The sequence below is a fragment of the Stenotrophomonas sp. HMSC10F07 genome (genome assembly GCF_001807895.1).
In the GTDB taxonomy this organism is placed as follows: Bacteria; Pseudomonadota; Gammaproteobacteria; order Xanthomonadales; family Xanthomonadaceae; genus Stenotrophomonas; species Stenotrophomonas sepilia.
Genome location: NZ_KV791416.1, coordinates 10,249 through 51,133 on the forward strand (window position 1 = coordinate 10,249; position 40,885 = coordinate 51,133).

General features: G+C 66.9%; 36 protein-coding genes and 1 other RNA gene. 18 read left to right on the forward strand and 19 right to left on the reverse strand.

Translation table 11 applies throughout. From position 1 onward, the window contains the following. Positions 1-344 precede the first annotated feature (344 nt). From secF to queA, 5 genes are all read right to left on the reverse strand, one after another. A complete protein-coding gene (gene secF / locus HMPREF3114_RS13805; protein ID WP_049413603.1) occupies positions 345-1,325 on the reverse strand; it encodes a protein translocase subunit SecF in 981 nt (326 codons plus the stop codon). A gap of 16 nt (positions 1,326-1,341) precedes the next feature. Further along, positions 1,342-3,198, reverse strand: coding sequence for a protein translocase subunit SecD (secD, locus tag HMPREF3114_RS13810; protein WP_053501057.1), 1,857 nt, complete (start codon positions 3,196-3,198; stop codon positions 1,342-1,344). A 61-nt stretch (positions 3,199-3,259) separates the two neighbouring features. Next, on the reverse strand, positions 3,260-3,604 hold the full coding sequence (yajC, locus tag HMPREF3114_RS13815) for a preprotein translocase subunit YajC (RefSeq protein WP_005416201.1): 345 nt from the start codon (positions 3,602-3,604) through the stop codon (positions 3,260-3,262). A 133-nt stretch (positions 3,605-3,737) separates the two neighbouring features. Beyond that, on the reverse strand, positions 3,738-4,868 hold the full coding sequence (gene tgt / locus HMPREF3114_RS13820) for a tRNA guanosine(34) transglycosylase Tgt (protein ID WP_014646826.1): 1,131 nt from the start codon (positions 4,866-4,868) through the stop codon (positions 3,738-3,740). A gap of 127 nt (positions 4,869-4,995) precedes the next feature. After that, the gene (queA, locus tag HMPREF3114_RS13825) at positions 4,996-6,063 is read right to left on the reverse strand and encodes a tRNA preQ1(34) S-adenosylmethionine ribosyltransferase-isomerase QueA (RefSeq protein WP_053501059.1); all 1,068 of its coding nucleotides are present in this window, start codon (positions 6,061-6,063) and stop codon (positions 4,996-4,998) included. A gap of 210 nt (positions 6,064-6,273) precedes the next feature. On the opposite strand from queA, the gene HMPREF3114_RS13830 reads away from it, so the two are divergent. After that, positions 6,274-7,770, forward strand: coding sequence for an aminotransferase class III-fold pyridoxal phosphate-dependent enzyme (locus tag HMPREF3114_RS13830; RefSeq protein ID WP_053501061.1), 1,497 nt, complete (start codon positions 6,274-6,276; stop codon positions 7,768-7,770). Between the two features lie 344 nt (positions 7,771-8,114). Next, complete coding sequence (locus HMPREF3114_RS13835) at positions 8,115-8,708, forward strand: LOG family protein (RefSeq protein ID WP_005416197.1); 594 nt, start codon at positions 8,115-8,117, stop codon at positions 8,706-8,708. Between the two features lie 19 nt (positions 8,709-8,727). Here the strand turns inward: HMPREF3114_RS13835 and HMPREF3114_RS13840 are convergent, their stop codons facing one another. After that, positions 8,728-11,568 carry a bifunctional diguanylate cyclase/phosphodiesterase gene (locus tag HMPREF3114_RS13840; protein WP_053500869.1) on the reverse strand — a complete coding sequence of 947 codons (2,841 nt, stop codon included), beginning with the start codon at positions 11,566-11,568 and terminating at the stop codon, positions 8,728-8,730. Between the two features lie 247 nt (positions 11,569-11,815). On the opposite strand from HMPREF3114_RS13840, the gene HMPREF3114_RS13845 reads away from it, so the two are divergent. The 5 genes from HMPREF3114_RS13845 to HMPREF3114_RS13865 all read left to right on the forward strand — a co-directional run bounded on the left by HMPREF3114_RS13845 (position 11,816) and on the right by HMPREF3114_RS13865 (position 15,999). Then, complete coding sequence (locus HMPREF3114_RS13845) at positions 11,816-12,334, forward strand: RNA polymerase sigma factor (protein WP_229298559.1); 519 nt, start codon at positions 11,816-11,818, stop codon at positions 12,332-12,334. Then, the gene (locus HMPREF3114_RS13850; protein ID WP_053500871.1) at positions 12,331-13,332 is read left to right on the forward strand and encodes a hypothetical protein; all 1,002 of its coding nucleotides are present in this window, start codon (positions 12,331-12,333) and stop codon (positions 13,330-13,332) included. The genes HMPREF3114_RS13845 and HMPREF3114_RS13850 overlap by 4 nt, the downstream gene beginning before the upstream one ends. Positions 13,333-13,372: 40 nt before the next feature. After that, on the forward strand, positions 13,373-13,969 hold the full coding sequence (locus HMPREF3114_RS13855; RefSeq protein ID WP_005416193.1) for an IMPACT family protein: 597 nt from the start codon (positions 13,373-13,375) through the stop codon (positions 13,967-13,969). Continuing rightward, positions 13,962-15,734, forward strand: a complete 1,773-nt coding sequence (locus HMPREF3114_RS13860; RefSeq protein ID WP_053500873.1) for an ABC transporter transmembrane domain-containing protein — start codon at positions 13,962-13,964, stop codon at positions 15,732-15,734. Before HMPREF3114_RS13855 ends, HMPREF3114_RS13860 begins: the two co-directional genes overlap by 8 nt. A 70-nt stretch (positions 15,735-15,804) precedes the next feature. Further along, positions 15,805-15,999, forward strand: coding sequence for a hypothetical protein (locus tag HMPREF3114_RS13865; protein ID WP_053500875.1), 195 nt, complete (start codon positions 15,805-15,807; stop codon positions 15,997-15,999). A 230-nt stretch (positions 16,000-16,229) separates the two neighbouring features. Here the strand turns inward: HMPREF3114_RS13865 and HMPREF3114_RS13870 are convergent, their stop codons facing one another. The 3 genes from HMPREF3114_RS13870 to HMPREF3114_RS13880 form a co-directional block, all read right to left on the reverse strand. Next, entirely contained in the window at positions 16,230-17,354 is a 1,125-nt protein-coding gene (locus HMPREF3114_RS13870; RefSeq protein ID WP_053500877.1) for a prephenate dehydrogenase, read from the reverse strand. Then, a complete protein-coding gene (gene pdxY, locus HMPREF3114_RS13875) occupies positions 17,351-18,259 on the reverse strand; it encodes a pyridoxal kinase (protein ID WP_053500879.1) in 909 nt (302 codons plus the stop codon). The genes HMPREF3114_RS13870 and pdxY overlap by 4 nt, the downstream gene beginning before the upstream one ends. Before the next feature lie 556 nt (positions 18,260-18,815). Next, a complete protein-coding gene (locus HMPREF3114_RS13880) occupies positions 18,816-20,015 on the reverse strand; it encodes an MFS transporter (protein WP_005416188.1) in 1,200 nt (399 codons plus the stop codon). Between the two features lie 72 nt (positions 20,016-20,087). On the opposite strand from HMPREF3114_RS13880, the gene HMPREF3114_RS13885 reads away from it, so the two are divergent. Continuing rightward, on the forward strand, positions 20,088-20,885 hold the full coding sequence (locus HMPREF3114_RS13885) for an AraC family transcriptional regulator (protein WP_049416914.1): 798 nt from the start codon (positions 20,088-20,090) through the stop codon (positions 20,883-20,885). 121 nt (positions 20,886-21,006) lie between these two features. Here the strand turns inward: HMPREF3114_RS13885 and dnaJ are convergent, their stop codons facing one another. The 4 genes from dnaJ to hrcA all read right to left on the reverse strand — a co-directional run bounded on the left by dnaJ (position 21,007) and on the right by hrcA (position 26,032). After that, the gene (dnaJ, locus tag HMPREF3114_RS13890) at positions 21,007-22,131 is read right to left on the reverse strand and encodes a molecular chaperone DnaJ (RefSeq protein WP_053500425.1); all 1,125 of its coding nucleotides are present in this window, start codon (positions 22,129-22,131) and stop codon (positions 21,007-21,009) included. Between the two features lie 154 nt (positions 22,132-22,285). Further along, the gene (gene dnaK, locus HMPREF3114_RS13895) at positions 22,286-24,208 is read right to left on the reverse strand and encodes a molecular chaperone DnaK (protein WP_005416183.1); all 1,923 of its coding nucleotides are present in this window, start codon (positions 24,206-24,208) and stop codon (positions 22,286-22,288) included. Positions 24,209-24,388: 180 nt separating this feature from the next. Next, a complete protein-coding gene (grpE, locus tag HMPREF3114_RS13900; RefSeq protein WP_005416181.1) occupies positions 24,389-24,904 on the reverse strand; it encodes a nucleotide exchange factor GrpE in 516 nt (171 codons plus the stop codon). A 63-nt stretch (positions 24,905-24,967) separates the two neighbouring features. Then, entirely contained in the window at positions 24,968-26,032 is a 1,065-nt protein-coding gene (gene hrcA, locus HMPREF3114_RS13905) for a heat-inducible transcriptional repressor HrcA (protein ID WP_005416180.1), read from the reverse strand. 115 nt (positions 26,033-26,147) lie between these two features. Between hrcA and recN the strand changes: the two genes are divergently transcribed. Next, positions 26,148-27,809, forward strand: a complete 1,662-nt coding sequence (gene recN, locus HMPREF3114_RS13910) for a DNA repair protein RecN (RefSeq protein ID WP_053500423.1) — start codon at positions 26,148-26,150, stop codon at positions 27,807-27,809. A gap of 134 nt (positions 27,810-27,943) precedes the next feature. Here recN and HMPREF3114_RS13915 read toward each other — a convergent pair whose 3' ends face one another. Continuing rightward, positions 27,944-28,861, reverse strand: a complete 918-nt coding sequence (locus HMPREF3114_RS13915) for a LysR family transcriptional regulator (protein WP_053500421.1) — start codon at positions 28,859-28,861, stop codon at positions 27,944-27,946. A 97-nt stretch (positions 28,862-28,958) separates the two neighbouring features. Between HMPREF3114_RS13915 and HMPREF3114_RS13920 the strand changes: the two genes are divergently transcribed. Further along, positions 28,959-30,221, forward strand: a complete 1,263-nt coding sequence (locus HMPREF3114_RS13920; protein WP_070489931.1) for an SGNH/GDSL hydrolase family protein — start codon at positions 28,959-28,961, stop codon at positions 30,219-30,221. Between the two features lie 63 nt (positions 30,222-30,284). Here the strand turns inward: HMPREF3114_RS13920 and fur are convergent, their stop codons facing one another. After that, positions 30,285-30,692 (reverse strand): ferric iron uptake transcriptional regulator, encoded by a 408-nt coding sequence (gene fur / locus HMPREF3114_RS13925; protein ID WP_005409235.1) that lies wholly within the window; start codon positions 30,690-30,692, stop codon positions 30,285-30,287. A gap of 103 nt (positions 30,693-30,795) precedes the next feature. On the opposite strand from fur, the gene bamE reads away from it, so the two are divergent. After that, entirely contained in the window at positions 30,796-31,188 is a 393-nt protein-coding gene (gene bamE / locus HMPREF3114_RS13930) for an outer membrane protein assembly factor BamE (protein WP_005409234.1), read from the forward strand. Between the two features lie 34 nt (positions 31,189-31,222). Here bamE and HMPREF3114_RS13935 read toward each other — a convergent pair whose 3' ends face one another. Beyond that, positions 31,223-31,480: an RnfH family protein gene (locus tag HMPREF3114_RS13935; protein ID WP_005416176.1), complete on the reverse strand. Its 258-nt coding sequence runs from the start codon at positions 31,478-31,480 to the stop codon at positions 31,223-31,225. Positions 31,481-31,483: 3 nt separating this feature from the next. Beyond that, positions 31,484-31,909 (reverse strand): type II toxin-antitoxin system RatA family toxin, encoded by a 426-nt coding sequence (locus HMPREF3114_RS13940; protein WP_005416175.1) that lies wholly within the window; start codon positions 31,907-31,909, stop codon positions 31,484-31,486. A gap of 57 nt (positions 31,910-31,966) precedes the next feature. On the opposite strand from HMPREF3114_RS13940, the gene smpB reads away from it, so the two are divergent. Then, positions 31,967-32,470, forward strand: coding sequence for an SsrA-binding protein SmpB (smpB, locus tag HMPREF3114_RS13945; protein WP_005416174.1), 504 nt, complete (start codon positions 31,967-31,969; stop codon positions 32,468-32,470). A gap of 126 nt (positions 32,471-32,596) precedes the next feature. On the opposite strand, the gene HMPREF3114_RS13950 is transcribed toward smpB, so the two are convergent. Next, complete coding sequence (locus HMPREF3114_RS13950) at positions 32,597-33,169, reverse strand: hypothetical protein (RefSeq protein WP_053500416.1); 573 nt, start codon at positions 33,167-33,169, stop codon at positions 32,597-32,599. Between the two features lie 221 nt (positions 33,170-33,390). Between HMPREF3114_RS13950 and ssrA the strand changes: the two genes are divergently transcribed. From ssrA to HMPREF3114_RS13965, 3 genes are all read left to right on the forward strand, one after another. After that, positions 33,391-33,744: a transfer-messenger RNA gene (ssrA, locus tag HMPREF3114_RS13955) on the forward strand. A gap of 158 nt (positions 33,745-33,902) precedes the next feature. Next, positions 33,903-34,388 (forward strand): hypothetical protein, encoded by a 486-nt coding sequence (locus HMPREF3114_RS13960; RefSeq protein WP_070489932.1) that lies wholly within the window; start codon positions 33,903-33,905, stop codon positions 34,386-34,388. Positions 34,389-34,524: 136 nt separating this feature from the next. Continuing rightward, a complete protein-coding gene (locus HMPREF3114_RS13965; protein WP_070489933.1) occupies positions 34,525-36,546 on the forward strand; it encodes an esterase/lipase family protein in 2,022 nt (673 codons plus the stop codon). A gap of 17 nt (positions 36,547-36,563) precedes the next feature. On the opposite strand, the gene HMPREF3114_RS13970 is transcribed toward HMPREF3114_RS13965, so the two are convergent. Beyond that, positions 36,564-37,787 (reverse strand): cytochrome P450, encoded by a 1,224-nt coding sequence (locus HMPREF3114_RS13970; RefSeq protein WP_231109031.1) that lies wholly within the window; start codon positions 37,785-37,787, stop codon positions 36,564-36,566. A 379-nt stretch (positions 37,788-38,166) separates the two neighbouring features. Between HMPREF3114_RS13970 and hchA the strand changes: the two genes are divergently transcribed. The 3 genes from hchA to HMPREF3114_RS13985 all read left to right on the forward strand — a co-directional run bounded on the left by hchA (position 38,167) and on the right by HMPREF3114_RS13985 (position 40,846). Continuing rightward, positions 38,167-39,039, forward strand: coding sequence for a glyoxalase III HchA (gene hchA / locus HMPREF3114_RS13975; protein WP_053499139.1), 873 nt, complete (start codon positions 38,167-38,169; stop codon positions 39,037-39,039). A 4-nt stretch (positions 39,040-39,043) separates the two neighbouring features. Continuing rightward, the gene (locus HMPREF3114_RS13980; RefSeq protein ID WP_053499142.1) at positions 39,044-39,748 is read left to right on the forward strand and encodes a PA1136 family autoinducer-binding transcriptional regulator; all 705 of its coding nucleotides are present in this window, start codon (positions 39,044-39,046) and stop codon (positions 39,746-39,748) included. Positions 39,749-39,988: 240 nt separating this feature from the next. Further along, on the forward strand, positions 39,989-40,846 hold the full coding sequence (locus HMPREF3114_RS13985) for an endonuclease/exonuclease/phosphatase family protein (protein WP_053499143.1): 858 nt from the start codon (positions 39,989-39,991) through the stop codon (positions 40,844-40,846). Positions 40,847-40,885 lie beyond the last annotated feature (39 nt).

A 40,885-nucleotide genomic window follows, 5' to 3' on the forward strand; every position in this document is an offset into this window, starting at 1 on the left:
TCCGTTTTCCTGCGGAAAACGGATCTGACCCCGGCTTCAACAGATGTGTCGACCAAGGTCGACACCTACCGACAGCCGCGTGAACCCGTCGAAGGTGGGTCGGTGTCGGAGTGCGGGGTGTCAGCCGCATGGATGCGGCTGCCAAGCTTACAGGGACGTACTTGCAGCGTCCCCGCACTCCGACACCGCCCCGCCCACCCGGAAGGCACGCTGTTGCTGTTGCTGTTGCTGTTGCTGTTGCTGGCCAGCGGCCGGCACTACCGTGGGTGCAGGGCTGCAAGCCCTGCAACACAAAAAACCCCGCTTGCGCGGGGTTCTCTGTGGGTTGCGTGCAGCGCGAACGCTTACGGGCGACGGGCCAGGGCCTCGACGTCCTTCGCCTTCGGCAGCAGGTCCTGCTTGCTCACGCGCAGGACACCGATCGTCAGCATCGGCACTGCCACCAGGATCGAGGACAGCACCACGATCACCGCACCGATCATATGCGTCTCGGCCAGGCCTTCCATCGAGCTGCCGCCGTACAGGTACAGGGCAAGCGCGGACAGGAAGAACATCACCGCAGTGATCACCGTACGCGACAGCGTCTGGTTGATCGAACGGTTCAGCACTTCCATCGAATCCACGCGCAGGCTGCGGAAGTTCTCACGGACGCGGTCGAAGACCACGATGATGTCGTTGATCGCAAAGCCCATCACCGACAGCAGGCCGGCCAGCACGGTCAGGTCGAACTCACGGCCCAGCAGGGACACGTAAGCGACCGTCACGATCAGGTCGAACATCGCCACGATGCTGGCGGTGACCGCGAACTTCCACTCGAAGCGCACCGCGATGTAGATCAGGAAGCCGGCCAGCATGAAGATGGTGGCATACAAGCCATTCATCGCCAGGTCCTTGCCGATCTGCGGGCCCACGAACTCGTTGCGGAGCACGGTGGCCTGATTGTCGGCAGTGGACAACGCCTTCACCACGGCAGCGGCCGTGGCCTTGTCCTCGTGGGCGGCGTCGCCGGTACCCGGAGCATGCTCGCCGTGCGGGGCCAGGCGGATCAGCAGGTCGGTGTTGCCACCGACGCTCTGCACCTGGGCGCCTTCGAAGCCACTCTGCTCGAGCTTGGTGCGGACCTGCTCAACATCCACCGCCTTGTCGAAGCGGGCTTCGATCAGGGTGCCGCCGGTGAAGTCCAGCGCGTAGTTGAAGCCCTTGATGCCGATGATGGCGACCGAGGCCAGGAACACCACGATGGTGACTGCCATGGCGACATGGCGCCAGCGCATGAAGTCGATCTTGGTGTCGTTCGGGAGGATGTGCAGCGGAAACAGTTTCATTGTGCGTGTCGTCCCGTCAGATGGCCACGTTCTGGAGCTTCTTGCGACGGCCGTAGATCAGCGTCGCCAGCGCACGCGACACGGTGATCGCGGTGAACATGGAGGCGAAAATACCGATGATCATGGTCAGCGCGAAGCCCTTCAGCGGACCGGTACCGAATGCAAACAGCGCCACGCCGACGATCAGGCCGGTCAGGTTGGCGTCGAGGATGGTGCCCGAGGCACGCTCGTAACCGGTCACGATCGCCGTCTTGCCCGGCACACCGGCTCGCAGCTCTTCACGGATACGCTCGTTGATCAGCACGTTGGCGTCCACCGACAGGCCAACCGACAACGCCAGGCCGGCAAAGCCCGGAAGGGTCATGGTGGCACCGAACAGCGACATCACCGCCACGACGATCAGCAGGTTGAACAGCATCGCTGCCGAGGTGATCACACCGAACATGCGGTAGTACACGCTGAAGAACACCAAGGTGAACAGGAACGCGAACACCACCGCGCGCATGCCGTTCTTGACGTTCTCGGCGCCGAGGCTCGGGCCGACCACGCGCTCCTCGACGAAGTCCATCGGCGCAGCCAGCGAACCCGACTTCAGCAGCTTGGCCAGGTCTTCGGCTTCCTTCTTCTGCAGGCCGGTGGTCTGGAAGTTCTTGCCGAACACGCCGTTGATGTTGGCCACCGAGATCACTTCCTCGTTGACCTTGAAGCCACGCACTTCCTGGCCGTCGACGACGGTCACGGTCGGCACGCGCTCGGTGTAGACCACCGCCATCGGCTTGTTCACGTTGGCGCTGGTGAAGTCGAACATGCGCTGGCCACCGACGTTGTTCAGCGTCACGCTGACCGCCGGCGAGCCGCTGTTCGAATCGGTCACCGCCTGCGCACCAACCATCTGGTCACCGGTGACGATCACGCGCTTGTTCAGCAGGATCGGGCCACGGCCGTCGCGCTGCTGGTAGACCTTCGCTTCCGGCGGAATGCGGCCGGAGTTGATGGCGTCCTGCGCATTGCCTTCAACCACCGCACGGTATTCCAGGGTGGCGGTGGCACCGATCATGCGCTTGGCTTCGGCGGTGTCCTGCACGCCGGGCAGCTGCACGACCACGCGGTCGGCACCCTGGCGCTGGATGATCGGCTCGGCCACGCCGAGCTGGTTCACGCGGTTGCGCAGGGTGTTGATGTTCTGCTCGATGGCACCATTGGAGATCTGCGCGATCTCGGTATCGGGCACGGTCACCGTGATGCGGTTGCCGCTGACGTCGTAGCCGAGGGTCGGCTGCGCCTTCACCAGCGCGGCGCGGGCGCGCTGCGCGGCGTCATCGCCGGCGGATGGGCTCAGGTTGGCCACGATGCTGTTATCGGCGCGGCGTTCCACAGACTGGTAGGCGATGCGCGCGTCACGCAGGGTGCTGCGCACGTCTTCGGTATAGGCATCCAGGCGCTTGTCGAGGGCAGCCTTCTGGTCGACCTGCAGCACGAAATGCACGCCGCCCTGCAGGTCCAGGCCCAGCACCATCGGGCGACCGCCGAGGTTGGCCAGCCAGTCCGGCACGGTCGAAGCCAGGTTCAGCGCCACGGTGTACTTCTCGCCGACGGTGTCACGCAGGACGTCGCTGGCAGCGGACTGCGACTTCAGGTCCGACAGGCGGACGATCAGGCTTTCCCCTTCCTTTTCGGCACCGATGGTGGCGATGCCGGCCTTTTTCAGGTCGGCCAGCACACGGTCGCGCAGCGCATCGTCGATCTGCCCGCCACGGTTGGCGGTGATCTGGATGGCCGGGTCCTTCTGGTAGATGTTGGGCAGCGCGTACAGCGCGCTGAGCGCCAGTACGATCAGGATGACGACGTACTTCCAGCGTGGAAATTCGAGCATTGCTTGGGTCCCGCGCGGCGCCATCCCCGGCGCCGCGGTTGTGCTTCGGAAAGGGAGTGGCTTACTTGGCCGAATCCAGGGTGCCGGTCGGCAGCACGCTGCCGACAGCGCCCTTCTGCACGCGGATGCGCACGTTGTCGGCCACTTCGACGGTGATGAAGTGGTCGCCGATGTCGGTGACCTTGCCGGCGATGCCGCCGTTGGTCAGCACTTCATCGCCGCGCTTGATCTTCTCCAGCATGGCCTTGTGCTCCTTCTGCCGCTTCATCTGCGGGCGGATCATCAGGAAGTACATGATGGCGATCAGGATGATCGGGAACAGCAGCGTGGTCAGGCCCATGCCCTGCGGTTGGCCGCCGGCGGCCTGGGCGTGGGCGGCGGGAATCAGGAAAGCAAGCAGGTTCATCGTTGGTCCTTTGGTTGGGCGGCGCTCCCGTCCCTTGAGGGGCGGGGGTGTCGACCGCGGATCTGGGTCAGCCTTGAAGTATGCCACGGCCCCGGGCGTTCGTCCTTGGGCCGTTCGGCAGGGGGCGTCGGGGTTACAGCGGCGGGGCCACCGCTCCGCGTGCCGCGTAGAAGGACTCGCGGAAGGCCAGGAAGGTTCCCGCCTCAATCGCGGCACGGATGTCGGCCATGAGCTTTTCGTAATAGAAAAGGTTGTGCAGGGTGCCCAGCATCGGCGCCAGCATCTCGTTGCAGCGGTCCAGGTGGCGCAGGTAGGACCGGGTGTAACCGCCGGTGCAGGCCACGCAGCCGCAGCCCGGCTCGATCGGGTCCATGTCCCGCGCGTACTGGGAATTGCGGATGCGAACGGTGCCGAACGAGGTGAAATAGTGGCCGTTGCGCGCATTACGGGTCGGCATCACGCAGTCGAACATGTCCACACCGCGTGCCACGCCCTCGACCAGGTCCTCCGGCCGGCCCACGCCCATCAGGTAACGCGGGCGGTCGCCCGGCAGCTCCGGATCCAGGTGGTCGAGCATGGCGTTGCGCTCGTGCTCCGGCTCGCCCACGGCCAGGCCGCCGATGGCGTAGCCGTCGAAGCCGATCGCCTGCAGGGCGTCGGCCGAGCGGCTGCGCAGGTCGGTGTGCACGCCCCCCTGGACGATGCCGAACAAGGCCGCGTCGTTGCCCAGCTCGTCATGCGCGTTGCGGCTGCGCTGGGCCCAGCGCAGGCTCAGCTCCATGGAACGGCGGGCAACGTCTTCGGTGGCCGGGTACGGGGTGCACTCGTCGAAGATCATCACGATGTCCGAATCGAGCACCTTCTGGATCTTCATGCTTTCCTCGGGACCGAGGAACACCCGGGCGCCGTCGGTGGGCGAGGCAAAGGTCACGCCCTGCTCGGTGATCTTGCGTCGATGGGCCAGCGAGAACACCTGGAAACCACCGGAGTCGGTCAGGATCGGGCCATCCCAGCGGCAGAAGCCGTGCAGCCCGCCGTGGTCGGCGATGATGTCCAGGCCGGGGCGCAGGTACAGGTGGAAGGTGTTGCCGAGGATGATCTCGGCGCCCAGCGCCCGCACCTGGTCCGGCAGGATGCCCTTGACCGAGCCATAGGTCCCCACCGGCATGAAGGCCGGCGTTTCCACCGTGCCACGCGGGAAGGTCAGGCGGCCACGGCGGGCACGGCCATCGCGGGTCTGGAGCTGGAACTGCAGTCGGGACATGGAGCGGTCGTTCAGGCAAATAGTCGCCTATTGTCTCCCAAAACCGCCGTCCCTGCTCCGGTAGCGCCGGGCCATGCCCGGCGGCCGTTACATCTGCGTCCCCGCCGGGCATGGCCCGGCGCTACCGTCACGTTTCCTGCGGGAACAGCAGCATCGCGTCGCCGTAGCTGAAGAAGCGGTAGCGCTGCTCGATCGCGTGCCGGTAGGCCTCGAACACGCGGTCCTTGCCTGCAAACGCCGAGATCATCATCAGCAGCGTGCTTTCCGGCAGGTGGAAATTGGTCACCATCGCGTCGACGCTGCGGATGCGGTAGCCCGGCGTGATGAAGATCTGGGTCTCGCCGGCGAACGGCAGCAGCTCGCCATCGCGCATCGCGCTTTCCAGCGCGCGCACCACGGTGGTGCCGACGCCGATCACCCGGCCGCCGCCGCCGCGCGTGCGCCGCACCTGCCGCACCAGTTCGGCGCCGACGTTCAGCCACTCGCGGTGCATCACGTGGTCCTTCAGGTCATCGGCGCGCACCGGCTGGAAGGTGCCCGCACCCACATGCAGGGTGACGTGGCCGAACTCCACGCCCTTGTCCTTCAGCGCCGCCAGCAGCGGCTCGTCGAAATGCAGGCCGGCGGTCGGTGCAGCCACCGCGCCTACCTCGCGCGCGAACACGGTCTGGTACCGCTCGCGGTCGTCCACGCCCGGCTCGCGCTGGATGTAGGGCGGCAACGGCAGGCGGCCGGCATGCAGCAGCCACTGCTCCAGCGACTCCGGCACATGGAACTGCAGCACGTAGAACTCGCCATCGCGGCCCAGCACCTCGGCTTCGCCACCGGCATCCAGCGCGATGCGACTGCCGGCCTTCGGCGACTTGCTGGCGCCGACCTGCGCACGCGCCTGCTGACCGCCGAGCAGGCGCTCGATCAGGATCTCCACGCGGCCGCCGCTGGCCTTCTGCCCGAACAGGCGCGCCGGGATCACCCGGGTGTCGTTGAACACCAGCAGGTCGCCCGGCTGCAGCAGCGACGGCAGGTCACGCACCTGCAGGTCGGTGAAGGCGGCAGGTGCCGGCGGTACCAGCAGCAGGCGGCTGGCGGAGCGTTCGGCCAGGGGAGCCTGCGCGATCAGTTCAGCCGGCAGGTCGTAGTGGAAATCGGACTTCTTCAAGGCGGTGGGCGGCAACAGGTCGACAATGGCGCGCATTGTACGTCCAGCGTCTGCGAGCCGGCGCACTTCGCGGCGAACGTCGCGCAAAATGCTGCTATGCAGCAGGTTTCTGCGGGGTTATCGCGCAAAAAAACAAGTGCTAGCATCGAACCGGAAGTCCGCTGCACGAGCCTGCCCCAAGCGCGCGTGATGACGCGCGTTTTGCTTTTGATGGCCCGTGCGACCCATTGTTTCAGGAGATCTGCAATGAGCTTCATCGAACGCCTCGCCCCCCTGCGCAACCAGCCCGGCACCCGCCTCACCACCGGCCTGGACGATGCCACCCTGACCGCCCTGTCCGCCAACCACCCGCAGCTGATCGCCGCAGTGGACGCCGCCGCCGAGGAATTCGCGCGCGTGCAGGCCGACCTGGGGCCGCTGCTGGCGCAGGACGAACAGGCACAGATCGACGCGATGCAGGACGGATTCGTCAATTTCTATGCCGATGACGCGGTGACCCCGTACGTGGCGCTGGCCGCGCGCGGCCCATGGGTGGTCACCCTGAAGGGCGCCGTGCTGTACGACGCCGGCGGCTACGGCATGCTCGGCTTCGGGCATACCCCGGACGCCGTGCTGGAGGCCATGGCGCGCCCACAGGTGATGGCCAACATCATGACCCCCAGCCTGTCGCAGCAGCGCTTCATCACCGCCCTGCGCGCCGAGATCGGCCACCGCCGTGGCGGCTGCCCGTTCGCCCGTTTCATGTGCCTGAATTCCGGCTCCGAAGCCGTCGGCCTGGCCGCGCGCATCGCCGACGTCAACGCCAAGCTGCAGACCGATCCTGGCGCACGTCACGCCGGCGCTACGATCAAGCGCGTGGTGGTCAAGGGCAGCTTCCATGGCCGTACCGACCGCCCTGCCCTCTATTCGGATTCCAGCCGCAAGAGCTACATGCAGCACCTGGCCAGCTACCGTGGCGAGGACTCGGTGATCACCGTGGCGCCTTACGACGAGGCCGGCCTGCACAAGGTGTTCGAGGATGCTGCACGCAACCAATGGTTCATCGAAGCCGTATTCCTGGAGCCGGTGATGGGCGAAGGCGACCCGGGCCGTTCGGTGCCGCCGTCGTTCTATGCCGTTGCCCGTGAGCTGACCCGTGCGCATGGCAGCCTGCTGCTGCTCGACTCGATCCAGGCCGGCCTGCGCGCGCATGGCGTGCTGTCGGTGGTCGATTACCCGGGCTTTGAAGGCCTTGACCCGCCGGACATGGAGACCTATTCCAAGGCGCTCAACGCCGCGCAGTACCCGCTGTCGGTGCTGGCGGTGACCGAGCATGCTGCGCAGCTGTACCGCAAGGGCATCTACGGCAACACCATGACCAGCAACCCGCGTGCGCTGGACGTCGCCTGCGCCACCCTGGCGCAGCTGACCCCACAAGTACGCGCCAACATCGCCGAGCGCGGTGCCGAGGCCGTGCGCAAGCTGGAACAGCTCAAGAGCGAGCTGGGCGGCCTGATCACCAAGGTGCAGGGCACCGGGCTGCTGTTCTCGTGCGAGCTGGCCCCGCAGTTCAAGTGTTATGGCGCCAACTCCACCGAGGAATGGCTGCGCCAGCACGGCATCAACGTGATTCACGGTGGTGAGAACTCGCTGCGCTTCACCCCGCACTTCGGCATGGACAGCCAGGAGCTGGACCTGCTGGTGGCCATGGTGGGCCGTGCCCTGCGTGAAGGCCCGCGCCGCGAGCAGGCCGCGGCGGCGTAAGCCATCGCTTCGGTAGAACCGGAGGCAGCGGCAGGAGCCGCTGCCAACGTCGCTGGCGACGGCCCGAAGGGTGATGGTCAGGACGACCGGCATCGCCTTGCCTGGCTGACGCCTTTGCCGTGAGCTGAACGAAGGGCAGCCGACCCCGGAACCATCCCCCCGGAACGGAGGGCTCCGCGCGCATTGCGATGCGAGGTTTGCAATGGCACCGCCGGTTAAACGCGGCGCGGCTCGGCGCTACAGAAGGCCTGTCAAGGCCTCATAATCCACTGACACCCCGTCTCTGACCGCCCTGCGGTCGGCGACGGGGCGTTTTCGTTTCCGGCCAAGAGACAGGAAGATCCATGAAATCGATCTGTGTGTACTGTGGTTCCAACGCTGGCAGCAAGCCGGCCTATACCGAACGCGCCATTGCACTCGGCGACCGCATTGCCCGCGATGGCCTGCGCCTGGTGTATGGCGGCGGCAACGTTGGCCTGATGGGTACCGTGGCCAACGCCGTGCTCGCCGCTGGCGGCGAGGTGACCGGCGTGATCCCGCGCCAGCTGGCCGACTGGGAAGTGGCCCACCGCGGCCTGACCGAACTGGAGATCGTCGGCTCGATGCATGAGCGCAAGTCGCGCATGTTCGACCTCGCCGATGGCTTCGTTGCCCTGCCCGGTGGCTTCGGCACCATGGAAGAGATCTTCGAGATGCTGACCTGGCGCCAGCTGGGCATCGGCAACAAGCCGTGCGCGTTCCTCGATGTGGAAGGTTTCTACGCGCCGCTGATCGGCATGATCGACCGCATGGTGGAAGAGCGTTTCCTGCATCCGGACCAGCGCCAGGACCTCTGGTACGGCTCGGACATCGAGGAAATGCTGGTGTGGATGCAGAACTACCAGCCGGCCCAGGCCTCGAAGTGGATCGACGAGAAACGTCGCTCGGCTCTGCGCTGAAGCGAACCGTCGCGGTGGCTCACGCCAGCGTCCGTGCCCACGGTGCGGGACGGCCCAGCAGGTATCCCTGGCCATAGTCGCAACCGAGTTCGCGCAGTGTCTGCCGCTGCGCCTCGGTCTCGATGCCTTCGCCAATGGTTTCGATGCCCAGGGTGCGGGCCAGTGACAGCACGCCTTCGACCAGCGCGCGCGTGCTCTGCACTTCCGGCCCATGCAGGCCGGCGATGAAACTCTGGTCGATCTTCAATGTACTGATCGGGAATCGGTGCAGGTAGGACAGCGCAGAGAAGCCGGTACCAAAGTCGTCCAGCTGCACCTGGATGCCACGCTCGCGCAGGCCCTGCAGGATGCGCAGCGTGTGCGGCGCATCGTCCAGCAGCGCCACCTCGGTAATCTCCAGCCGCAGCCGGCGCGGATCGGCGCCACACGCGTCGAGCAGGCCGAACAGGCGGTCGCTGAACTCGGCCGAGCGGAAATGGCGCGGCGAAACGTTCACCGAGACATAGCTCTGCCCACCTTCGGCCAGGCGCGCGATGACCTGCTCGTAGATCAGCCAGTCGACCTGTTCGATCAGGCCGCTTTCCTCTCCCAGCTCCAGGAACGCGCCGGGCAACAGCAGGCCACGACGCTCGTGCTGCCAGCGGAGCAATGCCTCATGTCCCACCACTTCGCCATCGGACAGGCGCACGATCGGCTGGAAGAACGGAACGAAATCACGGTTGTTGATCGCGCGGCGCAGATCGGCTTCCAGGTCGAGGCTGCGCATGGCCTGTTCACGCATGTCCTCGTCGAAGATCGCGCAGCGGTCATGGCCCTGCGCCTTGGCCCGGTACATCGCCGCGTCCGCATCACGCAGCAGCTCCTCGCCGGTACGGTAGCGCGGATTCCACAGCGCGATGCCCAGGCTGCCGGACGGGAACAGTTCGCGGCCGGCGATCCACATCGACTCCTGCAGTGCCAGCAGCAGGCGCTGGCCGAAATCCAGTGCCTGTGCCAGGCCCTGCGGGCATTGCAGCAGTACCGCGAATTCATCACCGCCCAGCCGTGCCACCACATCATCGGCACCGGCCATCGATACGATGCGCTTGGCCACCTCCACCAGCATGCGGTCACCCGCGGCGTGGCCGATGCTGTCGTTGACCAGCTTGAAGCGATCCAGGTCGAGGAACAGCACGGCGAACACCGGCCCACCCTCGCGCTTGGCCAGCGCCAGCGCATCCTGCAGGCGATCGAGCAGGTGCAGCCGGTTGGGCAGGCCGGTCAGCGCATCATGCATGGCCTGATGGGTCAGGCGTTGCTCGGCCCGCAGGCGCTCGCCGATCTGGCCGAGCAACTTCTCGTTGACCTCGGCCAGCTCACGCGTGCGTTCCTCCACGCGCTTTTCCAGTTCGGCATGCGCCAAACGCAGCCGTTGCTGGTCGCGCTGGCGCGCCAACCCGGTTCCGATGTTCTGCGCAACGAACGTCAACAGCCGCTGATCGTGCACGCTGAACGTACTGTTCTCGCTGTAACTCTGCACCACGATCGCACCGACCACCTCGTCATCGCGCAGCAGCGGCACACCCAGCCAGCAATGCGAGCGCGCGCCGGATTCACGCACCTCGCCACTGGCCAGCAGCGCATCGATCTGGGCGCGTGAGGCCAGTAGGGGCCGCCGGTTGCGCACCACGTATTCGGTCAGGCCGCGACTGAACGGACGAGGTGCACGGCTGGCATTGTGCTCGTCCACCGAATAGACGAAGTCCAGGCCGTTGCCGCTTCCGTTCACCAGCGCGATATAGAAGTTGCGCGCATCGAGCAGGCGCCCGACCACGCCATGCACCTGCCCGTAGAACTGGGCCAGGCTGTCGGCCGACATCGCCATTTCGGCAATGTTGTACAGCGCGGTCTGCAGTTGCTCGGCGCGCCGGCGCTCCGCCACTTCATCCTGCAGGCTGTGGTTGGCGCGCTGCAGTTCCAGCGTACGCCGCTCCACCTGTTGCTCCAGCCGGACCTGCGCCTGGCGCCGATCCATCGCAGTCTGCACGTGCTGCGCGACAAAGCCCAGCAACGCCCGCTCGGCCTCGCCATAACGGGCCGCCAGCTCATAGCTCTGCACCACGATCGCGCCGCATACCCGGCCATCGCGCAGCATCGGCACACCCAGCCAGTCCAGGCTTTCGGGGCCACGCTGCGGGTCGTGCTCCTGCTCGACCACGCGTGCCAGCAGTTCGCGCGAGGGTCCGCTGAGCGGCTTGCCATGGCGCAGCAGCGCGACGGTCAAGCTGCGCGGCATCTCGGCGGCGTCATGACTCTGCGTCGGGTCGGCGACGAAATCGTCGACCTGGTCGGCGAAGTACAGGAAGCGGATCTGGTCACGCACATCATCGTATTCAACGATGTAGCAGTTCTCGGCATACATCAGCGTGCCGAGCACGCCGTGCACGTGACGCAGCATCTCCGACATTTCCAGATCGGCGCCGGCCAGATCGGCGATCTGGAACAGCGCCTGCTGCAACCGTTCAGCTTCTTCCAGCGCCTTGATCTGCCCGGCCTGGCGGCCACGCTGCAGTGCCAGTTCCATGGCCTGACGGGCCAGCCCCCACCACGCTGCGGAAGGCACGGCGCCTTCCACCGACAACTGCAGGCGTGCACCGTCATGTTCCCAGCCATGGGAGCCCTCGCCGATGCCCGGCGCAGTGAACGCGCCTGCCGCCCCGTCGGCCGGCCACCCGCCCTGACCACGCCCGAGCTGCGGGTCGTCCCAGCCGACGCGGACCAAGGCCGTTTCCGGCAAAAGCGCATGCAACGCGCGCACCAGCGCCGTGCTCAGCACGGCCTCGTGTTGTGGCCCTTCCGCCGGTTCAGCATGCGTGGACAAATGACAATCTCTTGGCGCCGTCGATGCGTCGCCTCCCCTGAGCCGACGAGCATAGCGCGCCACCCGGGGGGCAATGGAAGCCCGTAAACCCCGAATCGTGCGCCCGTACGTTTTTCCTGCCGTCCGCAGCCTCTTCCGAGCCATGACCCTCGCCCTGCCCGCCCCTGCCACCGGCTATGCGCCATCGCCTGCAGGCCTTACCCTGTACGCCGTGGAAGCCAGCGCACTGCCAACCGATGAAGCCTTGATGCTGGCCTGGGCCGGCGGCGACCTGCACGCGTTCGAAAGCCTGTATGCGCGCCATCGCAAGCGACTGTTCGGTTTCCTGCTGCGCCAACTGCGCGACAACGCGCTGGCCGAGGAGATCTTCCAGGACGTCTGGCAGCGGGTGATCAGCGCCCGTGCCGGGTGGCAGCCCGAAGCAGCGTTCAGCACCTGGCTGTTCCGCATCGCCCACAACCGCCTGAACGACCATTGGCGCGCCGCCCGCCATCGCCCTGCCGCGCCGGCCGACGCCGATCTGCGCCTGGCCGCGATCGAGGACGGGCAGACCCCGGAAGCCGAGCTTTCCGAATTCGAACAACGTCGCCGCATCCAGCTGGCGATGGAGCAATTGCCGCCCGAGCAGCGCGAAGTGCTGCAACTGCGGCTGGATCAGGAACTGAGCCTGGAGGAGATCGGCCAGATCACCGGCGTAGGCCGGGAAACCGTGAAATCGCGGCTGCGCTATGCGATGGACAAGCTGCGTGCGGGATTGAACGCATGAACCGAGACGAACCGCTGACGCCGGAAGAACGCGAGCTGGCCCGGCTGCTCGGCCCTCGCGCCGAGCAGGCACCACCGGCCGCACTGGACGCCGCCATCCTGGCCGCGGCGCGTGCCGCGGTTGACGCTCCGGGTACCGATGTTGCTGCCTCTCCCGAGGCGCCGCGCAAGCAGCGCACAGGCCCGCGTTGGCCAGCGGTGTTCGGCATCGCCGCTTCGATGGTGTTCGCCATCGGCATCGCCTGGCAGCTGCGTCCTGAACCGCCACCGGTTCCGGCGGGCGAGACTGCTGTTGCCGCAGCACCGGCTGCGGCAGAAGACGTCGCGGCTGCCGATCAGGCCGCTGGAAGTGGTTCAGCCGACAGCGCAGTGGCGGTTGTGGAACCGGCCGCTGCTCCGGCAGCACCCGAGTCCGCCCCTGTTTCCGCTGCCCCGGCACCGGCCATCGCGCGTGCGCACAAGCCTGCGCCGGCCAAGACCGCTGAAGTGCCGGCCCAGGCTGCACGGTCCATGGCCGCGGATGCGGCCGCCGACACCTCCTTTGCGGCGCTCCCGCCCGCTCCGACTGCAGTACCGCCAGCGCCACCTGCACCGGCCGCCTACTCGGCACCCGCACCCGCACCGGCACCGGCATTCGCGCCAGCGGCGTCCGGGGCAATGAAAGCACGCACGGCCGCGGCACCGGCAGCCAATGCCGCCGAGGCCGAGCGGACGCAGGCGCTGGATCGGGTGGAGATCACCTCGATGAAGCGTGAGGCGCCCAGCCGTTCCGCACCGGGCATCATGCGCCGCGGCAGCGACGCGGGCCTGAGCGCGGATGCCGTGCAGGCCGAGGTGGACGCCGACGCGCGACTGCCGCGCCGGCAGTGGCTGCAGAAGATCCGCGCGCGACGCGACGACGGCCAGCGCGATCTGGCCCGCGCCAGCCTGGAGCGCTACGTGCAGCAGTATCCGGAAGCCCGCCTGCCGCGCGACCTGCGCCCGTTGCTGGACGACTGAAGCAGAACGTGACCTCCGGCGACCCCGTAGAATGACGGGAATGCTCGATACCCTCGCCCAGCCTGTCAGCCACACGCTGGAAGTCAAACACAGTCGTTTCATCGCCCATGCTGCGCCGATCGACAGCGCCGCAGCGGCCATGGCGATCCTGCAGCAGGTTGCAGCAGCCGACGCGACCCACAACTGCTGGGCCTACCGGTACGGCCAGGACTACCGCTCCAGCGATGATGGCGAGCCCGCTGGAACTGCCGGACGACCGATCCTGGCGGCAATCGATGGCCAGGGTTTCGACCGTGTGATGGTGGTGGTGACGCGCTGGTTCGGCGGCATCAAGCTGGGCGCCGGTGGACTGGTGCGCGCCTACGGTGGCGCTGCCGCCGAGTGCCTGCGCACCGCCCCCCGCCTGCCCCTGGTGGCGATGGCCCGGCTGCAGCTGCTGGCCGGCTTCGAGGACCTGGGCATCCTGCACGCCACCCTGCCCGCCTTCGGCGCCGGGAAACTCGATGAACAGTTCGATGCCAACGGCGTGTGCCTGCGGGCCGAATTGCCGGCCGATCAGGTCGATGCATTGAAAATCCGCCTGCGCGACGCCACCCGTGACCGTATCCGCATACAAGACGACAACCAGGATGACTGACAAGGACGACGCCCCTGCCTCGACCCCGCCGCTGCGCCGCCTTGGCAGCCTGCGGACGTTGTGGCCGTTCGTGCGCCGCCACAGCGGGTTGTTCACCGCCTGGCTGCTTGCCCTGGCGGTCTCTTCGGCCGCCACGCTGAGCCTGCCCCCCGCCGTGAAGCAGATGATCGACCACGGCTTCACCAGCGGTGGCCAGATCAACCGTGCCTTCGCCCTGCTGATGCTGGTGGCGGTGGTGCTGGCACTGGCGACGGCCGCACGGTTCTTCTTCGTGTCGCTGCTGGGCGAGAAGGTCGTCGCCGACCTGCGCAGCCGCCTGTATGCACACCTGATCCAGCTCGGCGCCGGTTTCCACGACCGCAGCCGCAGCGGCGAACTGGTCTCGCGCCTGACCGCCGACAGCGAACTGCTGCGCAGCGTGGTCGGCTCGACCATGTCGGTCGCCCTGCGCAGCAGCGTAACCGTGGTCGGCAGCCTGGCGATGCTGTTCGTCACCAGCCCGCGGCTGGCCGCGTGGTCACTGCTCGGCATCCCGCTGGCGGTGCTGCCGATCATCGTCGGCGCGCGCAAGCTGCGTACGGTTGCGCGCAGCAGCCAGGACCGCATCGCCGATGCCAACAGCCTGGCCAGCGAGACGCTGGGCGCCGTGCGCACGGTGCAGGCGCATGCGCGCGAGCCCTATGAGCGCGGGCGCTTTGACAAGGCGCTGGGCGATGCCATCGGTGCCGCACGCCGGCGCATCGGTGCGCAATCGCTGGTTACCGCCAGTGCCATCCTGTTGGTGTTTGGCGCCATCGTTGGCGTGCTGTGGCTGGGCGCGCACGATGTCATCGACGGCCGCCTCAGTGCCGGCACGCTGGGCCAGTTCGTGTTGTACGCGCTGATCGGCGGCGGCTCGGTGGGCGCCCTGGCCGAAGTGTGGAACGAGCTGCAGCGTGCGGCCGGTGGCATGGGCCGTATCGGCGAGCTGCTGCAGGAAGACATCGAGATCCGTGCGCCGGCGCAGCCGCACGCACTGCCGCAACCGCTACGCGGCGAAATCCAGTTCGACGACGTGGTGTTTCACTACCCGCAGCGCCCGGACCAGGCCGCGCTGGACCACTTCAACCTGCATGTCCGCCCGGGTGAGACCGTGGCCCTGGTCGGCCCGTCGGGCGCAGGCAAGAGCACGGTGCTGTCGATGCTGCTGCGCTTCCACGATCCGGCCAGCGGCCGCATCTGCGTGGATGGCATCGACGTGCGCCAGGTCGATCCGGCCGAGCTGCGCGCGCAGCTGGCACTGGTACCGCAGCAGCCGACGCTGTTCGCAGCCAGTGCACGCGACAACATCCGCTACGGCAGGCTGCAGGCCAGCGACGCCGAGGTCGAGGACGCCGCACGTGCAGCAGAGGCCGATGGCTTCCTGCGGGCATTGCCGCAAGGCTACGACAGTGAACTGGGCGAGCGCGGCGCACGCCTGTCCGGTGGCCAGCAGCAGCGCGTGGCGATCGCCCGCGCGTTGCTGAAGGATGCGCCGATCCTGCTGCTCGATGAGGCCACCAGCGCACTGGATGCGCAGAGCGAGCATGGCGTGCAGCAGGCACTTGAGCGGCTGATGGCCGGTCGCACCACGCTGGTCATCGCCCACCGCCTGGCCACCGTGCTCAAGGCCGACCGCATCGTGGTGATGGACCAGGGCCGCATCGTCGCCGAAGGTACCCATGCGCAGCTGCTGGCCGAAGGCGGACTGTACGCTGAACTGGCACGACTGCAGTTCATCGATTGATGACGGCCGGCTAACATCGGCAAGACCAAGCTGGCCCCGCACCCGCAGCATCCGCTGAAGGAGGTACGCGATGTCGTTCCGTCAGTTCCCCGCCGTCGACAGTAATGGCGAAAGCCACATCATCATCGAATTCAAGCCCGAGGCGAACGGCAGCGGGCACCACTCCGAAGCCACGCCGCGCTATGAGCTGGATGACGGGCGCCCGCTGGTGCGCAATGGGCGCGAGTTCACCACCAGTGGTGGTGAACTGCGGTTGACGATTTGAGGTTCGCCGGGCACGGCCCGGCGCTACCGGATTTCGTATCGCCCCGCTCTGGTAGGTGTCGACCTTGGTCGACACGCTTTTTGCCAAGGGCGGTCGGGCATGGCTCGATGCTACAAAATGCGTGATCAATTTTTGACCAACCATCTTGACAGCCTTTGCTGCCAAGGCCTGAACGAGGTTATCCACACGTTTGCTCAGGATCCATCCACACCGCCTGTGGATGAATGTGGTCAGCCGAGCACCCGCCCGATGCCGCTGGCGTCCACTTCCGCGGCCGCCCGGGTGATCGCTGCCGGATCACTGCCGGCGATGAACCCGATGCGGAAGTGCACTTCGCCACCAGGCGTACGTGAGGAATGGATCGAGGCCAGGCTGATGCGATGCTGCTCGAACACGTTCAGCAGCTCGCGCAGCGAGCCGGGCCGATCTTCCGGCAGGTGTACTGACAGCGCGTTGCGCTCGGTCAGGTCAGCCAGCAGATAGCCCACGCGTTCGAACGTGTAGTTGCCATCCGCCAGCGCCTGCTCGCCGAAGGCAGTGCGATTGGCCGACAGCAGCTGCTCGCGGAATGCACCACGTGCACCGTCGTCACCCTGCACGACCTGGGCCTGCAATGCGTGCAGCTGGCCCACCAGCCGCTCCAGCATCGGCGCCACGTACGGGTTGCCGAACTGGATGTCTTCGTAGATCGCCGGGTTGAGCGACAGGATGCGCGAAATGATCGCCGTATCCAGCTCGAACGATGCCGAACGGTACGGCATCATCGCAGCCAGATCGCCCAGCTGCGGCTGGTACTGGCGCAACACGCCGGCCTGGGCCAGATGGGTGGCATGCACCATCGCCTGCACCAGCGCCATCATCTGGTCGTGGTGCTGCGGCGTGGCCCGCACGCACTCGGCCTGCAGCGCGGCGCACAGCGTATCGACCCACGCCTGCCAAAGCTGCAGCCGCGCTTCGCAGACCACCATCACCCTGCCCTTCAGGGTCGGCGCCTTCGGCGGCGCGGTCATCGGGTGCAGGCCGACCACTTCGGCCCGCGACGCCAGCATCGCCTGCACCGGCGCCTCCTTTACCGAGGTCACATCCAGCCACAGCCTGCCCTGCTCGCGGCCCGCCGATTGCCGCACGTACTCGGCGATCAACGCCGGGGTGTGCCGGATCGGTGCCGAGAACACCAGCACATCGGCCTGCGCCAGCAGGTGTTCCGGCGTGTGCGAACCTGGGTCGGCCGGATCGTGGCCGATCACCTGCAACTGCAGGTGCTGCTGGAAGAAGCGGGTCAGCCAGCGCCCGTAGGCGCCAGCGCTGCCGATGATGCCGACCGTGCGCGGCGTGCGTGGGTCCAGGCCGCTCATGCCACGCGTTCGGCGCGGAAGCGCGTGCCTTCGGCCAGCGCCGCCGGCGCGGCGGCGACCACGTCGAATTCCTCGAAGCCGTTGTCCAGGGTCGCCTCCAGCGCCGCATGGGTGCCGGCAATCGCACGCGAAATCGCCTGCTGCATCGATTCGCCGCGCAGCAGGAACGACACCACCAGCGACATCAGCACATCGCCGGTACCCGCCACGTCCACCGGCAGCAGCGGCGAGGTCCAGCGCCAGGTTTCCTCGCGGCCGACGGCCAGGGTCACCAGTTCACCCGGGGTGCCGCCCACGCTGTGCGCGATCACCCAATGCGGGCCGCGATCCAGCAGCGTGCGCGCGGCGGCGATGGCATCGGCCTCGGCCAACGCCGGCATGCCGGTCAGGCGATTCAGTTCGAAAGCGTTCGGCGTCACCAGCCAGGCATGCGGCAACAGGCGCTCGGCGAAGATCGCTTCCAGCCCGGGTTCCACGTAGGGGCCGGTGTGCGTATCGCCAATCACCGGGTCCAGGCAATAGCGCAGCTGCGGGCAGGCCGGCAGGATCCCGTCCAGCCATTCGGCGAAGGCGGCGCCGTTGGCGGTGCTGCCGAAGTAGCCGGAGACCAGCATCTTCGCCCGTTGTGGCAGGCCACGCTCGTGGCTGCCCAGCAGCAGGTCGGCGAACCAGTCAGCGGGCAGCACGCGGCCACGCGTGGTGTCGTAGAAAGGCGCATTGCTCAGCAGCACGGTCGGGATTTCCGCCACGCGCACGCCCAGCGCGCGCATCGGCGGTACGGCGGCGCTGTTGCCGGCGTGGCCGTAGACAAGTTGCGACTGGACCGAGATGACATCGATCGGCGAGGGGCCGTCGGGCCGCTGGCGGCGGCCGTGGACCAGGTGGTTATCAAGGGATTCGCTCATGGCCGCATTCTACGCCCAAGGGGGTTTTCGGCAGGGCTTGCAGCCCTGCACCTGCCGAAGCTGCAAGCAACGGCAACGGCAACGGCAAAAGCGAGCTATCCGTGGGGTGGCGGGGCGGTGTGGGTGGTCAGGACACGCCGTAAACCCTTCCATGGGGGCTCGATGGCGCCATCCATGGCGCCAACGGTCCTGCCCACCCACACCGCCCCGCCTTTGACAGATTCCGGATGTCTGTTGGTAGGTGTCGACCTTGGTCGACACATCTGTCAGACATCGAATGAATTCATCCACGCATGGCGTGGATCTACCGTGTCGACCAAGGTCGACACCCACCAGAGCAGAGTGCTGCTCCAACAGATCGCGGCCAACTGTCGAAGGCGGGGTGGGTCCGGTTGCAGGGGTGTCCGCGGCATGGATGCCGCGGCCAAGCCCCCATGGTTGGGTTTACGGCGTCCCCTGCAACCGGACCCAACCTGCCAACCCGCGGATAGCCAGCTTTTGACGTTGACGTTGCTTCGGCAGGTGCAGGGCTGCAAGCCCTGCAAACCAAAACCTCTCAGTGAGCAGCAGGCCGCGACGGCGGCAGCCACGCCGCCACGATGCCGAGTAGCGGCAGGAACGCGGTCAGCTGGTAGACGTACTCGATGCTGGTCCTGTCCGCCAGCAGGCCGAGCACGGCGGCACCCAGCCCGCCCATGCCAAACGCGAAACCGAAGAACAGGCCGGACACCATGCCGATGCGGTGCGGCATCATCTCCTGCGCATAGACCACGATCGCCGAGAACGCCGAAGACAGCACGAAGCCGATCAGCACCGCCAGCACCGTCGTCCACAACAGGTCGGCATGCGGCAGCATCAGCGCGAACGGCGCCACGCCGAGGATCGAGGTCCAGATGATCGGCTTGCGGCCGATCCGGTCACCCAACGGGCCGCCGAGGAAGCCGCCAGCGGCGGACGCCACCAGGAACGCGAACAGGTGCAGCTGCGCCTGCGCCACCGGAATGCCGAAATGGTGGATCAGGTAGAAGGTGAAGTAGCTGCCGATGCTGGCCATGTAGAAGTACTTGCTGAAGATCAGCACCAGCAGGATCGCCAGCACCTTGGCCACGGTGCGCGGCGGATGCCTCGGCGCCATCGACGCGGTGCTGGCCGGACGCGGCGTGCCCAGATGCAACGCGTACCAGCGGCCAACATAGGTCAGCAATGCGATGCCGATCAGGGCCGCGCCTGCGAACCACGACGCGGCATGCTGGCCGTACGGCACGATCACTGCCGCCGCAATCAGCGGGCCCAACGCGGTACCGAAATTGCCCCCCACCTGGAACACCGACTGTGCGAAGCCATGACGGCCGCCCGAGGCGAGCCGCGCGATGCGCGAGGCCTCCGGATGGAAGATCGCCGAGCCGATGCCGACCATTGCCGCTGCCAGCAGCACCATCGCGTAGTTCGGCGCGAAGCCGAGCAGCAGCATGCCGCACAAGGTCGAGGCCATGCCGATCGGTAGCGAATACGGTGCCGGGCGGCGGTCGGTGGCTACACCGATCAACGGCTGGAAGATCGACGCAGTGAGCTGGTAGGTCAGCGTGATCAGGCCGATCTGGGTGAAGCTGAGATTGAAGCCGCCCTTGATCACCGGATAGATGGCCAGGATCAGCGACTGCATCATGTCGTTGACGACGTGCGAGGTGGAGATGGCGGCCAGCACGCCGGGAGCCGCCGGGCGTGAGGTCGTTGCGGGAGAAGCCAGGGTCGACATGGACGCAGTCAGGTTGGGGGCGAGCCACGCATGCTACGGTTGCCCCTCTCTCCCTTCTGCCGCGTTCAGGTCATGCCCTATCGCAAAAAGGACATTGCCAGTGACGTCGATCCGGCCGCGCCCTGGCGGGAGGTTCCACTGCATCGACCGGTCACCTATCGGGTCACCCAGTACCCGGTAGGTACCCACATCCCTGGTCACAAGCACCAGCGCCACCAGCTGGTCTACGCCATCTCCGGCCTGATGGTGGTGCGGTCGGAAGTCGGGCGCTGGGTGGTCCCATCAAACCGCGCGATCTGGATGCCGGCCGGCATGGTGCACGCGGTGGACTGCATCGCCGCCGTGCACATGCGCAGCCTGTACATCGATCCGTCGTTCGCCTTGCACCTGCCGGCCGAGCCGTTCGCGGTGCAGGTCTCGCCCCTGCTGCGCGAGCTGCTGCAGGCCGCCACGCTGGTCAAGGGCGAGCACATCGAGGACAGCCGAGATGGCCGCGTGGTCCGCCTGCTGCTGGACGAGCTGCACCGCATGGACGTGCTGCCGTTGCACCTGCCTGCGCCAAGCGACCCGCGCCTGCAGCGGATCTGCCAGCACCTGCAGAAGCACCCCGGCGATGACGCCACGCTGCAGGACTGGGCACAGGCGCTGGAGGTGGACGTGAAAACCATCCAGCGGCGCTTCGCCACCGAGCTGGGCATGACCTTCGGGCAGTGGCGGCAGCAGGCACGGCTGCTGGCCGCGATGGAGCGGTTGGCGATCGGCGACAAGGTCATCGATGTCGCGCTGGCGACGGGCTACGACAGCCCCAGCGCGTTCACCAGCATGTTCAAGCGCCAGCTGGGGCAGACACCTGCGGCGTTTTTCCGGTAACGCCGTCCACGCAGGGCGTGGATCCACCATCACGGCGCATGCCCGGCGAAAGCATCGCGGATCGCAAACGAGAACGCCGGGCATGGCCCGGCGCTTCCGCTCAACGCTTCCGTTGAAAAACTCAGGACGTCATCCGGTCCCAGAAGCCCTTCACGCCGTCGATGAAAGTGGCCGATTTCGGCGAATGCTTGCGCGCTTCCTCGCCGACGAAGGTGGCTTCGAACTGTTCCAGCAGCTTGCGCTGCTCGTTGGTGAGGTTCACCGGCGTCTCCACCACCACGCGGCAGTACAGGTCGCCTTCGCTGCGGCTGCGCACCGAACGCACGCCCTTGCCGCGCAGGCGGAACAGCTTGCCGGTCTGGGTCTCGGCCGGGATACGGATCTCCGCTTCGCCGCCAAGGGTGGCCACGCGCACGGTGTCGCCCAGCGCCGCCTGCGAGATGCGGATCGGCACTTCGCAGTGCAGATCATCGCCATCCCGCTGGAAGATGGCATGCTCGCGCACGCGCACTTCCACGTACAGGTCGCCCGGCGGCGTGCCGGCCGGGCCGGCCTCGCCCTCGCCCTGCAGGCGGATGCGGTCGCCGGTGTCGACGCCGGCCGGCACCTTCACCGACAGCACCTTGTCTTCCTCGACACGGCCGTTGCCGTGGCAGGTCTTGCAGGGCTTGGCGATGATCTGGCCACGGCCGCCGCAGTTGTGGCAGGCCTGCTGCATGGCGAAGATGCCGCGCTGGATACGCACCTGACCACGGCCATGGCACACGTTGCAGGTCTCGACCTTGCCGTCTTCGGAGCCACTGCCATCGCAGTCGCCGCATTCGGCCAGGGTCGGGATCTCGATCCGGCGCTCGACGCCGCGCACGGCCTCTTCCAGGTCCAGTTCCATCACGTAGCCGATGTCGGCGCCGCGACGGGCCTGGCGCGGACCACCGCCACCACCGCCAAAAATGTTGCCGAAGATATCGCCGAAGATATCGTTCATGTCCGGGCCGCCCGGACCACCACCCCCCATGCCATGCTCGAACGCGGCGTGGCCGTGGCTGTCGTACATGCGGCGCTTGTTGCCGTCGGACAGCACTTCGTAGGCTTCCTTGCACTCCTTGAAGGAGGCTTCGGCCGCCGCATCACCCGGGTTGCGGTCCGGGTGGAACTTCATCGCGCAGCGACGGTAGGCCTTCTTCAGCTCTTCGTCGCTGGCGGTGCGGGCAACGCCCAGCACTTCGTAGTAATCGCGCTTGCTCATATCGTGAATCGGGTTCCGGAACGTCGGGATTCGTCAAAGCGGAAGAGCGGAACCAGGTCCGCTCTTGCGTCGGGCGCCCCGACACGCCGGTAGGCGGTCAGGACCCTGATGCGACAACGGGACGCTGGTGGCCAGCGTCCCGCGTCGGTCCGGATCAGGACTTCTTGTCGTCCTTGACTTCGGTGAACTCAGCGTCGACCACGTCGTCCTGCGCCTTGCCGGCATTGCCGGCGTCGGCACCCGGGGCACCGCCCTGGTCGGCCGAAGCAGCGGCGAACAGCGACTGGCCAGCTTCTTCCAGTGCCTTCGACTTGGCTTCGATCTGTGCCTTGTCGTCGCCCTTCATCGCGGTTTCCAGGTCAGCCAGCGCCGCCTCGACCTTGCCGATGACATCGCCGCCGACCTTGCTGCCGTGCTCGGTGATGGCGCTGCGGGTGCCGTGGATCAGGGCGTCGGCCTGGTTGCGGGCCTGCACCAGTTCCTGGAACTTCTTGTCTTCTTCGCGGTTGGCTTCCGCGTCGGCGACCATGCGCGCGATCTCCTCCTCGGACAGGCCCGAACCGGCCTTGATCTCGACCTTCTGTTCCTTGTTGGTCTTCTTGTCCTTGGCCGACACGTGCAGGATGCCGTTGGCGTCGATGTCGAAGGACACTTCCACCTGCGGCAGGCCGCGCGGGGCCGGCTCGATGCCGGACAGGTCGAACTTGGCCAGCGACTTGTTGAAGCGGGCCTGTTCGCGCTCACCCTGCAGCACGTGCACGGTCACGGCCGACTGGTTGTCCTCGGCGGTGGAGAACACCTGCGAGGCCTTGGTCGGGATGGTGGTGTTCTTCTCGATGATCTTGGTGAACACGCCACCCATGGTTTCGATACCCAGCGACAGCGGGGTCACGTCCAGCAGCAGCACGTCCTTGACGTCGCCGCCCAGCACGCCGCCCTGGATCGCCGCACCCAGTGCCACGGCTTCGTCCGGGTTGACGTCCTTGCGCGGTTCCTTGCCGAAGAACTCGGTCACCGCCTGCTGCACCTTCGGCATGCGGGTCTGGCCGCCGACCAGGATCACTTCGCTGATGTCGCTCGAACGCAGGCCGGCATCGTTCAGGGCGACGCGGCACGGCTCGATCGACTTCTTGATCAGGTCGTCCACCAGCGCTTCCAGCTTGGCACGGGTCAGCTTGATGTTCAGGTGCTTCGGACCCGAGGCGTCAGCAGTGACATACGGCAGGTTCACTTCGGTCTGCTGGGCGCTGGACAGCTCGATCTTGGCGCGCTCGGCAGCATCCTTCAGGCGCTGCAGGGCCAGCGGATCCTTGCGCAGGTCGATGCCCTGGTCCTTGTTGAATTCTTCAACCAGGTATTCGATGACGCGGTTGTCGAAGTCTTCGCCACCCAGGAAGGTGTCGCCGTTGGTGGCCAGCACTTCGAACTGCTTCTCGCCGTCGACATTGGCGATCTCGATCACCGAGACGTCGAAGGTGCCGCCGCCCAGGTCGTACACCACGATCTTGCGATCCTTGTTGTCGCCCTTGTCCAGGCCGTAGGCCAGCGCAGCCGCGGTCGGCTCGTTGATGATGCGCTTGACGTCCAGGCCGGCGATGCGCCCGGCGTCCTTGGTCGCCTGGCGCTGGCTGTCGTTGAAGTAGGCCGGCACGGTAATGACCGCTTCGGTGACCTTCTCACCGAGGAAGTCCTCGGCGGTCTTCTTCATCTTCTCCAGCACCTTGGCCGAGATTTCCTGCGGGGCCATCTTCTTGCCGTCGCTGGTGGCGACCCAGGCATCGCCATTGTCATGGGCCAGGATGCTGTACGGGACGTGGGCGATGTCCTTCTGCACCTCGCCATCGGTGAACTTGCGGCCGATCAGGCGCTTCACCGCATAGAAGGTGTTCTTCGGGTTGGTCACGGCCTGGCGCTTGGCCGAGGCACCGACCAGGACTTCGCCGTCCTTGGTGTAGGCGACGATCGACGGGGTGGTGCGATCGCCTTCCGAATTCTCGATGACGCGGGCCTTGCCGCCGTCCATGATCGCCACGCACGAGTTGGTGGTGCCGAGGTCGATACCAATGATCTTGCCCATGGGGGAGACTCCTGAGGATGCTTGTTGGGGTCAGTCCGGCCGTTCGGCCGGTGGATGAATACGATGTGGGGGAGGCCCGTGGAACATTCAAGCCACCTCCCGAACGCTGTGTTTCCGACGATCCGGCGCGTTCAGCGTCGGGTCGGGTGACGGGTCTGTCCGCCGCCCGGCCCTGCCGGATCAGTCGGCGGCCACCACCACCAGCGCCGGCCGCAGCAGACGCTCGTTAAGCAGGTAGCCCTTCTGGAACACGGTCACCACGCTGCCCGGGGCAGCGCCCGGGGTCGGCACTTGGCTGATGGCCTGGTGGTGTTCCGGGTTGAACGGCTGGCCGATCGGATCCAGCAGCGCCAGGCCGTTGTCGGCGGCGACCTTCAGCAGCTGCTTGTAGGTCAGCTCCAGGCCTTCGCGCAGCGGGTGCGGGTCGTCGCCGGCGGCCTTCAGGCCGGCATCCAGGCTGTCGAACACCGGCAGCAGCTCGCCCAGCAGCTTCTCGTTGGCGAACTTGCGGGCCTGCTCGATGTCACGGGCAACACGCTTGCGCTGGTTTTCCAGGTCGGCGCGCTCACGCAGCGCATCGGCCTTGACCTGCTCGACTTCGGCGCGCAGGCGCTCGACTTCGTCATTGACGCCGGCGGTGGCAGCCGCATCGGCGGCACTCTGCTGGGATTCGATATCTGGATGTTCGTGGTTCATGTCTGGGTCCCTGGCGGTCACTCTCCGCCTCCACCCACCCTAGTGTGGGCGGGATGCTGCGTTTCAAGCGTCGGATGTTCCCGGCGTGCGTCCGGCCGGCGAAAAGGCCGCGCCAAGCACATCGGCGGTGGCCTGGACCAGCGGGATCACCCGGTCGTAGGCCATCCGCTTGGGACCGATCACGCCCAGCACGCCCAGCACCTGGCCATTGGCGGTGTACGGGGCAGTGACCAGCGAGACGCCCTGCAGCGGCATCATTCCGGTCTCTTCGCCGATGAAGATGCGCACCCCCGGCGCCTGGATGGTCCGCTCCAGCAGCTGCAGGATCTCGCGCTTGCTGGAGAACAGCTCGAACAGTTCGCGCAGGCGCTCCAGGTCGGACAGGTCCTGCACGCCCATCAAGCGGGTCTGCCCGGCCACCAGCATGTCGTCGGCCGCCGGCTGCAGGGCCTGCTCGGCCAGTTCGATGCTGTGGGCCAGCAACTGCTCCAGTTCGGACCGGGCGTCGCGCAGCTCCAGCAGCAGTCGGGTACGGATCTCGGCCATCGGCAGGCCGGCGAAATGCGCATTGAGGTAGTTGGCGACCTGCTCCAGCTGGCCTGGCGCAAACTCCTGCCGGGTCTCGATCACCCGGTTCTGCACCTCGTTGTCGGCAAATACCAGGATCGCCAGCACCCGGCGCCCGTCCAGCGCCACGAAATCGATCTGGCGGAAGGCGAACTGCTCGCGCCGCGGTGCGCTGACCACGCCGACGAAGTGGCTCATCGCCGACAGCAGCTCCGAGGCGCTGCCGAGCAGGGCCTGGGTGCTGCCGCCACCGGCCAGTTCCTGGCGCAACCGAGCCAGCTCGCCCTCGCCCGGCGGCTGCATCTGCAGCAGGCTGTCGACGAACACCCGGTAGCCATGCGCGGTCGGGACGCGGCCGGCCGAGGTATGTGGCGAGGCCAGCAGGCCCAGATCCTCCAGGTCGCCCAGGATGTTGCGGATGGTGGCCGGGCTGACCTCCAGGCCGGCCACGCGCGCCAGCGTCTGCGAGCCGACCGGCTCGCCGTCCTGGATGTATCGCGCGATCAGCGTGCGCAGCAGGTGGCGCGCACGCGGGGCAAGCTGGTCGGGAGAACCGTGCATGGAATCAACCTGTGAGACACGGACACTAGATAATGGCGGCGCATCGCCTTGGCAAGTCATTGGACCTCCCGCGCCCGCGTGCTAGCGTTGCGCGGCTGCTGACACCCCCTTACCCATGCTCAGACATCTTTCGATCAAGGATTTCGCCGTCGTCCGCGCCACCGAACTGGAGTTCGGGCCAGGCATGACCGTGGTTTCAGGCGAGACTGGCGCCGGCAAGTCGCTGATGGTCGACGCACTGGGCTTCCTGTCCGGCCTGCGCGCCGACAGCGGCGTGGTCCGCCATGGCGCCGCACGCGCCGAGCTTTCCGCCGAGTTCGCACTGGAGCAGCTGCAGGCCGCCCGCCAGTGGCTGGCCGACAACGAGCTGGACGACGAGGACCAATGCCAGCTGCGCCGCGTGATCCGCGCCGACGGCGGCTCGCGGGCCTGGATCAATGGCCGCCCGGTGACACTGGCACAGCTGGGCGACCTGGCCTCGCTGCTGGTGGAGATCCACGGCCAGCATGAACAGCAGGCGCTGCTGGCGCGCCCGTCGCAGCTGGCCCTGCTGGATGCCTATGCCGGCAACGAGAACGAGCGCCGCCAGGTGCGCCACGCCGCCGCGGCCTGGCAGGCACTGGTCGATGAGTCGCTGGCGTTGTCGCAACAGGGCGACGTCAGTGACCGGATCGGCTTCCTGGAGCACCAGCTGCGCGAACTGGACCGCGAGGACCTTGAACCGGAATCGATTGCCGCGCTTGGCGCCAGCCACCGTCGCCAGGCCCACGCCAGCGCCCTGCTGAGCGCCTGCCAGGCAGCCAGCAACCAGCTCAACGGCGACGACGGCAGCTCTGCGCTGGACCTGCTGCAGCAGGTGCGCCACGAGCTGTCGCGCCTGATCGAGCACGACCCGCGCCTGGGCGAAGTGGACGGCCTGATCGAGAACGCCTCGATCCAGCTGCACGAAGCCCTGTCGCTGCTTGATCGCGTGCACGACGATCTGGATGCCGACCCGGAACAGTTCGAGGAGAACGAGCGCCGCCTCGGCCGCCTGCACGACCTGGCCCGCAAGCACCGCGTGCCGATGGACGAACTGGGCGCGCAGCGCGAGCGCATGCATGCCGAAGTGGAGCAGCTGCGTGGCGCCGACGAGCGCCTGCAGCGCCTGGCCGGCGAGATCGACAAGGCCGCCGCCGCCTGGCGCGTACAGGCTGAAATGCTGACCGCCAGCCGCCGCAGCGCTGCTGCCGAACTGTCGGCCACCACCACCGGCATCATCGCCGAGCTCGGCATGGGCGGCGGCCAGTTCCTGATCGAACTGGAGCCACAGGACAGCGGCAAGCCCGACCCGCAGGGTGCCGAGCGCGTCGAGTTCCTGGTGGCGGCCAACGCCGGCCAACCGCCGCGCGCCCTGCGCAAGGTGGCCTCGGGCGGTGAACTGTCACGTATTTCGCTGGCCATCGAAGTGGCCGCGCTGGACCTGGATGCGGTGCCGACCATGGTGTTTGACGAGGTCGACTCCGGCATCGGCGGCGCGGTGGCTGACATCGTCGGCCAGAAGCTGCGCGCGCTCGGCGAGAAGCGCCAGGTGCTGTGCGTGACCCACCTGCCGCAGGTCGCCTCCAAGGGCCACGCCCATTACCGGGTCAGCAAGGCCCCGGTGGAAGGCATGACCCAGAGCGCAGTGGAAAAGCTGGACAACAAGGCGCGCGAGGAAGAGCTGGCGCGCATGCTCGGCGGCGTGGAAGTGAGCAAGGAAGCGCGCGCCGCCGCCCGCAAGCTGCTGCAGGCCTGAGGCCTGTTCACGGTTATCCACGCATGGCGTGGATCTACAACCCACCCGCACGGTAGTGCCGGCCGCTGGCCGGCAACCCAACACCGGTGGACGATGATCGTGAGGTTGCCGGCCAGCGGCCGGCACTACCCGTATCACCCCAACGGCCGCGTCAGGTCGACGTTCTCCACCAGGAAATCGAGGAACGCGCGCACCCGCAGCGGCAGGTAACCGCCCTGCCCGAGGAACACCGCGTGCACCTCTTCCAGGTCACCGGGATTGGCCTCTTCCAGCACCGGCAGCAAGCGCCCGGCAGCAATGTCCTCCTGCACCTGGAATGCCGCCAGCCGCGCCATGCCCAGCCCGCCCAGCACCAGCTGGCGCAGCGCATCGCCGTTGCTGGCGCGGGCATTGCCACTGGGCAGCAGCATCCGCTCGCGCCCCTCCTGCAGCAACGGCCACCCCTGCATCGCACGGGCATGGCCGATGTCCAGCCGGTTGTGCGACTGCAGCTCCTCGGCAATGCGTGGCAGCCCGTGCCGCTGCGCGTAGGCCGGTGCAGCCACGATCATCATCCGCGTCGCGCCCAGCCGTCGCGCCACCAGACTGGAGCTCTTCAGCGGCCCGGCCCGCACTGCCACATCGGTGCGCTGCTCCAGCAGGTCGATCACCTCGTCGTTGAGGGTCAGGTCCACGCCCACCTGCGGGTTACGCTCAAGAAACGCCGGCAGCAGCGGCAACAGGAAATGGCGGCCAAACGGCACGTTGGAGTTGACCCGTAGCCGCCCGCGCGGCTCGGCATGGGCGCTGGCACAACGCTCGGCCTCGTCCAGGTCGGCCAGCACGCGCAGGCCACGCTCGTAGAACGCGCAGCCTTCCGGGGTCAGCTGCAGCTGGCGGGTGGAGCGTTGCAGCAGGCGCGTGCCCAGCCGTTGCTCCAGCCGCGCCACCAGCTTGCTCACCGCCGACGGCGTCATGTCCAGCGTGCGGGCCGCAGCGGAAAAGCCACCGGTCTCGATCACCCGCACGAACACTTCCAGTTCGCCGGATCGGTTGATGTCGGGTCGCGCCATGGCGATGAATCCAGTTCACAGATGATTGTCCGTGCGCAGTCTAGTTCACAGATAAGCACGGAATCACCATGGCGGTCCCTCCACTCGGGACTGCCCGATGAACCGCTTGAGCCAGCTCACCACCACCGCCCTGCTCGCTATGTCCGGCGCCGCCAGTGCCGCATCCGCCCCGCACTGGGTCGCCAGCTGGCAGGCCAGCCCGCAGCCGGTCTGGAACGCGGATTTCCTGTTCCCGACCCTGGTCCCGGCCACGCTGCAGGACCAGACCTTCCGCCAGACGGTGCGTGTCAGCCTGGGCGGCCCGCGGCTGCGGGTGCGGCTGAGCAATGCCTACGGCACCCGGCCGCTGCGGATCGGGGCGGCCAGCGTGGCCGCACGCGCGGGCGCCATCCCGCAACCGCTCAGCTTCGGCGGCCAGCCCGGGGTGTTGATCGGGCCCGGTCAGGAACAGCTGAGCGATCCGCTCCCGCTGGCCACGGATGACCGCCAGGCATTGCAGGTCAGCGTATTTGTGCCGGGGCCGGCAACCGTTCAGACGTTCCATTGGGAAGGCCGCCAGACCAGTTGGATCGCCCCCGGCGACCAGAGCCGGGCCCAGGCCCTGAGCGCAGCCAGCAGCACCACCGCCCGCCTGCTGCTGACCGGAATTGACGTCGAAGCCGACGCCGACGCCGACGCGCGCAGCGTAGTGGTGATCGGGGATTCGATCACCGACGGTGCCACCGCCAGCCTCGACCAGGACCAGCGCTGGACCGATCATCTGGCCGCGCGCCTGGCAGCGCGGGGCATAGCCGTGGTGAACGCCGGCATTTCCGGGGGGCGGCTGCTGTGCGACGGCATGGGTGAATCCGCCCTGGTCCGCTTCCGGCGCGACGCGCTGGACCAGCCTGCGGTATCCAGTGTGATCGTGCTGATCGGCATCAATGACATCAGCTGGCCAGGTACCGCATTCGCCCGCAACCAGGCCCGGCCCACGCTGAGCGAGCTGCAGGCGGGGTATCGCGCGCTGGCAGAACAGGCCCGCCGCCGAGGTGTGCGGATCGTGGGCGCTACCTTGCCACCGTTCGCTGGCGCCCTGCCCGGCACGCCGCTGGACGACTACTACCAACCGGACAAGGACACCCTGCGCCGCCAGCTCAATGCCTGGCTGCGCACGGACAGCCCGTTCGACGCGGTGATCGACTTGGACGCGGCGCTGCGCGACCCGGCCGATCCCTCACGGATGGCCGTGGCCTACGACTCCGGCGACCACCTCCACCCGGGTGATGCCGGCAACCGGGCCATGGCTGAGGCGGTGGACCTGGAGATCCTGCTGGGCCGCAAGGGGTCGGATCCCTTACCTGAACGGAAAGGGCTCTGACCCCATCAACGAAAAACCCCGGGCAGGCCCGGGGTTTCGTCGCATCCAGCTGGCCGGAACGGATTACTTGCGCTTCTTGCGCACGTACAGCACCAGCGAGTGCTCTTCCAGCTCGTAGCCATGGTCTGCGGCGATCTTGCGCTGCAGCTCCTCGATCTCGTGGCTTTCGAACTCGATGATCTTGCCACTGTCCACGTCGACCATGTGGTCGTGGTGGCCGCCACGGTCCAGTTCGTAGACCGCCTGGCCGCCCTCGAAATTGTGCTTGAGCACGAGGCCGGCGGCCTCGAACTGGGTCAGCACCCGGTACACCGTGGCCAGGCCGATCTCGTCGCCGTGCTCCAGCAGCTGGCGGTAGATGTCTTCGGCGGTCATGTGGTGCTGGGCATTGCGCTGCTCGAGCAGCGCCAGGATCCGCATCCGCGGATGGGTCACCTTCAGGCCGACTTTACGCAGGTCGTGGGTTTCCATAGGTCTCCGTTCATTGGCGATTTAGCGCCAGCTGCCTCGGATTGGGTCGCGGTGGCACGCCGGGAGTGTATCATCGGTTTGATTTCCCCAACCGCCAGTCCCGATGCGCAATCTCCTGTTGGTCGCCGCCGTCGCCCTGTCCACCACCGGGTGCGGCATCATCTACAAGCAACCCATCTATCAGGGCAACCTGATCCGGGAAGATGCCGTGGCCAAGCTGCAGGTCGGGCAGAGCAAGCAGCAGGTCACCGCGCTGCTGGGCACCCCGTCCATTCCCGACCCGTTCCACGCCCAGCGTTGGGACTACACCTCCAGCCAGCGCGTGAACCGCCTGGGTCGTACCGAAGTGAAGAACTTCGTGGTGTTCTTCGAGAATGACACCGTGACCCGCTGGGAAGGCGATTACTTCCCGGGCAACGACAAGGCCCTGGCCCAGCAGACCGTGCGCCAGTTCGGCCGCAACCTGCCGAAGGACAAGAAGAAGAAGGGCCGCTGAGCCCCCTGCCCGTCCGCAGGTACGGCTGCTGGAATCAACCGCCGAGCGCGCGACGCCGGCGGTTGTCCTTGGGGTCGGCCAGCAACGGGCGCAGCAACTCGATGCGATCACCTTCCAGCAGTGCCTGCTGCGGGCGAGCCAGCACACCATGAACGGCGACGGCGGGGCAATCGGCACTGCCTTCCAGCGCGGCGGCGGCAATGGCGTCGGCCACTGTCGCACCTTCTTCCAGCTGCAAGCGGCGCGACAGCACCCGCTGCGGCCAGGCCAGCACCACCTCGACCTCGATCATCGCTCAGCCCTCGTCGGCGACGCGGACGAAATCGTTGACCATGCGATCGGCCAGCCCCTGGAAGCCGATCGCCAGCGCCGGACCGAGCAGGCGCGAGCTGGGTTCGAACTCCAGGGTCAGGGTGACCTTGCAGGCATCCTCGGCCAGCGCATGGAATTCCCAGCGGCCGTGCAGCTGCTTGAACGGGCCATCGCGCAGCTGCATATCAATGCTGTGCGGGCGCTGCAGGGTGTTCTCGGTCTGGAACCATGTGCTGAACGAGCCCAGGCCCAGGTCCAGTCGCGCCACCAGGCGGTCCTCGCCCTCCTCAACGATCTGGGCAGCAGAGCACCAGCGGAAACGGCGCGGATAGGCCTGGACGTCGTTGACCAGGTCGAACATGCGCGCGGCCGAATGTTCGACCAGGGCGCTGCGGCGGATAGTAGGCATGAATACAGGACGTTTCGGCAATCGACCGGGCGGGCCCGAATCGGAGACAATACGGAAATGAGCAAGAACAGCGGCAAGGATAAAGCAAAGAGCGCGACGGCCAACAAAACCATCGCGTTGAACAAGCGTGCCCGCCACGAATACCACATCGAAGAGCGCTTCGAGGCCGGCCTCGCCCTGCAGGGCTGGGAGGTCAAGTCGATCCGCGCAGGCCGTGGCAACATCATCGATGCCTACGCCTATGTGAAGCGCGGCGAAATCTACCTGATCGGTGCACAGATCACCCCGTTGATCCAGGCCTCCACCCACGTGGTGGCCAATGACCGGCGCGAGCGCAAGCTGCTGCTGCACCGGAACGAGATCGACAAGCTGATCGGCAAGGTCGAGCGCGATGGCTACACGATCGTGCCCACTGCGATGTACTGGAGCAAGAACAAGATCAAGCTCGAAGTCGCGTTGGCCAAGGGCAAGCAGACCCACGACAAGCGCGATGCCGCCAAGGACCGCGACTGGGCGATCGAGAAGCAGCGCGTGATGCGTCGTGGCAACCGCGACGCGTAAGGCGACTGCGCATCACCCTGTAAAGCCGAGCCATGCTCGGCTGCCTTGGTTTTCTGTAGAGCCGAGCCATGCCCGGCTTCGGCAAGAAGAGCAGCCGAGCGCAGGCTCGGCCCTACAAAAGGCGGGTCACCCCGCGAGCACGCCCTGCCCTCGCATGCGCGGCGCCAGCGCCGCGTGCATCACGGCCAGGTGCATCACCACCGCCAGTTCCGGCGCATGGCGGTCATCGCCCGCGCGCCACTGCTGTGCCATCTGGGCCGCATCGGCCGGCAACAGGGCCAGCAGCTGGGCGTCATCCAGCGAATCGGCAGCGCCCTGCAACTGTCGCGCCAGCTGCCGCGACTGCCACACATGCACACCGATGCTGAGGCTGGCCAGCGACATCAGGACCACGGCCAGCCCGTGCTCGAACCACTGCGACAACACTTCCGGCCCCCACAGCAGGGCCGCCAACACGGCCATGCCCGGCAGACGCCAGCCCAGCCAATGGATGCGACCGCGCTGCGACCAATGCACCACCACCGCACTGGCGACCAGTGCCGCCGCGGCCGTGGCCGGCAGTTCGGTCAGGCAGGTGGCCGCCAGCAGCGCGCCCAGCACGGCCCAGACCCAGCCAGGGGGCAATGCCCGTCGCTGGTAGTCGGCCCCGACGGGTCCGACCAGCTGTCGCAGGCTGCGTTGTTGGCTTGCCTCGGTCACCCACAGTCTCCGTGTCTGTCCTGGCTCGGATGGTCGTCTTCAGTGTGTCGCAAATTCGTGCCAATGACGTTACCAATCCGCTATGCCGCTGGCTCTACAACATGTTGTGGATTGCCCCGGTGACTGTTCAGCTGTTTTGGCGTAGCATTGGCAGCGTTGGGCAGGCACTGGCCGTGGCGACACGAAAGCAGGCCTTGTACCTTGCAGAACTTGAAGAAACCGGGGGTGCATTGGTTTCGACGGGGGTTGTGAAGTCGCCTGGCGCATGCCGAGGGGGTAGCTTTCCTCGTAAATCCAGCTGCAAAACTCTAGTTGCCAACGACGACAACTACGCTCTGGCCGCTTAAGGCCTAAGCCTCGAAACCGCTTGTGTCCATGCTCGCGGTGTAGAGTCACTATCATGGAATCGCGCTGGACGGCTGCCTGTCAGTCCGGCACTAGAACACAACAGGCTGGTTCCCGGATGCGCTTTGCGCACCGTGCTGTTCGGGGACGAGATCCAACGGTGAGCTAAGCATGTAGTGCTGGGGATGGAGTGCCTTCGGACGGCGGTTCAATTCCGCCCACCTCCACCATCTGTATGGCCTGTCGAGGCCGCAAGAAGCCGGATCTCCCGTCAACTGGGGTTCCGGCTTTTTTGTGCCTGCACGTCGCGCAGGACGTGTGGCGCATAATCGGGATGACACCGCCAACACAACAGTCCCTCCATCCGCGACCGCCAGAAGGATCTGCAATGAAAATCGCCACAACCACGCTCGCCCTGTTCCTCACCGCGCTCGCCGCCGCCCCAGCCACGCACGCCGCAGCCCCGGCCATCGCGCCGCCCGGCACCGCCACGCTGGAAGCGCTGCTGGCCTGCAAGGCGGGCTCGGATTTCAGTGCGGCCGACGCCATCGATGCCCTGCAGGCGGCCGGCCTGGCCAAGAAGCCGGGCGGCACCTTCGAGCCGGAGGACAAGCCGGTCGCGCTGTTTGGCGGCACGGTCAACAGTGCCGATGTAAACGTGGCCGAGGGCGAGAAGAGCCTGTTCGTGTACTTGAACGGCGTCGATCCCAAGCGCCTGGCCAGGGCTTGGTCGGTGACCGAGGTCAACGAGCATGCCAATACCGAGGAACCTTCGTACGTGAAGCGCATCGACAAGCACCACACCCTGCACGTGATCGCAGGCGACGACTACGAGGGCTATTCGGCGGCGGTGAAGTGCCAGATCAGCCACTGATGGGCTAGGAACCTGCAGCCGGCGCACGGAACTGCCCGAATCTACCAACCGCACTCGCCGCCAAGCCCGACCCAGCCGGTAGATTCCGCTTTGACAGGCCGGCCGCTAGAGTGGCGCCACCGCGCAGGAGGATCGCATGGCTACCACGGGCTTGGGCTTCATCGGCCGCACGACCCTCATCTTCACCGTGCTGCTCACCCTGGGCGGCTGCGCGACGCTGCGCCAGTTCGGGCCGTCGGTGCAGGTTGCCTCGGTCACGCCCGGCCAGTACATCGCGCTCAAGCGCGGTGACATCCTGACCTCCGGCAAGCTCAGCGCGGCGACCATTGAGACCCTGCGCGTGGCCGGGCTCGATGAGGGCGTCTGTGCCAAGCCCGGCCTGCCCTGCATCGAGGCCATGGAAAGCAGCATCGTGGTGCGCGAGGAAGACAAGCGCTCCAGCCTGGCCGAGTTGTGGCTGCAGTATGCGATGACCCTGCCGGCGCCAAAGCGCGAGTACTCGGCATCCGGCCGCGCCAAAACCGCAGTCACCGAGCTGGATGCCGACTTCCAGCCACGCCTCGATGCGTGGATGCAGGTCGCGCGCCAGGCCTATGCCTATCTGTTCTTCACCGAGCGCACCGCCAACCAGCGTGGTTTCGAAGACCGCCAGACCCAGGTGCGCGACTACTACAACCTGGCGGTGCAGGAAGCCTCGGTGCAGCTGTACAACGCGTATGCCACCGGGCGCGTGCACGGCCAGGCCAGCCATTTCCAGCTGGGCCGCTGGACCTTCGTGCTGGCCCCTTCAGACCAAGCATCGGCCCTGGACCAGCGTACCCCCAGCGAGCTGGTACCCGCCGCCTCGCTGTCGTTCACCGGTACGCTGCGCAGCGTGCATCGCCGCGATGGCTTCGGTGCCGAGCTGGTGGCGGTGATGGACGACCCGGCCGGCAGCACGGCCACCACGCCTCGGGCAGCGGCGCAGGCAACGCAGGCCAGCACTTCGGCCACGCAGAGCTGGAGCGAGATGCCCTCGCCATCGATGACGGTGCTGCTGCGCTTCTCGGGGAAAAACCTGTGGGAGGTGCTGCACGATGACGAGCCGGAGCTGGAGATCCACGATCCCTACCAGGTTTCGGAAGTGACCCTGCACGGCCAGCAGGTGCCACTGGCGGCCAACTTCACTGCCGGCTATGCGCTGTGGCTGGCCCGCTCCAACTTCAGCCGACAGTCGTTGCGCACGCTGTTCGGTGGCAAGGGCGGCATCGACACGCCGCATCTGTACATGATGCAGCCCTACGACCCGAACCGCCGCGTGCTGCTGATGATCCATGGCCTGGCCAGCAGTCCGGAAGCCTGGGTCAACGTGGCCAACGAACTGCTGCGCGACGACGAGATCCGCCGGGAGTTCCAGGTCTGGCAGTTCTATTACCCGACCAACATGCCCATCGCGATGAGCCACGATGCGATGCGCCACACGCTGGCTGAAGTGTTCAAGCACTTCGACCCCAGCGGCAAGGCGCAGGCCTCGCATGACATGGTGCTGGTGGGGCACAGCATGGGCGGGGTGATCGCACGGTTGATGATCTCCTCCTCCGGCGACCACCTGGTCGACACCCTGCTGGCCACCGCGCAGATGACGCCCGCCCAGCGCGAACTGCTGCGCACCAAAGGCGCACCGGTGCTGACCTTCCTGCCAGAACCGGAAGTGTCCCGCGTGGTGTTCATCGCCACGCCGCATCGCGGTACCGACGTGGCGGGCACCCGCCTCGGCCGGTGGATCAGCCGGCTGGTGCGGTTGCCACTGACCGTGCTGGAAGACGTCGCCACCATCGCCAACGACGGCCAGATCGACCGCAATGACGGCAAGCACGGCTACCAGATGAACAGCATCCAGAACCTGGACAAGGACGACCCGTTCGTCCGCGCCGTGGCTGACCTGCCGATGTCACCGAAGGTGCACTACCACTCGATCATCGCCCGCGCCAAGGCCGATGGCCCACTTGAGAAGACCGATGACGGGCTGGTGCCCTACTGGAGTTCGCACCTGCCGCACGCGGATTCGGAGAAGGTGATCGTGTCCGGACACAGCGTGCAGGAAGCTACGCCGGCCATCGTCGAGCTGCGGCGGATCCTGCATGAGGACATGCAGGCACACGGGCGAACGGGAAAGTAAGCCGCCGTCCCGACAGATCAGGCACCGGCCGTACGCCGCGAGAACGTGCCATGCAGCGCCGCCGGAATCGCAAAGCCCTCCATGCGCACCTCGGGCCGATAGTCGGCGCTGGGGGTGAAGCGGAACTCGCGTGCCAGCAGCGCGCACAGCAATACCAGCTGTGCATTGCCGACCGCCGATCCCACGCAGGAACGCGTGGGGAAGCCATAAGGCACATAGATGCCGGCGGTACGCTTGCGCCGTTCGGGCAACCAGCGATCGGGATCGAACTGCAGCGGGTCATCCCAGTACTTCGCCGAGCGGTGCTGGATGAACGAGCTCAGCTCGAAGACCGTACCTTCGGCGATGGCCTGCCCTTCCACCTGCAGATCGCAGGCAGCCACCCGACGGTTGTTGAAGGGCGTGGAGTACAGCCGCATCACTTCCTTCAGGAAGCGCATCGTGCAGGGAATCCTGGCCATCGGCAGCGCGTGGATCTCCGCCTCCGAGAGCGGCGCGAATTCCTCCTCGATGCGCTGGCGCCAGTGTGGATGCATCTGCATCGCCAGCAGCAGGCAGGCGGCCATCATCCCGGGCACGCCGGAAATGGCGATCAGCTGCACGGTGACCAGGTAGGTGACCTTGTCCAGGCCGATGCGCTCTCGCAGGCTCAGCAATGACTGCGCGTAATCCAGCGCCGAACGTCCGCTGCGGACACGGTGCTTGAGTTCGGCGGCAATCGCCCGTGATTCGGCACGGCCGATGAGGAAGTTGCGCAGCAGGTGGCGCCGATGGATGACCTGCTCGACCTGGGTGGTGTAGCGCAGATGCAGGGCGCGTTCGATGGCTGCGGTGCCGCGGGCATCGAGCCCGTCGATCACCAGCGGGATCAAGGGATGGGCCATCACTTTCCACACCGCCGGCGTAGCATCCAGCGCATGCCCGCACACCCCATCCAGAGCCTGCCTCATGCGCGACTGCAGTGCCTCCAGGGTCTGTGCTCCGGTGAGCTCAGCACTACGGGTGGCGATCAGGCTGCGCACTTCGGTCCAGCGCACGCGCTCGTGACGGCGGAACAGGTCGGCCAGCGACTCGACCACGTACAGCTGCTCGGAATTTTCCTTGTCGACCTTGCCGGCAAGCTCCGGGCAGAACACCCCGATTCCACCGGTTTCCAGCTTCAGCACAGGCCCTTCGCGCTCCACGCGCGCAGCCAGGCGCTCGGCAGCAATGGCGCTGCCTTCATTCGACATCCCTTGCATGCAGTGCGTCTCCGGCAGGAAGGGACTCGAAAGACGAGTCCCTTCGTCTTGCTACCGCTCAATCGCGGGTTTGGCTGGCAGGATCAGAATTCGACCCACAGCGGCCAGGTATTCCACACGCTGCTCTTTTCGTTCGGATGAATATTCAGAGTGACGCGCAATGCTCGGGCGAATCTTTTCATTTTCATTCCTTTGCTTGCTGTGTGGTTATGCCGGGATTATCCCGGCACTGGCTAGATAACACGACATAATCCCACTGTCCAACCGGCCGGGTGGCGCGCTGCAGCATCCTGGTTGCGGCCGATTGAGGGGAATCCCTCATCGCGCCTGCGCACGCAGCCTCCTATGCTGGGCTCACTTTCCCCCAACGGAGGTCTGCATGAACACGCAAGAGCCCAGCCGCCAGCCCAGCCCCGATCCGGCCGAGCGCGATGCCTTCTTCCCGTCGCCGTATTCGCTGTCGCAGTTCACCTCGCCCAAGAGCGACCTGTCCGGCGCCGACTATCCGGATGCGCGGCGCGATGGCCGCTGGAAGGTGCTGATGATCGCCGCCGACGAGCGCTATCTGCCGACCGCCAATGGCCACCTGTTCTCCACCGGTAACCATCCGGTGGAAACCCTGCTGCCGATGTACCACCTGGACAAGGCCGGCTTCGACATCGACGTGGCGACGCTGTCCGGCAACGCCGTCAAGTTCGAATGGTGGGCCTTCCCACACGAGGACAGCGAGATCGGCGCCCTGTACGAACGCTACCAGGAACGCTTCCGCCAGCCGTTGCAGCTGGATCAGGTGGTGGCCGGCCTGGGCGCCGATTCGGACTACGCCGCCGTCTTCATTCCCGGTGGGCACGGCGCGTTGATCGGCCTGCCGGAGAGCGCGGCGGTGAAGGCCGCGCTGCAATGGGCCATGGCCGAGCAGCGCCACATCATCACCCTCTGCCATGGCCCGGCGGCGCTGCTGGCGGCGGGCGTCGACGACGCCGAGGGTGCCTCGCTGTTCCGTGGCTACCGCATCTGTGCCTTCCCCGACGCAATGGACCGGCAGACACCGGGGATCGGCTACATGCCCGGGCAGCTGCGTTGGTTCTTCGGTGAACGGCTGGCCCAGCAGGGGGTGCAGATCGTCAATGAGGGCATCGATGGCAGCGTGCTGCAGGATCGCCTGCTGCTGACCGGCGACAGTCCACTGGCCGGCAACGCGTTGGGCAAGCTGGCCGCGCGTACGCTGCTCGATGCGCTGGCGGGGCGCTGAGCCAATGCCTGCGCTGGTGCCCGCGCTGCTGGAACTGGAACAGGCGCGGTCATTGCCGGCGGTGGGCGGCGTGCTGCGCGCCGCCGCCTCACCATTGGGCTACGACCGCCTGTTGGTGTTTGCCACCGGAACCGGGCTGGAGCGCGACGCACAGCGTGTGTACTGGATTGAAGGTGACTGGTTCGGCGACGGCAGCGATAGCGGACTCGCCCGCTACCTGCACGCCTGTCCGGTCAACCGCCATGTGTTGGACAGCAATGCGCCGTTCTTCTGGAGCAAGCGCCACGGCGTGCGTGGCGAGCGCTACCAGGTGGTGAAGCAGCCTCGCGGCGATGGCCTGCATGGGTTGCAGGTGCCGGTGTTCGGCCCGACCGGTCTGGAGGGTGCGGTCAGTTTCGCCGGCACCTCGATTGATGCGTCCGCCGGCGCGCGCCTGCTGCTTGAAATCGTCGGCACGTCAGTCTTCCGCGCGGCGCGGCGGCTTGCCGAAGCGCCGGCCGACATCCGCGCGGGCGCGCTGAGCGCACGCGAACGCGAGGTGCTGCGCTGGGTCGCCGCTGGACGGCGCCAGGCAGAGATAGCGGCCACGCTGGGGCTGTCTGCGCGCACCGTTGAGAACCACCTGCGGCGAGCGCGGCAACGGCTTGGCGTGGCCACCACCGCGCAGGCAGTGCGCGCGGCAGGCCGCCGTGGCGAGATTGAAGACTGATCAGGATGGAGGCACTTCCTGCTGCCTGATCAGCGTGCGGCATACGCCCTGTGCATCTGCGCGATTGCAGAAGGCAGGCGACGGGATGAGCTACGACCCGTGATCGCCGGTGCGCGGTCCACCGGGCGGGGCGTGCATCGCCCGCCCGGCATCCGCGAGCCACCCATCCCTGCATAACGCTGCCCTCGCATTCGTGGCATGCTCTGTGAAACCGTTTTCATGGAATGGAGGGATTCCACGATGTTGTCGCGTTTCCGTCGCCCCGCGCTGTCTGCGCTGCTGGCGCTTGCCCTGCCTCTGACCAGCGCCTGGGCCGCAGCCCCTGCGCCGTTGAAGGTGATGTCGTTCAATGTGCGCACCCCGGCCGATACCGAACCCGGCAAGCGCTGGCCCGACCGTCGCGATGCGATGGTGAAGGTCATCCTCGACGCGCACCCAGCGGTGATCGGTACCCAGGAGCTGGTGCAGGAGCAGGCCGATTACCTTGCTCAGCACCTGCCCGGATACCGCTGGTTCGGCGAGGGCCGCCGCGGCGGCAGCGGCGACGAGCACATGGGCGTGTTCTACGACAGCAAGGTGCTGGCGATCGAGGAATCAGGCAACTTCTGGCTGTCTGATACGCCCGATGTGCCCGGCAGCATCACCTGGGGCAACCTGTATCCACGCATGGTCACCTGGGCGCTGTTCCGCCGCATCGATGACGGCCGCCGCTTCTATTTCATGGATACCCACCTGCCCTACCGCGACGAGGACGAACCACGCCGGGTGAAGGGTGCCGAGCTGATCGGCAGGCGCGTGGCCGGCCTGGCGGCCGACCTGCCGGTGGTGCTGACCGGTGACTTCAACAGCGAACCCGGCGGCGACACCTACAAGGCATTCACCCGCGTACTGCACGACACCCGTACCCAGGTGAAGACACCGCAGGGCCCGCGACTGACCTTCCACGATTTCACTGGCAAGGCCACCGCGCAGCTGGACTGGGTGCTGGTGCGCGGTTTCCACGCGCGCAGCTTCCTGACCGATGACCGCCGCATCGATGGCGTGCTGCCATCGGATCATTTCCCGCTGGTGGTCGAACTGGACTGGCCGAAGCACTGACCCCGCACGGCAGCCGCAGCTACAGCGGCGGCTGCCGCG

What these genes read in the sequence shown, in the direction of transcription:
- secF (WP_049413603.1), bottom strand. Translation starts at nt 1,325, where the DNA reads ATGAAACTGTTTCCGCTGCACATCCTCCCGAACGACACCAAGATCGAC.
- secD (WP_053501057.1), bottom strand. Translation starts at nt 3,198, where the DNA reads ATGCTCGAATTTCCACGCTGGAAGTACGTCGTCATCCTGATCGTACTG.
- yajC (WP_005416201.1), bottom strand. Translation starts at nt 3,604, where the DNA reads ATGAACCTGCTTGCTTTCCTGATTCCCGCCGCCCACGCCCAGGCCGCC.
- tgt (WP_014646826.1), bottom strand. Translation starts at nt 4,868, where the DNA reads ATGTCCCGACTGCAGTTCCAGCTCCAGACCCGCGATGGCCGTGCCCGC.
- queA (WP_053501059.1), bottom strand. Translation starts at nt 6,063, where the DNA reads ATGCGCGCCATTGTCGACCTGTTGCCGCCCACCGCCTTGAAGAAGTCC.
- HMPREF3114_RS13830 (WP_053501061.1), top strand. Translation starts at nt 6,274, where the DNA reads ATGAGCTTCATCGAACGCCTCGCCCCCCTGCGCAACCAGCCCGGCACC.
- HMPREF3114_RS13835 (WP_005416197.1), top strand. Translation starts at nt 8,115, where the DNA reads ATGAAATCGATCTGTGTGTACTGTGGTTCCAACGCTGGCAGCAAGCCG.
- HMPREF3114_RS13845 (WP_229298559.1), top strand. Translation starts at nt 11,816, where the DNA reads ATGCTGGCCTGGGCCGGCGGCGACCTGCACGCGTTCGAAAGCCTGTAT.
- HMPREF3114_RS13850 (WP_053500871.1), top strand. Translation starts at nt 12,331, where the DNA reads ATGAACCGAGACGAACCGCTGACGCCGGAAGAACGCGAGCTGGCCCGG.
- HMPREF3114_RS13855 (WP_005416193.1), top strand. Translation starts at nt 13,373, where the DNA reads ATGCTCGATACCCTCGCCCAGCCTGTCAGCCACACGCTGGAAGTCAAA.
- HMPREF3114_RS13860 (WP_053500873.1), top strand. Translation starts at nt 13,962, where the DNA reads ATGACTGACAAGGACGACGCCCCTGCCTCGACCCCGCCGCTGCGCCGC.
- HMPREF3114_RS13865 (WP_053500875.1), top strand. Translation starts at nt 15,805, where the DNA reads ATGTCGTTCCGTCAGTTCCCCGCCGTCGACAGTAATGGCGAAAGCCAC.
- HMPREF3114_RS13870 (WP_053500877.1), bottom strand. Translation starts at nt 17,354, where the DNA reads ATGAGCGGCCTGGACCCACGCACGCCGCGCACGGTCGGCATCATCGGC.
- pdxY (WP_053500879.1), bottom strand. Translation starts at nt 18,259, where the DNA reads ATGAGCGAATCCCTTGATAACCACCTGGTCCACGGCCGCCGCCAGCGG.
- HMPREF3114_RS13880 (WP_005416188.1), bottom strand. Translation starts at nt 20,015, where the DNA reads ATGTCGACCCTGGCTTCTCCCGCAACGACCTCACGCCCGGCGGCTCCC.
- HMPREF3114_RS13885 (WP_049416914.1), top strand. Translation starts at nt 20,088, where the DNA reads ATGCCCTATCGCAAAAAGGACATTGCCAGTGACGTCGATCCGGCCGCG.
- dnaJ (WP_053500425.1), bottom strand. Translation starts at nt 22,131, where the DNA reads ATGAGCAAGCGCGATTACTACGAAGTGCTGGGCGTTGCCCGCACCGCC.
- dnaK (WP_005416183.1), bottom strand. Translation starts at nt 24,208, where the DNA reads ATGGGCAAGATCATTGGTATCGACCTCGGCACCACCAACTCGTGCGTG.
- grpE (WP_005416181.1), bottom strand. Translation starts at nt 24,904, where the DNA reads ATGAACCACGAACATCCAGATATCGAATCCCAGCAGAGTGCCGCCGAT.
- hrcA (WP_005416180.1), bottom strand. Translation starts at nt 26,032, where the DNA reads ATGCACGGTTCTCCCGACCAGCTTGCCCCGCGTGCGCGCCACCTGCTG.
- recN (WP_053500423.1), top strand. Translation starts at nt 26,148, where the DNA reads ATGCTCAGACATCTTTCGATCAAGGATTTCGCCGTCGTCCGCGCCACC.
- HMPREF3114_RS13915 (WP_053500421.1), bottom strand. Translation starts at nt 28,861, where the DNA reads ATGGCGCGACCCGACATCAACCGATCCGGCGAACTGGAAGTGTTCGTG.
- HMPREF3114_RS13920 (WP_070489931.1), top strand. Translation starts at nt 28,959, where the DNA reads ATGAACCGCTTGAGCCAGCTCACCACCACCGCCCTGCTCGCTATGTCC.
- fur (WP_005409235.1), bottom strand. Translation starts at nt 30,692, where the DNA reads ATGGAAACCCACGACCTGCGTAAAGTCGGCCTGAAGGTGACCCATCCG.
- bamE (WP_005409234.1), top strand. Translation starts at nt 30,796, where the DNA reads ATGCGCAATCTCCTGTTGGTCGCCGCCGTCGCCCTGTCCACCACCGGG.
- HMPREF3114_RS13935 (WP_005416176.1), bottom strand. Translation starts at nt 31,480, where the DNA reads ATGATCGAGGTCGAGGTGGTGCTGGCCTGGCCGCAGCGGGTGCTGTCG.
- HMPREF3114_RS13940 (WP_005416175.1), bottom strand. Translation starts at nt 31,909, where the DNA reads ATGCCTACTATCCGCCGCAGCGCCCTGGTCGAACATTCGGCCGCGCGC.
- smpB (WP_005416174.1), top strand. Translation starts at nt 31,967, where the DNA reads ATGAGCAAGAACAGCGGCAAGGATAAAGCAAAGAGCGCGACGGCCAAC.
- HMPREF3114_RS13960 (WP_070489932.1), top strand. Translation starts at nt 33,903, where the DNA reads ATGAAAATCGCCACAACCACGCTCGCCCTGTTCCTCACCGCGCTCGCC.
- HMPREF3114_RS13965 (WP_070489933.1), top strand. Translation starts at nt 34,525, where the DNA reads ATGGCTACCACGGGCTTGGGCTTCATCGGCCGCACGACCCTCATCTTC.
- HMPREF3114_RS13970 (WP_231109031.1), bottom strand. Translation starts at nt 37,787, where the DNA reads ATGCAAGGGATGTCGAATGAAGGCAGCGCCATTGCTGCCGAGCGCCTG.
- hchA (WP_053499139.1), top strand. Translation starts at nt 38,167, where the DNA reads ATGAACACGCAAGAGCCCAGCCGCCAGCCCAGCCCCGATCCGGCCGAG.
- HMPREF3114_RS13980 (WP_053499142.1), top strand. Translation starts at nt 39,044, where the DNA reads ATGCCTGCGCTGGTGCCCGCGCTGCTGGAACTGGAACAGGCGCGGTCA.
- HMPREF3114_RS13985 (WP_053499143.1), top strand. Translation starts at nt 39,989, where the DNA reads ATGTTGTCGCGTTTCCGTCGCCCCGCGCTGTCTGCGCTGCTGGCGCTT.